Raw genomic sequence first — 56,242 nt, 5'->3', positions numbered from 1 at the left:
GGTCGGCTGCGGCTTGATCCTGTACAGCCAGGGCGATGCGGGCAAGAACGTCAAGCAGAACATCATCCACATCGAAGGTGACGCCGACCATCCGGTGAACCGCGGCACCCTTTGCCCCAAAGGCGCGGGTCTGCTCGACTTCATCCATAGCCCCAGCCGCCTCAAGTACCCAGAAGTACGCAAGCCGGGTAGCAACGAGTGGGTACGCGTCAGCTGGGACGAAGCGCTCGATCGCGTGGCCACCTTGATGAAGGAAGACCGCGACGCGAACTTCATTGAGAAAAACGCCCAGGGGCAGACGGTCAACCGCTGGCTCACCACCGGTTTTCTTGCCGCTTCCGCCGCCTCCAGCGAGGCCGGCTACCTGACTCACAAGGTCGTTCGCGCAACAGGCATGCTGGGGTTCGATAACCAAGCACGTGTCTGACATGGCCCGACGGTGGCAAGTCTTGCCCCGACGTACGGCCGTGGCGCCATGACCAACCACTGGTCCGATATCGCTAATGCGAATCTGGTCCTGGTGATGGGTGGCAACGCAGCAGAAGCGCACCCGTGCGGCTTCAAATGGGTGACCGAGGCCAAAGCGCACAACAAGGCGCGGCTGATCGTGGTCGACCCAAGGTTTACCCGTACCGCTTCGGTGGCCGATTACTACGCGCCTATCCGTACCGGCACCGACATCGCGTTCATGGGTGGGTTGATCAATTACCTGCTGAGCAATGACAAGATCCAGCACGAGTATGTGCGCAACTACACTGACGTATCCTTCATCGTCAAGGACACCTATGGCTTCGAGGATGGCCTGTTCAGCGGCTATGACGAGAGCAAGCGCATCTATGCCGACAAGTCTGGCTGGGGTTACGAGCTGGGCGAGGACGGTTTTGCCAAGGTAGACCCGACACTGCAGCACCCACGCTGTGTATTCCAGCTGATGAAGCAGCACTACAGCCGCTACACCCCGGAATTGGCGAGCATGACCTGTGGCATGCCGCAGGACGCCATGATGAAGGTGTGGGAAGAAATCGCGACATGCTCGGCGCCGGGCAAGACCATGACGATCCTGTATGCGCTGGGGTGGACGCAGCATTCGATCGGCGCGCAGATCATCCGTAGCGCGGCGATGGTGCAGCTGTTGCTGGGCAACGTCGGCATGCCAGGCGGGGGCGTGAATGCCTTGCGTGGTCACTCCAACATTCAGGGCTTGACTGACCTGGGGTTGCTATCCAACTCGCTGCCGGGTTACTTGACGCTTGCCGGCGACGCCGAGCAGGACTACGCCGCGTTCATCGACAAGCGTGCATCCAAGCCGCTGCGCCCGGGGCAGCTGTCCTACTGGCAGAACTACGGCAAGTTCCACGTCAGCCTCATGAAAGCCTGGTACGGCCCCAACGCCACCGCCGAGAACAACTGGGGCTACGATTGGCTGCCCAAGCTCGACGTGCCTGCCTACGACGTGCTGCGCATGTTCGAAATGATGAGCCAAGGCAAGGTCAACGGCTACATGTGCCAGGGTTTCAACCCGATTGCCGCCCTCCCTGACAAGAACCGCGTGACCGCGGCACTGGCCAAGCTCAAGTGGCTGGTGGTCATGGACCCGTTGGCCACCGAGACATCCGAGTTCTGGCGCAACGTGGGGCCGTTCAACGATGTGGACACGGCCGGTATTCAGACCGAGGTGATCCGCCTGCCCACCACCTGCTTCGCTGAAGAGGATGGCTCGCTGGTCAACAGCAGCCGCTGGCTGCAATGGCACTGGAAAGGCGCCGACGGCCCGGGTGAAACCCGCACTGACGTGCAGATCATGAGCGAGCTGTTCCTGCGCTTGCGGCAGCGGTACCAGAAGGAAGGGGGGGCCTACCCCGAGCCACTGCTGAACATCCACTGGCCGTACAAGATCGCCGAAGAGCCGTCGCCTGAGGAACTGGCGAAGGAGATGAACGGCTGGGCCGTGACGGACTTCACCGACCCGACCGGTGCGACCGTCAAGTCCGGTCAGCAACTGTCGGGCTTCGGCCAGCTCAAGGACGACGGCAGCACGGCTTCTGGTTGCTGGATCTTCGCCGGCTGCTGGACCGAGCAGGGCAACCAGATGGCGCGCCGCGACAACAGCGACCCCTATGGCATGCATCAGGTGCAGAACTGGGCATGGGCGTGGCCGGCCAACCGACGCATTCTCTATAACCGTGCTTCCAGCGACCCGCAAGGCAAGCCCTGGGATCCGGAGAAGAAGCGTCTGGTCTGGTGGAACGGCAAGGCATGGGGCGGGACCGACGTGCCTGATTTCAAGGTCGATTCGCCGCCGGAAGCGGGCATGAACCCGTTCATCATGAACCCCGAGGGTGTGGCGCGTTTCTTCGCCATCGACAAGATGGCCGAAGGGCCGTTCCCCGAGCACTATGAGCCTTTCGAAACACCGATTGGCATCAACCCCCTGCACCCGAACAACAAGAAGGTGGTCAGCAACCCGGCAGGGCGCATCTTCGATTCAGTGTGGGACACCTTGGGTACACATGATGAATTCCCATACGCGGCCACCACCTACCGCCTGACCGAGCATTTCCACTTCTGGAGCAAGCATTGCCGGCTCAACGCCATTGCCCAGCCTGAGCAGTTCGTCGAGATTGGTGAAGTACTGGCCAATGAAAAAGGCATCAAGGCGGGCGACAGGGTGCGTGTGTCGAGCAAGCGCGGGCATATCGATGCCGTTGCGGTGGTGACCAAGCGGATACGTCCGCTGCAGGTCAACAACCAGACGGTGCATCAGATCGGCATCCCGCTGCACTGGGGCTTTACCGGGTCCACGCGGCACGGGTACCTGACCAACACCCTGGTACCGTTCCTGGGCGATGGCAATACCCAGACACCGGAGTCCAAGTCGTTCCTCGTCAAAGTGGAGAAACTCTGATGGCCAGCCAAGACATCATCGCCCGGTCGGCCACCACCACCGTGCCGCCTTCGGTACGCGAGCAGGAGCAGGTTGCCAAGCTGATCGACACCACCAAGTGCATCGGCTGCAAGGCCTGCCAGGTGGCGTGTTCGGAATGGAACGAGTTGCGCGACGAGGTAGGCCACAACCACGGGACCTACGACAACCCTCAGGACCTGAGCGCCGAAACCTGGACATTGATGCGCTTTACCGAGCACGAGCGCGACGACGGCAACCTGGAGTGGCTCATCCGCAAGGATGGCTGCATGCACTGCGCAGACCCCGGTTGCCTGAAGGCGTGCCCAAGCCCCGGTGCAATCATCAAGCACGCCAACGGCATCGTCGACTTCAACCAGGACCATTGCATAGGCTGCGGCTACTGCATCACCGGGTGCCCGTTCAATATCCCGCGCATTTCGCAAAAGGACCACAAGGCCTACAAGTGCACCCTGTGTTCCGACCGCGTCAGCGTAGGACTGGAGCCAGCCTGCGTGAAAACCTGCCCGACCGGCGCCATCGTCTTCGGCAGCAAGGACGAGATGAAGGTGCATGCCGATGAACGCATCGTCGACCTCAAGTCCCGAGGCTACGAGAACGCTGGGCTGTACGACCCTGATGGCGTAGGGGGGACCCATGTGATGTACGTACTGCACCATGCCGATACACCCAAGCTGTATGCCGGGCTGCCGGACCAGCCGGTGATCAGCCCGCTGGTGGGGTTGTGGAAGGGCTTCACCAAACCTCTAGCCTTGCTGGCCATGGGGGCTGCGGTACTGGCCGGCTTCTTCCACTACGTACGGGTCGGGCCGCAGCGTGTCGAGGAGGACGAGCAACCTGCAGCGTCCGACACCAGCGTGCACCAGGTAGACCCGGCAGTGCATGTGTTCGACCCGAACAAGTCCGATGGGCAAGGGGAGCAGCGGCCATGAACGACAACAAGCCTATCCTGCGTTACAACGCCAACGAGCGCAGCAACCACTGGATAGTGGCGATCCTGTTCTTTCTGGCGGGCCTGTCGGGGCTGGCGCTGTTTCACCCCGCCTTGTTCTGGCTGAGCAATCTGTTCGGCGGCGGGCCATGGACGCGCATCCTGCACCCTTTCCTGGGTGTGGCGATGTTCGTGTTCTTCCTGGGCCTGGTGGTGCGTTTCTGGCGTGCCAACTTCATTACCGCCAACGACCGCCTGTGGTTGCGAAGAATCGATCGAGTCATGCGCAACCAGGAGGAAGGGGTGCCTGCCATCGGCAAGTACAATGCCGGGCAGAAGCTGCTGTTCTGGACGCTGCTGGTGTGCATGCTGGTCCTGATGGTCAGTGGGGTGGTGATCTGGCGCGCTTACTTCAGTCACTTCTTCGACATCGGCGCCATACGCCTGGCCACCTTGCTGCATGCCTTCGCAGCGTTCGTGCTGGTGCTCAGCATCATCGTGCACATCTATGCCGGTATCTGGATCAAGGGGTCGGTAGGCGCCATGCTGCATGGCTGGGTCAGCCGGGCTTGGGCGCGCAAGCATCATGAACTGTGGTATCGCGACGTGACCGGTGACAAAACGCCAACCGAGCACCGACGAAAAGAAGGATGAACGATTGAGTACCGTACTTGAACCTGGGCAGATCGAAGCATCGGCCGTCATGCCGCCGTTTCTGCACCTGCCGCCAGGCAACCTCTTCGACGTGCGGGCGGCTCGCCTGGAGCGCCTGGCCCAGGGCCATGCCATGGGCGACTATTTGCTGTTGATCGCGCGGCTATGCCGAATCCAGCAGCAGCTTGTGGATAAACCGCCTAGCGCGCTGCCTGTTGCCCAGGAGCGCCAACGCCTGTGCATAAGTCACGGGCTACCGCCCCTGGCGGCTGACAGCCTTGTGCGCGAAGGCGCATGGCTGGGTTGGTTGCAGGCGCTGCTCGATCATTTCGATGAGCCGGGCCAAGGCCCGCTGCAAGAAGCTCTGCACACGCTGCGCATCAGTGACGATACCCAGCGCAAGGGTTGGGCAATTGCCCTGCTCAGCGGCCAGTACGATGCCGTGCCCCCTGCACTGGTGCCGTTCGTGGGTGCAGCCCTGCAGGCTGCCTGGTCAAGCTGGTTGCTGGCACTGCCAAGCACCGAACTCAAGCCCGCTGCCAGCCTTGCCCAATGCCCGGCATGCGGTTCGCCGGCCATGGCGGGCGTGGTACGCAACCGTGGCAAGCACAACGGCTTGCGTTACCTTGCCTGTTCGTTGTGCGCCTGCGAGTGGCACGTGGTGCGGGTCAAGTGCGTGTATTGCGACTCCAGCAAAGACCTGCGCTACAGCGCGCTCGACGATGACCGTCACGGGCCCGGCAAGGCGCCGCTGCGCGCCGAGTGTTGCCCAGGGTGCAACAGCTACCTCAAGCAACACTACCTGGAAAATGACGCAGCAGCCGAAGCCTTGGCCGACGACCTGGCCAGCCTGGCCCTGGACATGCGCCTGGACGAGGAGGGGTACCATCGTCTGGCACCCAACCTGATGGTCTCGCCCGGCTAGCGGTTGATTGTCTACACTGTGAGACCGAGTTGCCTTGCGCTGGCAAGCGCCCTTGACACGGATTTCGAAGGTTCTCGAACCTGCGGATGTCTGCGTTACCGTCGCTTGCCTTCCACAAGGCCAGCAGACAATGGACCCGTCCAAGGTAGTACCGCATGTCCTCCAGCTTAGCCAGCGTCACGCCTCGCCTGCCTTCCATCGATACACTCCTGCGCCACCCGGCTTGTCTAGCGCTGATCGAGCGTTACGGCCGTGAAGCTGTTCTGTCGACCTTGCGGCACTTGCTGGACGATTTGCGCGACCTCGTCCGCAATGGCCAGCTCGGTGCTGCCGAGGTGGCGCCCGAGGTACTGCTGGGCCGCGCCGGCGAACGCCTCGATGTCAACCAGCGCAGCCAGGTTCGCCGCGTGTTCAACCTCACTGGCACGGTGTTACACACCAACCTGGGCCGCGCCTTGCTGCCTGAAGAAGCCATCGAGGCCATGGAGTGCGCAGCGCGCTACCCGCTGAACCTCGAGTTTGACTTGAGCACGGGCAAGCGCGGTGATCGCGATGACCTGATCGAGGGGTTGATCCGCGAACTGACCGGCGCCGAGGCCGTCACCGTGGTGAACAACAATGCAGCCGCTGTGTTGCTGGCGCTCAACAGCCTGGGCGCCCGCAAGGAAGGCATCATCTCCCGTGGCGAACTGATCGAGATCGGTGGCGCCTTCCGGATACCCGACATCATGGCCCGGGCTGGCGTCAGGTTGCATGAGATCGGCACCACCAACCGCACCCACGCCCGCGACTACGAGGCCGCCATCAGCCCGCGCACCGGGTTGCTGATGCGCGTGCACTGCAGCAACTACAGCATCCAGGGCTTCACCACCCAGGTACCCACCACGGAGCTGGCCCGTATTGCCCGCCAGCACGGCCTGCCGCTACTCGAGGACCTGGGCAGTGGCAGCCTGCTGGACCTCACGCGCTGGGGACTACCGGCCGAACCGACGGTGCGCCAGGCATTGAGCGATGGCGCCGACATTGTCACCTTCAGTGGCGACAAGCTGCTGGGCGGCCCGCAAGCGGGGATCATCGTCGGGCGCAAGGACTTGATCGCCAGGATCAAGAAGAACCCGCTCAAGCGCGCCTTGCGCGTGGATAAGATCACCCTAGCCGCCCTGGAGGCAGTACTGGCGCTGTACCGCAACCCTGATCGCCTGGCCGAGCGCCTGCCCAGCCTGCGCCTGCTCACGCGTGCCCAGGCAGAGATTCATACCCAGGCCCTGCGCGTGGCGCCAGCGTTGCAAACCTGCCTGGGCGAGCAGTGGTGCGTCAGCGTACAGCCGACGCTGGGCATGATCGGCAGCGGCAGCCAGCCTGTCGCACGCTTGCCCAGCGCCGCCTTGTGCGTGCGTGCGCAGGTGTCCAAGCGTCTGCGCGGGCGCAGCCTGCATGCCTTGGAGCGCGCGCTGCGCGAGTTGCCGGTGCCGGTGCTTGGGCGCATCGACGACGATGCACTGTGGCTGGACCTGCGCCAGCTGGACGATGAACCCCAATGGCTGGCGCAGCTGCCAGGCCTGCAATTGGGGGCCTTGCAGTGATTGTCGGGACCGCCGGGCACATCGATCACGGCAAGACGGCGCTGCTGCAAGCGCTTACGGGCCAGGCCGGGGACCACCGCCAGGAGGAACAAGCCCGTGGCATGACCATCGACCTGGGTTATCGCTACGCGTCGCTGGCCGAGCAGGCGCCACTGACTGGCTTCATCGACGTGCCGGGCCATGAGCGATTTATCCACAACATGCTGGCCGGTGCCCACGGTATAGACCTGGTGCTGCTGGTGGTGGCGGCAGACGATGGGGTCATGCCGCAGACCCGCGAGCACCTGGCGATCATCGAACTGTTGGGCATTCCCCAGGCGCTGGTGGCCATCAGCAAGTGCGACCGGGTCGAGCCCGCACGCGTGGAAGCGGTGAAGCAGCAAGTCAGCCAACTGCTGGCGCCTGGCCCGTATGCCGACGCGCCGCAATTTCCCGTATCCAGTACCGCGGGCACCGGTATCGACGCCTTGCGCCAAGCCCTGCTGGCGGCAGCGCCCCATGCCCGCCGTCGCAGTGTGGCCGGAGGCTTTCGCCTTGCCGTGGACCGGGCGTTCGCCGTCACGGGCGCGGGGGTAGTGGTGACTGGCACGGCGCTGGCAGGGCGGATCACCGCTGGCGATACGTTGCTGCTGGGCAAGGCCGGCAGGCCGGTGAGGGTGCGCGGTTTGCATGCCCAGAATCAGCCCGCGCTGGTGGCGGAGGCAGGGCAGCGTGTGGCGCTCAACATAGCCGCCGAGCGCCTGGCGGTGGACCAGATACGCCGAGGAGATTGGCTGGTGCCGCAGTGGTTGCACGCGCCCAGCACACGCATCGATATTGACTTGAGCCTGCTGCCCGGCCAAGCCCGTGCCTTCGAGCATTTCAGTGCGGTGCACGTGCACTTGGGCACCCAGGACGTAACTGCCAGGGTGGCTTTACTCGAAGGGCAGAGCTTGGCGGCCGGGCAGCGCATGTTCGCACAGTTGCTGCTCAACGCCCCCTTGCAAGCGGTGCATGGCGACCGCCTGGTGCTGCGCGATCAGCGCGCTCAGTACACGCTTGGCGGCGGCACGGTCCTGGACCCGTTCGCCCCCAGTCGACAACGCCGCAGCGCCGAAAGGCTGCAACAGTTGCAGGTGCTGCGCGACTGTGCGGGCCTTGAGCAGGCCTTGCCGGGTTTGCTTGCCAGCGCACCGGGTGGGCTGGACCCACAGCGCCTGGAGCGACAGTTCAATCGCCTGCGTGACAGCTGGCAATTACCCGACGACGTACTCGTGATCGCCACCCGCCAAGGCCAGTTGCTGTTCGCCGCAAGGCAATGGCAGGCGCTCAAGCAACGTGTGCTGGCCCAACTGGCGGCCTTTCATGAGCAGGAGCCCGATCAATTAGGCCCGGACCGTGACAGGCTGCGCCGTTTCGCTTCGTTGCCATTGGACAGACCGGGGTTCGTCAGTTTACTTGAGCAGTTGCTGGCCGAGGGCGCAGTGGCCAGCAGCGGCCCCTGGCTGCACTTGCCTGATCATCAGGTCCAGCTCAGTGCCGCAGATGAGGCGCTCTGGGCCCGCCTGCAGCCCAGACTGCTGGCCGCAGCCTACGATCCGCCTTGGGTCAGGACGTTGGCGAGCGAGGAAAAGTGCGCTGAGGCCGATGTACGCCTGCTACTGCGCAAGCTCGCACGCCTGGGGCTGCTGCACCAGGTGGTGCGGGACCTGTTCTACCCAGAACCGACTCTACAGCGTATGGCAGAGCTGCTGCAGCGTCACATGGGTGACACGCCGGTAGTGCAGGTTGCTGCATTTCGCGATATGTTGGGCATCGGTCGCAAGCGCAGTGTACAGATCCTGGAGTATTTCGACCGGATCGGCCTGACCCGCAGGGTCGGCGATCAGCGGTACATCCGCAGTGACAGTGCCCTGGCCCGCTAGCAGGCCAGGCACCCACTTCAAGGAAGGCAATCGCGCCCGGTGGCGCGGCCGGGCTTCAAACCCGGTTGGGGACGGCATCCGTTCCCGGGCAGGTTCGACTCCCGCTGCCTTCCGCCACTTCTAGCGTTCGCCGCACAGGTCCAGGGCAAACCACTGCTCGGCCTCATCCACGTCCAGCCCGGCACCCAACAGCGCGAACATCTTGCCAAGGGCCGCCTCCCGCGTCATGCCGCCCCCGCTGACCAGGCCTGCTGCCCGCAGGCGGCTACCGGCGGCATAGGTATCAAAGACCACGTCGCCTTCCGGGCACTGGGAAATGGCCACCAACATGACCCCACGCTCGCGTGCTGCACGCAAAGTGTCGAGCAGCGCCTGATCATCGGACGGCCCAGTGCCGCTGCCATAGCATTCCAGCAACAAGCCCTGCACGCCGCTGCCGAGCAAAGCGTCCAGATGACCGGCCTGCAAACCAGGGAACACCGGCACCACCGCAAGGTTTACGCGCTGACGGGGCTGCTGGTAACCCAAGTGTGCCGGCAAGGGGGCTACGTGCTCGCTCTGGCGGTGGCGCGGCAGGGCTGCAAAGGCATCGAACGCTTCGCTGCGCAGCTTCGAGGCGCGGCAACCGTGCAGCAGCTTCCCCGCGAAGTACAGCTGCACGCCCGCTTCAAGGGGGTGATCGAACTGGCGCAGTGCACCGCACAGGTTGTCCCAGGCATCGCTGCCAGGTGCGCCTGCCGGCAGCATCGAGCCGGTCAGCAGGATGGGAACCGGCAGCCCCAGCAACAGGAACGACAGTGCCGCTGCACTGTAGGCCAGGGTGTCGGTGCCATGCAGTACCAGTACCGCATCATGGTCACGGACCCGCACGGCATCGACGATCGCATCACGCATCGCCAGCCAGTTGTGCTGCTGCATGTTGGCACTGTCGAGCAGTGGGTCCAGTTCCTGGAGCGTCCAGGTGATTTCGGGGGCGTCGGCCATCACGGCGAAATGATCGCGCATGCGGGACTCGAAGCCGCCCGATGGGGCGAGGCCTTCCGGGGTTTCGAGCATGCCGATGGTGCCACCGGTGTAGAGCACGAGGAGGTTCTTTACTGCGCGCATGGAAAGCGTCCGTAGCGATGAACGGGAAAGAAGAGCCGCGCTTTGGAGGGAAGGCTAGTGGGGCCGCAATGCGGCCCCTGGTGACTCAAACAACTGGCACAACCCTCGCTGGGGCGGCTGGCGATGTCAGCCTATCAGCGCAGCGGCTGAGCCTGGCCTACAGCTTTGTCAGCGGCTGTTTCCACCTGCGGATTGGCAGGCCATGCATTACGGTCCAGGTCCAGGTCGGCGAACTTGGCCGAATCGAACACGGGCTGCTTGATGCCAGCCTTGCGCTGGTCATCGTAGTCGCGCATCACACGCAGGCCGACCTTGAACAGCAAGGCCAGGGCCATCAGGTTGACGAAGGCCAGGCACGTCATGGTGATGTCGGCGAAGGCGAACACGGTGGTCAGGTCCTGCATGGAGCCCCATACCACCAGCGCCAGTACCAGGGCACGGAAGCCCATCAATACAGCCCGGTTACGGCTGAGGAACTGCAGGCTGTTCTCGCCCAGGTAGTAGTTGTAGAGGATGCAGGTGAACACGAACAGCGACAGCGCCACGCTCACGAAGATACGGCCCCAGTCGCCTACCACGGCAGCCAGCGAGTTCTGGGTCAGGACAATGCCGTCACCCTCGAAACCAGGGGTGTAGAAGCCCGACAGCAGGATCAGCAGCGCGGTGCAGGTGCAGATCACGAACGTATCGAGGAACACGCTGAACGCCTGTACCACGCCCTGGGCACCTGGGTGCTTCACGGCTGCGACGGCGGCCACGTTCGGTGCACTGCCAAGGCCCGCTTCGTTGGCGAATACGCCACGCTTCACGCCCATGACGATGGCGCTGCCCAGCAGGCCGCCGAACGCGGGGTCAAGACCGAAAGCGCTCTTGAAGATGGTCTCGAGCATGGCCGGCACGTGTTCGATCTGGGTGCCGATCACGTACAGGGTCACGCCGATGTAGGCCAAGGTCTTGATCGGTACGAGCAGGTCGGACACCGCCGCGATGCGCTTGATGCCACCAATGAAGGTGATGGCCAGCAGCACTGCCAGCACGATGCCGGTGTGGCGCGGATCGAAGTGGAAGGCGTTTTGCAGCGAGTGGGTCACGGTGTACGACTGCAGGCCGATGAAGGCGAAGCCATAGGTGACCAGCAGCAGGATCGAGAAGACGATCGCCATGCCTTTGTACTTCAGGCCATGCTGAATGTAGTAGGCCGGGCCGCCACGGTACAGGCCATCGCCGTCGGCGCGCTTGTACACCTGGGCCAGGGTACATTCGAAGAAGCTGCTCGACATGCCCACCAGCGCGGTGACCCACATCCAGAACACGGCACCTGGGCCGCCCAGGGTCACGGCGATGCCGACACCGGCAATGTTACCGGCGCCCACGCGGCCGGCCAGGCTCAGCATCAGGGCCTGGAATGAACTCAGTTGGCCTGCCTGGCCACGCAGCGATTCCTTGAACACACCAAACATGTGTGCGAAGTGGCGGAACTGGACGAACCGGGAACGGAGGGTGAAGTAGCTACCCAGCCCCACGATCAGCACGATGAGCAGTTTCCCCGAAAGGAAATCGTTGAGTACTTCGAGCATTGGAAAATGACCTCGATTCTTATTCTTCGTGTGGAAAGACCAGCGGCCGGCAGGCGTGCCGCTATTCGTTGGGGCGCATGGTTGGCCATGACAAGAGTCGTTACAATTTCGCGGCTTGGTCTTAATTGATGCGACTTGATGCTAAACTGGCGCCATTCGCGTCACGTAGGCTATTGTCATGAGCGAGCATTTCGCTACCAATCTCAAGCTGGCTTGCAGCCACTACCGCTCTATCTCCGAAGTTTGCCGCCAACTGTCGATCAATCGCGCCCAGTTCAACAAATACCTGAGCGGGCAAAGCCGTCCGACGGCTTACAACCTCAAACGCATTGGCGATTTCTTCGGGGTGGAGGAATACGAGCTTGACCTGCCCGCCGATCAGTTTTCACGCTTGATCGGCGCGCGAGTACCGTCCTCGGTCGAGCAAACCGGCGATCCGATCAGCGAGCTGTTTCGACCTCTGCATGATCACGCGGGCAACTTGTCGCGTTACTGCGGGTATTACTTCGAGTACTCCAATTGCATGTCGGTGCCGGGTACGGTCCTGGTATCACTGGTGCATCTGTGGGAGGAGGGCGGGCGCTTTCTGTTCGAGCGCCAGGAGCGGCAGGAGCGGTCGAGCGCAACGGACCAGCATGCCGAAGTGCGTTGTCGGTACCTGGGGGCTGCTTTTCAGTTGCAGGACCGGGTGTTCCTGATCGACTACGAATCGCTTACCTACAACGAGATGAGCCAGACCATTCTCATCCCCAGCTTCAAAAGCCGTATCACCCGCCTCAACGGCCTCAAGGCCGGCGTGTCCAGCGGCGACCGGCGCAATCCCGCCTGTACCCGAGTGGTGTGGGAGTACCTGGGGCAGGAGATCAATCGCATCAACGCCTACCGCCAGGTAAAACTGTACCGGCCTGATGACCCTCGCATAGATGAAGACATCCGCGAGCGGTTGGATGTGGGCCCGCTCAGGAATGGGTTGTTTGAAGTCGAGTAGGGAGCAATTCGTTAAACAGCATCAAGAATGAAGTCCGTCACAATGCTTGTGACCTGATCGGCGATATCCGGGTTAGCCCGCAAATAGGAGGGGATGCCGTGATCGCAGTTTTCAAGAATGAGGCACTGAAAACGCTCTGGCGCAGTCGAGTGTGTTAGGGCGCTGATTAGTTCTGCAGGTATGGGGCTGTACCGTTCTGCGCCTGCGTGCCACACGTGGCCCGCGCCTGTGCCAGGGGGTCTTGAGAGATGACGCGAGTCAAGCCCATCGTGCTCGCCGATCAGCAACAGAACTCGGCCCGGAAATCGTTCAAGAAAGAGGTAGCTGTCGCAATCGAAAAATGCGAAGGGCTTTCTGATGGCCGCCGAAAATGCCGGGCCAAATGGCAGTGAGTAGGCGCTGTCTGGATAGATCGCAGGGCAGACAAGGATAAGCGTGTCCACATGCGGCAACTGTGCTGCCATTTTCAATGCCAAGGCTGCGCCGAGGCTGTGACCAATCAGGGTTCGGCACTCAAGCGCGATATGCGAATGAAAGCGCCATGCTTCTTCAAGGTTTATAACCAGCGAAGGCGCTGCTGCACCTGGTGCGCTGGCTAGACTATGCCCTGACAAGTTCGCCGTGAGCGAGCCGATACCTGCAGCCTGTAGGCGGTAGAGCAGTGGATTGAGCCGAGTAAAATCGGACCGAGCGCCCGCCAGTACAAAAACAGGTGCTGCGCGTTGCATATCGGGTACTAGCAGACGGGCCTGTTGTTCGTAGCTTCCGAATCCTTCGTCGATAAACCATTCCATGCCTGGAGCGGGTTCTTCATATTGCCATTTCAGGCGCCCGCAGGAGTAGGCTTGCATGTGCGAACAGTCTCTACGAAAGGCGTGTTAGCCAGTTACTGATAGGGTTGTGCGGCTCGGTAAGCAGTTCGAGCAGCATGAGGATGCAGCCGCTTACCAACCGCGGTTTTACGAACATGACCAAGAGCGTAGCGCGCTGCCTGTGCTTGGCTAGCTATGCATCTAACAAGGCAGCAAGGGCCCTCTTCAGCACTACTGAGGCCAGCCGAATCTGCAATTCAAAGCCCTTTCGCTGAGGTGTGGAAGTCAGTCATTGCCTAATGCATCGTAGGGCTTTTCTCCGAATGATTTTTCCATCGTTTTTGGGGCGTCGGCACTGCCACCACTTGCAGCATCCGCATGCCCCACGTTGGACTTCCCCGCCCGGAAACCGCAAAATGGCCGCTTTCCCTTACAACCTCCGGATCTGCTGACTCTATGCGTATGCGCCTAATGCTGTTGGGTGGTGGCAATGCCCTCGGGCAAGCGCTGATTCGTCTTGGGGCCGAGGAGGACATCGCTTTCATGGCGCCGCGCCCTCCAGAGGAGGGCTGGGCGCCTGCCAGCCTTACCCAGTTGCTCGACGATCATCGTCCCGACGCCGTGGTCAACCTGGCGTATTACTTCGACTGGTTCCAGGCCGAGTCGGTCAGCGAGCAGCGTCTGGCGCTTCAGGAACGCGCCGTGGAGCGGCTGGCAGAGTTGTGCCAGCACCACCAGATCACGCTGGTCCAGCCCTCGAGCTACCGCGTGTTCGATGGCTCGCGTGCCACCGCCTACAGCGAAAAGGACGAGCCTTTGCCGCTTGGCCTGCGCGGGCAGGCGCTCTGGCGTATCGAACAAAGCGTGCGTGCGGCCTGCCCGCAACATGTGCTGTTGCGGTTCGGCTGGGTGCTGGACGAAAGTATCGATGGCCTGCTTGGCCGTTTCCTGACGCGCGCCGAGCTACCCCAGGAATTGCTGCTGGCCGATGATCGGCGTGGCAACCCGACACCCGTCGACGATGCGGCCAGGGTCATTCTCTCGGTGCTCAAGCAACTGGACTGCAATTCGCCGTTGTGGGGTACCTACCACTACGCCGGGAACGAAGCGACCACGCCTGTGGCGCTAGGCCAGGCGATCCTCGCCGAGGCCGGCCAGCATCGACAGCTCGCGGTGCAGACGCCAACGCCGCAGGCCCATGCCGCGCGCCCGGATGCCAGCGAAGAGCCGCAGAACGCAGTGCTGGCGTGCAAGAAAATCCTTCACACCTTCGGTATCAAGCCCCGTGCCTGGCGTGCAGGCTTGCCGCCTCTTCTGGACCGGTTCTATCGCCATGGCTGATGCCCCCATCCTGATCACCGGCGGTGCCGGCTTCATCGGCTCTCACCTGAGCGACGCCTTGCTGGCGCGTGGCTACGCCGTGCGCATTGTCGACGACCTCTCCACGGGCAAGCGCGACAACCTGCAACTGGGCCACCCCCTGCTTGAGCTTGTCGAGGGGGACGTTGCCGACGCCGAATTGGTCCAACGCGCAGCGGCAGGCTGCCAGGCCGTGGTGCACTTGGCTGCGGTGGCCTCGGTGCAGGCTTCGGTCGACGATCCGGTGCGCACGCACCAGAGCAATTTCATCGGCACGCTCAACGTGTGCGAAGCCATGCGTGTTCACGGGGTGCGTCGCGTGTTGTTCGCGTCCAGTGCAGCGGTCTATGGCAACAACGGTGAAGGCCAGTCCATTGCCGAAGATACGCCCAAGGCGCCGCTGACACCGTATGCCGTGGACAAGCTGGCCAGCGAGCAGTACCTGGACTTCTACCGGCGCCAGCATGGGCTTGAGCCTGTGATATTCCGGTTCTTCAACATCTTCGGGCCGCGGCAGGACCCTTCCTCGCCTTATTCGGGCGTCATCAGCATCTTCAGCGAGCGTGCACTGCAAGGTCAGCCAATCACCGTGTTCGGTGACGGCGAGCAGACGCGGGACTTCCTGTATGTGGGTGACCTGGTACAGGTCATGGTGCAAGCGCTCGAGCAAGCGCAGGTCGAGGAGGGGGCCGTGAACATCGGTCTCAACCAGGCCACGTCACTGAACCAGATGCTCGCTGCGCTCCAGCAGGTGGTGGGCAGCTTGCCCGCAGTCAGCTATACCACGCCGCGCTCGGGCGACATCCGCCATTCGCGTGCGGACAACAGGCGGTTGCTGGCTCGCTTCGACTTCAAGCGGGCCACCTCGATGGTGGAGGGCCTGTCCCGGTTGTTGGGCAAGCTCCGTTAGCAACCGATGGGCGCCCAGTCCGGCGCTCAGTACGACAGTAACGAAACGGGGCGGCCTTGGCCGCCCCGTGTGTTTTGCAGCGCTCGATCAGAACTTGTAGCCCAGGCCGACCATGTAGACCCAAGGGTCCACGTCCACGTCGACCTTGGTCTTGCTATAGCCCAAGGCGCTCGGGCCGTTCACGCTGGCCTTGGTGTCGATGTCCACATACCAGACAGCGGCGTTGACCAGCAGGTTGTCGGTGATCATGTAGTCCATGCCCAGCTGGCCGGCGAACCCGACCGAATCCTGCAGTTTCAGGTTGCTGAACCCTTGTTGCTTGCGGTTGCTGCTCAGGTCTTCATCGAAGAACAAGGTGTAGTTGATGCCCACGCCCGCATAGGGTTGGAACTTCGACGACGCCTCCATCGGGTAGTACTGCAACGAAAGGGTCGGCGGCAGTTGCTTGATGTCGGCCAGCTTGCCATCCAGCCCACCGCCCAGCCCTTTCACCCCTACCGTGTGCTTGAACGGCGTGGCTGCCAGCAATTCCAGGCCAATGTGGTCGGTGAGCATGTAGGCGAATGCCAGACCCAGCTGGGTATCGCTGTCCAGGGTCGCCTTGGTGCCTGCCACCTTGTTGCCGTCGAACTTCAGGTCGCTGCTGCTCTCGTTGGGCGCGGTGGTGATGGCGCCAGCACGTACGATGAAATCACCGGGTTGATAAGCGTGCGCAGCCGGGGCGGTGAGTGCCAGGGCCACGAGTGAGGCACCGAGCAAGGACTTGTTCATGGAAGCTCCCAAAGGACGTTGATAATCGTGTAGTCCAATGGTACGGATGCAACTAAACAGAAAGTTTGACCCAGCTCAAAGAAGCGTCTGCACCGGCCTTCGGAAGGCTCATCTGAGTTCGTAGGCGTAGATCTTCTCGGCTTCCATCTGGTAACCCGCCTCAGCCAGTTCGCTGCTCGAGGGTTTGACATGCATCGTGCCCTCTATCCAGTAGGGCTGATACAGATCTTCGACCCTTACGCCCATTTCACTGACGATGTGCACAATCTGGTTCGACGGGGGCGGGGGCACGTGGATGCACGCACCGTAGTACGGCACCAGCAGAAATTCGGTGGTGCGGCCTTGCTCATTGACCTCCAGCGGCACGATGTAGCCCGGCAGCTTGATCTGCTGGCCATCGAGGCTGTTCACCACGGGTGCAGCAGGCGCCTGCTGGCGCGCGGCCGGGGCGGACTCGGCAGACAGTGCATCGCTGAGCTGCGACATGTCATGCAGGGGCGCCAGTTGCGGCGCGACGACCGGTGCGCCTTCGGGGATCAGGGCGGGCCAGTCGAGCTCTCTGGGCTGCGATGCCCATGCAGGTACCGCAAGCATCACGAGCAGCGAAAAAAGCAGGCGCCGGGCGGGGCTACCGGTTGGCAGGCGGGCCCCCATACGGCATGTCCATGCGCTTGCAAGCGCATGGAGAGCCCCGAGGCAGGCAGTGAGAAATCGGATCATCACAGGCTCTCAAAGGTGGATCGACAAACCATCTGCCAACGACTGCCGATAGGCTCGCCATGCCGGAACGCTGCCCATCAACAGCGCTGCGCCAAGGATGATAGCCAGCAACGACCATTCATGCGTGCTGGGCCAGGCCAATGGCAGGTACAAGCCATAGTTGGCCTGCACGTAACCCTGGGCCAGGGCGATGCCGGCGTACAGCAGGCCAAGCCCGGCAACGATCCCGGCCGTTGCCAGAGCCAGAGCCTCAAGTACCAGCAGCCCGGCGATGTGCCATGGTCGTGCACCTACCGAGCGCAGGATCGCCATTTCCCGGCGGCGCTCGTTCAGACTGGTAAGAATCGCCGTGAGCATGCCGATCAGCCCGGTCAGCACAACGAACAGCGAGACCACGAACAGGGCTTGTTCGGCAGTGCCCATCAGGCTCCACAACTCCTGCAACGCCACCCCCGGCAAAATCGCCAACAGCGGCTCGCTGCGGTATTCATTGATTTCGCGCTGCAGGCTGAAGGTGGCGATCTTGTTGTTCAAGCCCAGCATGAACGCCGTGATCGCAGCGGGTTGCAGGTCCATGCCACGCGCCTGTTCTGCACTGATGCGTCCCGCACCTCGGGCCGGCACCCCGTTGTGCCAGTCGATATGGATCGCCTCCATGCCGGCCAGGCTGATGTACAAGGTGCGGTCAACCGGCGTGCCGGTGCGCTTGAGTACACCGACCACGGTAAATGGTTTGTCGTCGTGCTTGACCAGGCTGATCGCCGCCACGCCATGGGCCAGCACCAGTTTGTCGCCCAGCTTGTAGTGCAAGGCGTCGGCAACCTCCGCGCCCAGTACCACTTCGAAAGGATCGTCGGCAAATTCCCGGCCCTCGCGCAACGCCAGGTGCTGCTTGCGCCCGTACTGATAGTGGTCGAAATAGGCGCCGGTGGTGCCCATCACCCGGTAGCCGCGGTGCGAGTCGCCCAGCGAGATGGGGATCGCCCACTTCACCCGTGGGTCCTGGGCGTAGTGCTGGTAGCTGTCCCAGCGTATGTTGTTGGTGGCATTGCCGATGCGAAACACCGAGTACAGCAGCAGGTTCACCGAACCTGAACGCGCACCGACAATCAGGTCAGTACCACTGATGGTGCTGGCAAAGCTGGCGCGGGCTTCGGTGCGCACCCGTTCGACAGCCAGCAGCAGGCAAACCGACAAGGCGATGGCAAACGCGGTCAGAAAGGCGGTGAAGCGGCGGTTGGCCAGGCTGGCCAGGGCAAGGCGAAGCAGGTACATCATGCCTCCCGGGGCTTGGCGGCGCGATTGAGCTCGGCCAGGGACAGGTGTCGGTCGAACAGCGGGGCCAGGCTCTGGTCATGACTGACGAACAGCAGGCTTGATCCTGCCGCGCGGCATTCGTTGAACAGCAGGGCGATGAACGCTTCGCGGGTATCGGCATCCAGCGCTGATGTGGGTTCATCGGCGATCACCAGCTCGGGTTGGCCGATCAAGGCGCGGGCGGCGGCGACGCGTTGCTGCTGGCCGATCGACAGGCTGTCGGCTCGCCGCGTGAGCAACTGCGGATCGCCCAGGCCCAAGTGGGCAAGCAATTCGCGGGCGGCCTGGTCGACGCTACCGTGGCGCTCGACGGCACGCTGGGCGCGGCTGCGCGAGAAACGACAGGGCAGCTCGACATTTTCCCGCACCGAGAGAAACGGCAGCAGGTTGAATTGCTGGAAGATGTAGCCGGTGTGGTCCACACGGAAACGGTCGCGGGCACCTTGGCCGAGTAGGGCCAAGTCCTGTCCAAGCAGTTGGATTCGCCCACGGCCTGGCCGGTTGACCCCGCCGAGCAGGCCCAGCAGTGTGGTCTTGCCACTGCCGCTTGGGCCCTTGAGAAACACGGCTTCACCGGCTTGCAGTTCAAAGGCCGGGATATCCAGCAACGGCGGTTGTCCCGGCCAGGCGAACGCCAGGTCTTGCAGGTGGATCAGCGGCTGGTTCATTCAGAGTGTGACCACAGCCTTGGTTGGCGAGGTTTCCACCCCCTTCTGGCCGTTCGGGCCGATCAATTGCACATTGATTTTCTGCGTGGCGGGGAAGGCCTTGAACAGCGGCGACAGGTCGATCTGAGTGAGTTTTTCGGGCGCTGTGCAGGTGAGTTGGTAATGGGCGTTGATGTCGCTGTGAACGTGGCCTTTTTCGTGCTCGTCGGCATCATCGTCCGCCTTGGCGGCATCCCCAAACAGCGGGCTTTGCAGTTCTTGCTGGTCTGGTGTGCAACCCGCGGCCGCCGTCAAGGCGAACAACTTCAGGGGCTGTTCCAACTGCTGACGCACCGCGGCCACCTTGGCCTTGTCGGCATCGCTGCTGGCCATGTGCTCGAAGCCGACCAGGTTCATCGCCGGGCTGTCCAGCTCAAGCTCCAGGGTATTGCCGTCAAGCACGGCATTGAGCTTGGCCACGCCATGCTCATGGGCGGCAAGCGTGCCATGGCCGTGATCATGCTCATGTTCTCCGTGGGCATGGGCCGTCATGGCCAATGGCAAGCAGGCGAAGGGCAAGGCGAGCAGCAGACGACGCATGGGCGACTCCAGGAGCGGATTGTAGGATTAGTTATGTTATAACGATTGTTTGGCAGGCCGCCAGCCTCGTGGCTCAGGTTTCATGTTGCGGTAGCATGGCGACAATGACTTGAGCGAGGACCTACAGTGAGAATTCGTGGAACGATCGGTAAGTGGCCGGTGGACTTGACCATCGAGCTTGATCCCCAGGAATGGGCGCAGTTGGCACGGCCAGCCGAACAGCTCCCCGCTTCGACACCCCAGCCAGCTGCCGCGGTGCCTCCCGCAGCAGCAAAGGATGATGGGCCGTGGCGGGTAGCCTGCGAATTATTGCGCACGGCTGGCCGGATGGAGGGGCCTGAGCTGCTTGAGCATTTGCAGGGCCTCACGGGGGACTTTGGCGCAGCCAAGCGGTTGCTGGTGCGGTTGCGGCACCATGGGCAAGTGCGGGTGTTCAGTGAGGGCGAAACGCCGGTGTATGTGTGGCAGGCCGGCGAAAAGGCGTAGACGACCTCGAACGGCGTGACAAGCGTGTCAGTGGCCGGCTCACGGGGCAAGGCGGAGCAACCCAGGCAACAGGTGCTGGGCCTGATCAGTACCGAGCCGCTCGTATCCCAGAGCAGAGTTTGAGCACTAGGGCATGAGCAGGGTGGCGTACCTTGCTCATGCCTCCACGCCTGATAAGCGTCAGTACATCGCTGCAAACAGCTTACGGCGATACGTACCCACCAGCGGATGGGCACTGCCGAGCAACTCGAACACCTGTAGCAATGCTTTGTGTGGCAGCCCGTTCTCGTAACCGCGATTGCGCTGGAACAGCTTGAGCAGGCTTTCGAGCGCGGGCTCGTACTGCTGGCGTGCCAACTGCTGAATGCACAGTTGATACGTGGCTTCGTCATCCTGTGGATTCTGCGCCAGGCGACTTTTCAGGTCGGCAACCTCCGGCAGGCTGGCGGCCTGGCGCAGGAACGTCAGTTGCGCCTTGGCGCCGGCCAGAGCGGCCTTGTGGTCCTCTGTCTTGACCGCATCCAGCACCACCTGGGCCTCGCCCAGTTCACCGCGCTCGGCCAGACAGCGGGCGTACAGAATCAGGCCTTCGGCGTTGCTGTTGTCCTCTGCAAGCAATTGCTGCAGCACGGCTTCGGCTTCGCCAAAGCGGCTTTCGGCGAACAGCGCCTGAGCCTGTTCCAGCGGCGAAGCGGTGGGTGGCGCCGGCAGCTGCACATGCGGCTCGAGCATGGCGCGGATCGCCGATTCCGGCTGGGCACCGGCAAAGCCGTCGACCGGCTGGCCATCCTTGAACAGCACCACGGTCGGCAGGCTGCGGATGCCGAATTGCGCCACTACCTGCTGCTCGACGTCACAGTTGATCTTGGCCAGCAGCAGTTCGCCCTGGTACTCCTCGGCAATTTTTGCCAGAAGGGGCATCAAAGCCTTGCACGGCGCGCACCATTCGGCCCAGAAATCGACCAGCACCGGCTTGTGGAATGAGTTCTCGATCACCAATTGCTGGAACGTGGCATCGGTGGCATCGAAGATGTATGGGGTGTCCTGGCTCATCGCGACTCTCGCAAATCCGTGAATGGCACCACTATAAAGGCTCGCGGCTGGCGTGGTACAGGCTGACCCGGCGGAATTCGTGCGGCTCGGCCAGGTCCGGAAGGGTCAAGGCGTCGAGCACCCCGAGCGATCGGTACAAAGGGTGGCTGAAGTCCCGCACGCGCGAGTCGGCTACCAGTACCTGTCGGCCCCGGTCGAGGAAGGCATCGAGCAGCGGCAGGTTGGCGCGGTCGTAGAGCACATCGGCCACCAGGATCAGGTCAAAACGGTCACCTTCGGCAAAAAAGTCGCTGCTGTAGCCCAGTTCCACCTCGTTCAAGGCGGCGTTGGCACGGCAGGCGTCCAAGGCGAGCGGATCAAGGTCGCAGGCCACGACCTCCAGCGCACCTGCACGGGCGGCGGCAATGCCAGCGATGCCGGAACCGGCGCCAAAATCGAGCACCCGCTTGCCGGCTACCCACTCCCGATGCTCGGCCAGGTAGCGCGCCATGGCCAGGCCACTGGCCCAGCAGAAGCTCCAGTACGGCGGGTCTTCGAGAATGCGCCGGGTTTCTTCACTGCTGAAGGCGCGGTCCATGTTCTGGTCATCGATCAGCCATAGTTTCAACGCGCAGCCGGGCAGGTCGCTGATCACCAGCCGTGCTTCGCCAATCAGGCCGCTCAGGGCCTGTTGCAATGCCACTGGCGCCACTTACGGTGCCTTTTCGAACTGCAGCGGGCCGGTGGCCTGGGTCTGTGCCTGGGTGATGCGCAGCGGCGGCAAGTGCATGATCAACTGGCCAGAGCGGCTGGCTCGTCCGCGCAGCTCCACCCTGGCGCCGGCCGGAAATGCCTCGGGATTGAAGCGCAGCTGGTAGGGCAAGGCCTGTCCGGTACCCGGCAGGGTGCTACTGGCCAGCAGCTGTTGCGGCCGATCGCGCTCATCGATCACCAGCAGGGCAAGTTCCACCTCTGCGCCTGCGGGGATTCCAAGCAACGTGCCGCTCAGCTCGCGCTGATAAGCCGGCAAGGGGCCAAGCGGCTGGGCCTTTTTGGCCACCTTGGCGGGCGCCGGGGCAGGCGGTTGTTCGGTCTTGGGCCGGTCACTGCCGCAGGCGGTGAGCAGGGCGGCGCAGCACAGCACGGCAAGCGCGCGAAGAGGCATGGGGTAGTCCTTCAGGGGCAGAATTGCATGGATGTTAACCCCTTTGGCTTGTCTTGCCAGTGGGATGCGCTACCATGGCCCTCCCTTTTTTTGTTGCCTGCCACCATGCACTGTCCGTTTTGCGGTGCCAACGACACCAAGGTCATCGACTCGCGCCTGGTCGCCGAGGGCGAGCAAGTGCGGCGCCGTCGCGAATGCGTCGCCTGCGGCGAGCGCTTCACCACCTTCGAAACCGCCGAGCTGGTACTACCCCGGCTGATCAAGCAGGACGGTACTCGCCAGCCCTTCGACGAAGACAAGTTGCGGGCCGGCATGCAGCGTGCGCTGGAAAAACGCCCTGTCAGTGTCGAGCGCCTCGAAGCCGCCCTGGCCCACATCAAGAGTCGGCTGCGCGCCACCGGTGAGCGCGAGGTCAAGTCGCTGGTGGTGGGCGAGCTGGTGATGGGCGAGTTGCGCAAGCTCGATGAAGTGGCCTACATCCGCTTCGCCTCGGTTTATCGGCGCTTCCAGGACCTTGACGAATTCCGCGAAGAAATCGACCGCCTGGCCCGTGAGCCAGCCAAAGAGTGAGCATGCAAACCCCCGCAGCTGTGCTTGACGCCCATTACATGGCCCGCGCGCTTGAGTTGGCGCGCAAGGGGCTCTACACCACCCACCCCAACCCGCGTGTGGGCTGCGTCATCGTCCGCGATGGCGAGGTGGTGGGCGAGGGCTGGCATGTACGCGCCGGGGAGCCCCATGCCGAGGTGCATGCGCTTGCCCAGGCAGGCGAGCGTGCACGGGGCGGCTGTGCCTATGTCACCCTCGAACCCTGCAGCCACCATGGCCGTACGCCGCCGTGTGCCGAAGCCTTGGTCAAGGCCGGTGTGGCGCGGGTGGTGGCCGCCATGCAGGACCCGAATCCCCAGGTAGCCGGGCAAGGCCTGCAGCGGCTTGCCCAGGCCGGTATCGACGTGGTCAGCGGGGTGCTCGAAGCGCAGGCACGGGCACTCAACCCTGGGTTTCTCAAGCGCATGGAGCAGGGGTTGCCGTTCGTGCGTGCCAAGCTGGCCATGAGCCTGGATGGTCGTACCGCCATGGCCAGCGGCGAAAGCCAGTGGATCACCGGCCCTGCGGCGCGTTCTGCCGTGCAGCGCCTGCGGGCGCGCTCAAGCGTGGTGCTGACCAGTGCAAGCAGCGTGCTGGCTGACGGTGCACGCATGACGGTGCGTGGCGCCGAGTTGGGCCTGGACGCCGAAACCACCGCGCTTGCCCTGAGCCGGGCACCGCTGCGGGTGCTGGTCGATGGCCGTTTGCGCTTGCCCTTGCAGGCACCATTCTTCCAGGCCGGCCCGGCGCTGGTGGTGACCGCCGTCGCAGATGACCCACGTTATGCCGCTGCCGGCCATGAACTGCTTAGCCTTCCGGGTGACAATGGCCATGTCGACCTGCGTGCCCTGCTTCAAGCCCTGGCCGCCCGTGGCGTCAACGAAATCCTGCTGGAAGCCGGCGCAGGTCTGGTGGGTGCCTTCGCCCAGCAAGGCCTTGTCGACGAGTACCAGCTGTTCATGGCCGGCACCTTCCTGGGCTCAAGCGCACGTCCCCTGCTGGACTGGCCACTGAACCGCATGAGCGAGGCACCGCGGCTGAAGATCACCGACATGCGCGCAGTAGGCGATGACTGGCGGGTCACAGCCGTACCGCTGCCTGCTCCCGGCGTATAATGCGCGGCTTGCCCCGCGCACACCGTTTTGAGGAAGACCCATGTTCACCGGCATCATCGAATCCATCGGCACCATCCGCAGCCTGACGCCCAAAGGCGGCGACGTGCGCGTGCACGTCGACACCGGCAAGCTCGACCTGGGTGACGTCAAGCTTGGCGACAGCATCGCCGTCAATGGCGTGTGCCTGACGGCGGTGGAGTTGCCGGGCAACGGCTTCTGGGCCGATGTCAGCGTGGAAACCCTCAAGCGCACGGCCTTCGTCGACCTGAAAAGTGGCAGCAAGGTCAACCTTGAAAAAGCGCTGACGCCCACCACCCGCCTGGGGGGGCACCTGGTCAGCGGCCATGTCGACGGCGTGGGCGAAATCATCTCGCGCAGCGATAACGCCCGCGCCATCCAGTTTCGCGTGCGTGCGCCGCGAGAACTGGCCAAGTACATCGCCCACAAGGGTTCGATCACCGTCGATGGCACCAGCTTGACGGTCAATGAGGTCAATGGCGCCGAATTCGAGCTGACCATCGTCCCGCACACCCTGTCCGAAACCATCATGGCCGACTACCGCGCAGGGCGTCGGGTTAACCTTGAGGTCGACCTGCTGGCCCGTTACCTGGAGCGCTTGCTGCTGGGCGACAAGGCGGCCGAGCCGAGCAAGGGCAGTGGCATCACCGAAAGTTTCCTGGCCGCCAACGGCTTCTTGAAATCCTGATTGAGAAGGGGGTGCCGCGTGGCGCTCAACAGCATCGAAGAACTGGTCGAAGACATCCGCCAGGGCAAAATGGTCATCCTGATGGATGACGAAGACCGCGAGAACGAAGGCGATATCATCATGGCAGCCGAATGCTGCCAGCCCGAGCACATCAACTTCATGGCCAAGCACGCCCGTGGCCTGATCTGCATGCCAATGACCCGCGAACGTTGCGAAACCCTCAAGCTGCCGCTGATGGCGCCGCGCAATGGTTCGGGTTTCGGCACCAAGTTCACCGTTTCGATCGAGGCGGCCGAAGGGGTCACCACCGGCATCTCCGCCGCCGACCGTGCCCGCACCGTGCAAGCGGCTGCCGCCCAGGACGCCAAGGCTGAAGACATCGTCAGCCCCGGGCATATCTTCCCGCTCATGGCTCAGCCAGGCGGTACGCTGGCACGCGCCGGGCACACCGAGGCAGCCTGCGACCTGGCACGCATGGCCGGGTTCGAACCCAGCGGCGTGATCTGCGAGGTGATGAACGACGACGGCACCATGTCGCGCCGCGCCGAACTGGAAGTGTTCGCGGCCGAGCACGGCCTGAAGATCGGCACCATCGCCGATCTCATTCACTACCGCATGATCCACGAGCGCACCGTGCAGCGGGTCTCCGAGCAGTCGGTGGAAAGCGAGCTGGGCGAGTTCAACCTGGTCACCTACCGCGATGCGGTGGAAGGTGACGTGCACATGGCCTTGACCCTGGGCACCATCTGCGCCGAAGAGCCCACCCTGGTGCGGGTGCACAACATGGACCCGCTGCGTGACCTGCTGCTGGTCAAGCAGCCGGGCCGCTGGAGCCTGCGCGCCGCCATGGCCGCCGTGGCCGAAGCCGGAAGCGGTGTGGTGCTGCTGCTGGGGCACCCGCTTGATGGCGACGTGCTGCTGGCTCATATCCGCGAAAGCGCAGGCGATGCACCGGCCAAGACCCCGACCACCTACAGCACTGTGGGTGCCGGTTCGCAGATCCTGCGTGACCTGGGCGTGCGCAAGATGCGCCTGATGAGTTCGCCGATGAAGTTCAATGCGATATCCGGATTCGACCTGGAAGTTGTAGAATACGTGCCCTCCGAGTGACTTGAGGCGGCAATCACGCCCTGCAGCTCGAGTCCATACCCCTGTCGAGGCCGCCAGCAAGCGGCCTTGCGTTTGAAGATGAGAATATCGCAATGACCCTGAAGACCATCGAAGGTACCTTCATTGCCCCCAAAGGTCGCTATGCTTTGGTGGTTGGCCGCTTCAACAGCTTCGTTGTCGAAAGCCTGGTAAGTGGTGCCGTTGATGCCCTGGTACGCCATGGCGTCAGCGAAAACGACATCACCATCATCCGTGCACCTGGCGCGTTCGAAATTCCGCTGGTTGCCCAGAAGGTCGCCCAACAGGGTGCTTACGACGCGATCATCGCACTGGGCGCTGTGATCCGTGGCGGCACCCCGCATTTTGAATACGTGGCGGGCGAGTGCACCAAAGGCCTGGCCCAGGTGTCCATGGAGTTCGGTGTCCCTGTGGCGTTCGGCGTACTGACCGTCGACTCCATCGAGCAGGCCATCGAGCGTTCCGGCACCAAGGCCGGCAACAAAGGTGCAGAAGCCGCCCTGTCTGCCCTGGAAATGGTAAGCCTGCTGGCGCAGTTGGAGGCCAAGTGATTAGCGACGAAAGCGATCGTTTCAACCCGCGCGATCCCAAACCTGCGGATGCCGGCAAGCCATCGAAGAGCGCCAAGCGCCGTGAAGCCCGCAAGCTCGCGACCCAGGCACTGTATCAATGGCACATGGCGCAGCATTCGTTGAACGAGATCGAAGCGCAGTTTCGGGTCGATAACGATTTTGCGGATGTCGACGGCGCCTACTTCCGTGAAATCCTGCATGGCGTTCCGGCCATCAAGGACGAAATCGACGGTGCGCTCAAGCCCTGCCTGGACCTGAGCCTCGACGAGCTCGACCCGGTCGAACTGGCCGTGTTGCGTCTGTCCACTTGGGAATTCATCAAGCGCATCGACGTGCCTTATCGCGTTGTGATCAACGAAGGCGTCGAGCTGGCCAAGGTCTTCGGCGCCACCGACGGCCACAAGTTCGTCAACGGCGTGCTCGACAAACTGGCACCGACGCTGCGCGAAGTCGAAGTCAAGGCGAACAAGCGCTGATTGCGGCGCAGCCTGGCCATGGGTGAGTTCGAGCTGATCAACCGTTACTTCGCCTCCGCGCACTGTGCAGTGCACGGCGAGGGCGAAGGGGTGGCGCTGGGCATCGGTGACGACTGTGCCCTGTTGGATCTCCCTCCCGGTGAGCAGTTGGCCGTCTCGACCGACACCTTGGTAGCCGGCGTGCATTTCCCTGCCGTCTGCGACCCGAAGCTGCTGGGGCAGCGCTGCCTGGCCGTCGCTGTCAGTGACCTGGCCGCCATGGGCGCTACTGCGATCGGCTTCACGCTGGCCCTTACCCTGCCTGACGTCAGCCACGAGTGGTTGGAGGAGTTTTCGGCAGGGCTCAGCCGCATGGCACACCGTTGCCGCATGAGCCTGATTGGCGGTGACACGACCCGAGGTCCGTTGAGCATCACCGTGACGGTGTTCGGCCGTGTGCCCACCGGGCAGGCATTACGACGCACTGGCGCCCAGCCAGGCGACCTGCTGTATGTCGGTGGCTCGCTGGGCAAGGCCGCTGGCGCCTTGCCCCTGGTGCTCGGGCAGCGCCAGGCACCGCCGGCCGTGGCAGCGCCGCTGCTGGCCCACTATTGGGCGCCCATGCCGCAGCTCACCCTCGGTGCCTTGCTCAGAGGGCACGCTACGGCGGCACTCGATATTTCCGATGGCTTGCTAGCCGATTGCGGTCATATCGCCAAGGCCTCTGGCGTGGCGCTCGAGGTGAACGTGGCACAAGTGCCGGTGTCCCCCGAAGTGGAGGCGTTCCTGGGGCGCGAGGCGGCCGTGCAGGCAGCGCTCGCCGGTGGTGACGACTACATCCTAGCGTTCACGGCACCCCCGGACGCCTTGACGCACCTTGCGCACTTTGGCTTCATCCAGGTCTACCCCATTGGCCGCGTACTGCAAGGGCAGGGCGTGTCCCTGCGCGACGCGCACGGTCAGGACATCACGCCTCGGCAGCGGGGCTACCAACACTTTAGGGAGATACCGTGACCGACCACCCCAATCAGGTGCCTGCGGAGTTCGTTCCGCCATCGGTCTGGCGCAACCCTTGGCACTTCATCGCGTTCGGGTTCGGCTCCGGCACCTTGCCCAAGGCGCCTGGCACCTGGGGCTCGCTGGTGGCGATACCCTTCATTCCGCTCTGGCAGATGCTGCCCGATTGGGGCTACTGGCTGGTACTGGGTATCACCATGCTGTTCGGCTTCTGGCTGTGCGGCAAGGTGGCCAATGACTTGCGCGTGCATGATCATGAAGGCATCGTCTGGGACGAAATGGTCGGCATGTGGATTACGCTGTGGCTGGTGCCCGATGGCTGGCAGTGGCTGTTGGCGGGCTTTCTGATGTTCCGCTTCTTCGACATCCTCAAGCCTTGGCCCATCCGTTGGATTGATCGTCACGTCCATGGCGGCGTCGGCATCATGCTCGATGACGTGCTGGCCGGCGTCTTCGCCTGGTTGGGCATGCAGGTTCTGGTATGGGCTGTCGCATAGAACGGGGGCTGCCATGGTGCTGAAGGGTATGCTGCTGGCATTACTGATGGTCGCGGCCCCGTGGGCGACTGCCGGCGATAGCCAACCTGACCAGGTTCACCTGGTCAGCGAGGAGTGGGCCGACTACACCAACGCAGATGGCACCGGTGTGGCCTGGGACGTGATGCGTAAGGTGTTCCAGCCCGCAGGGATCGAGGTCGTGCCGCAGAGTGCGCCCTACAGCCGTGCCATTGGCCTGGTCAAACGTGGCGAGGCTGATGCCTGGGTCGGCTCCTACAAGAACGAAAGTGAAGACAACCTCTACCCTCGCTGGCATTTCGACGTCGACCATGTCTACGCCCTCGGGCTTGCCAGCAAGCCGGCCCCCACACTGGCAACCATAGGCGACTATCGCCTGGCCTGGGTGCGTGGCTATGCCTATGGCAAATACCTGCCCCGCGTGCGGGAGTACCGTGAAATCCAGCGACGCGAAGGCATTCTGCCCATGCTTGAGCATGACCGGGTGGACTTCTATGTCGACGCCATGACCGAAGTGGACTACGTCATTGGGCAAAGCTCGCAACCTGGTCGATTCCGGCGTACCCACGTGGTCGAGCTGCCCATGTACCTGGCGTTCGCCCGCAGTGAGCGGGGTGAGGCATTGCGTGATGTGTTCGACAAACGCATGGCCGAACTGGTGCGCAGCGGCGAACTCAGGCCGATATTCGAGCGTTGGAAACAGCCTTATCCTTTCGATACCAGCGCCAAGCCGTAGCGCGTTGCGCATAGCCGCACCTGCCACGCATCGAGGTTTTCGATAATAACCGGCGGTATACTGCCAGAGCACTGCTCGTAAGCTGCTGATACAATCGGTCCATTGAAATTCCCACTTATCCCAGGAGCACAACGTGCCCGTCGTCTTTGTTGCAGCCTCTAAACTCCCGACGCCTTTCGCGACTTTCACCATGCACGGCTTTCTGGATGAAGCCACCGGCCGCGAGCACGTGGTGCTCAGCCTGGGTGATATCGCCGATGGGCAGCCGGTATTGGGGCGCCTGCATTCCGAGTGCCTGACCGGCGACGCCTTGTTCAGTCAACGCTGTGATTGCGGGTCGCAACTCGAAGCTGCCCTCCAGGCGATCGCCCGAGAAGGCCGTGGCGTGCTGCTTTACCTGCGCCAGGAAGGCCGTGGCATTGGCCTGCTGAACAAAATCCGCGCCTATGAACTGCAGGACGGCGGGGCGGACACGGTCGAAGCCAATGAGCGCCTCGGGTTTGCCGCCGACCAACGCGACTACGCCATCTGCCTGCCAATGCTAGAGCACCTGGGAGTCAAGGCGTTGCGCTTGATGACCAACAACCCGCGCAAGGTCAAGGCCCTGACCGACATGGATATCGTGGTGGCCGAGCGTGTGCCGCTGCATACCGGGCACAACCCGCACAACAGCCATTACCTGGCGACCAAGGCCGGCAAGCTGGGCCATATGCTGGGCAACGAACACCAGGGCGAGGTGCCCCAGGCGTGACCCGCGCCGAGGTCAAGCGGCGTCTTGCCCTGGCCTGGTGGCAATACCTGGCGGTGGGCCTCGTGCCGCTGCCGGTCATGGCCTGGGCCTTTGGCGGTGGCGAGGCGATGATTCCCATGTTGGCCATGCCGCTGTTCATCGCTGGCGCAGCCACATTGTTTCTCACCTTGCCGCGCTTCGGGGCCTACAAGCGCGCGCTGATTGCCACCTCCAAGGCCCTCGGTACCGAAGCCGAGCCTGCTGCGTGGATCGAACTGGCTCGCGTGCGGCGCCTGGCCATGACCTATGCCTGCTTCCCCGCCTGGGTAGCCGCGGTGTCGGTGCTGGTAGGGCTGGAGACCGTCCCGCAGGTGCTGCTGGCCTTGTCCACCGTGGTGTTGCTGTACCTGTACCGCCTGCCGCCTCAGCTCGGCTGATGCGCCGGCTCATTGCGGGGCTGGCGCTTCTGGCCTGTAGCCTGGCGAGCGCTGGGCCAGTGCGCGTCGTCAGCCTGGCGCCGTCGATGACGGACATCATGCTCGAACTTCAGGCAGGCGATCTGCTGGTGGGGGTGCTCGATGGGGGGGAACGGCCCCCTGCGCTGCGAGCGCTCCCCTCGGTGGGGCGCTATGGCCAGCTGGATATGGAGCGCTTGCTCAGTCTGCGCCCTGATCTGCTCTTGCTGTGGCCGGGCAGCGTACCCCCTGCGCAGCGCGACCAGCTCAAGCGTCTAGGCATCCCTACTTTCAGCGCAGAGCCCCGCGGCATCGAACAGTTGATTGGCCAGATCGAAGAAATTGCCGAGCACGTGGGCCGCGCTGATCAAGGGCGCCGCTACGCTCACGCCTTGCGGGCACGATTGAAGGCACTGCGCCAGCAATACCACCGTGACAGGCCTCTGCAGGTCTTCTACCAAGTCTGGGATCACCCTTTGTACACCCTGGGTGGGCAACAAGTGATCAGCGATGCGCTCGCCGTCTGTGGTGCGCGGAATGTCTTTGCGGATTTGAACCCGGCAGCGCCACAGGTGAGCGTGGAGTCGGTCATCGCCCGCGACCCCGACATCATCCTGGCCGCAGATGTGCAACAGTTGGCCAGCTGGAAGGCCTGGCCGATGCTGCGCGCGGTGGCGCAGGACGGCTTGCTGGTGGTACCGGACAACGGCATCGAGCGCCCCAGTGGGCAGATGATCGAAGCGACGGCTCGCCTGTGCGAACTGCTAGCTGCTAGAGCGCCGGTGTCCAGGTCACGCTGAACAACAACGTGCGCCCTTCTTCCCGATAGGCGTGGGGGTTGCCCTCGTAGCTGTACAGGGCGCGGCTGTAGCCACGGTCGAACAGGTTGTCCAGCTTCGCTTCCACCGTCAGCGCCTCGGTGGCTGCCCAACTGCCGCGCAGCCCCAGCAGCCCGTACCCACCCAAACGGCTGCGGTTGCCTTCATCGTCGTAGCTGCTGCTGACGGCTTGCACACTGGCACCGACGCCGAAGGGACCCACACGGCGGTCCAGATCCAGGCTCAGGGTGCGGCGTGCCCGTCGGGCCAATGTATGGCCACTGTCGCGGTCTCGGGGGTCGATCATCGCCAGGCCCAGCTGGCTGCTCCAGTCGCCCCACTGCTGGGCCAGGGCCAGCTCTACACCGTCGACGCGCGCCGAGGCCACGTTGCGGGGAATAGCATCCTGGCCGAACACGATCGCATCGCGCAGGTCGGTGCGGTACAAGGAAGCCTCCAGGCGGGTGTCGGAAGACAGCTGGCTGCGCCACTGCACTTCATGGGTTCTAGAATGCTCGGGGTCCAGGTCAGGGTTGCTGAACTGCGGGTAGTACAGGTCGTTGAACGTAGGTGCCCGGAAACCTTCGCTATAGGACAGCACTACATCATTGCGATCATCCAGCGCAACGGTCACGCTGCCACTCCAGGTGGTATGGGTGCCGAATTGCTCGTTGCGGTCCTGGCGTACGCCCACTTCAGTGGAAAACAGCGTGCCTTGGTAGCGGTGCTGAAGAAACACCGCCCGGTTCCAACGGCTGTCCTTTTCGAAGTCGGTACTGGCGTGCACCCGGTCCTGATACCAGTCGGCACCGGCGAGCAGGCTGTGCCGGTCGTCCAGCGCCAAGTCGTTCTGCCACGTCATCTGGTCGCGGTAGGTGTTGAACACAAAGCGTTCACTGCTCAACATGTCGCGCTTGTCGTCACGGTTTTCGCTGTGCGCTACCTCCAGCCGCGTGTGCCAGTTGTCGTTGGGCTGGGCGTCGAGGTAACTGCCCAGGCTGGCGATACTGAAGTCGGTGTAAGGCTGCTGGCCGACGCTTTCGTAGGTGACAGGGTCGAAGCCGCCGAATGGGTTGTCGTATTGACTGCGGCCCTGATTGTGCAGCAGGTTCATGCCGACTTCCACGCGCTCGCCGAGCGTCTGGCTCAGGCTGAAGTTGAGCGATTTGTTACGGTAAGCGTCATGGTCGGCGTCGCTGCCGAACGACGGTCCTGTTGAATCGATGCCTGCCGTTTCGTCCAGGCTTGCGCCCAGGTTGAAGCGCGTTGAGCCGTCGGCGCCCGACACACCCAGGCTGCGCTGGAAGGTTTTTCGGCTACCGGCGGCCAGACGCACACGCGGGTGCAGGCCATCTCCGACGCTGCGCCGGGTGAACACCTGGATGACCCCGCCAATGGCATCGCTGCCATACACCGCCGACCGGGAGCCGCGAAGCACTTCGACACGCTCGATCTGGTCGACGTTGAGAAACTGCAGGCCGCTGTCGCCTGAGGTCGCGTTGGCGATGCGTACACCATCGACCAACACCAGCGTTTGCGCAGTCTTCGTGCCGCGAATGAAAAGGCCTGGCAAGCTGCCGCGTCCGCCGGTCGGTGCCACCTGCACGCCCGGCACGCGGCTGAGCAGGTCCATGACGCTGCTCGGCTGCAGGCGGTCGATATCGGTCCGGGTGAACACGGTGTTCGCAGCACTGGTGGCGGTGCGCGACTCTACCTGGCGGCTGGCGCTGATGAGCACATCGGGCAGTTTAAGGGCTTCGTCGCGTTCGGACGCCAGCAGGGGCAGAGGAAGGCAAAGCAGGGTGGCGAGGGTCGGGTTTTTCACGGGCGGTACACGTCTGCGAAGTCTGCGCACTCCAACACGACGGGGCCCAGCGGAGAAAGGCCCTTGCCCTCAGAGTCGCCATGAACGAAGAAAAAGCCGGCAATCACCGACCTCGTTGGGTAAATGAATGCCGGCTCGTTTGGCTGAGCAACAGGGCTGCAGCGCAGCCCTGCACATCAAAGCCCCAGCTTGACCATGCGGGCTTTGACGCTCGCTTCGATGCCCGCTGCATCCAGCCCGCACTCTGCCAGCATCTGCGCAGGCTTGGCGTGTTCGACATAGAGGTCCGGCAAGCCCAGGTGCAGCAACGGCTTGACCACCGCCTCCCTGGCCAGGCACTCGCCTACGGCAGCACCGGCACCGCCCATGATGGCGTTCTCCTCGATGGTCACCAGCAGTTCGTGGCTACCTGCCATTTCCAGCACCAGGGATTCATCCAGAGGCTTGACGAAGCGCATGTCGACGACCGTGGCATTGATCTGTTCGGCCACTTGCAGGGCTTCGGCCAACTGTACGCCAAAGACCAACAGTGCGACCTTTTCACCCCGGCGACGCACCACGCCCTTGCCAATCTCCAGCGGTTCCAACCCCTCGTCGACAGCCGCGCCAGGGCCAGTACCGCGCGGATAGCGCACGGCAGCCGGGCCGTTGTACAGGTGGCCGGTGCTGAGCATTCTGCGCAGCTCGCTTTCGTCGCTGGGCGTCATCACCAGCATGCCAGGGATGCAGCGCAGGTAGGACAGGTCATAGCTGCCGGCATGGGTCGGGCCGTCTTCACCCACCAGGCCGGCGCGGTCGATGGCGAACAGCACGTCCAGGTTCTGCACGGCCACGTCATGAATCAACTGGTCGTAGGCCCTCTGCAGGAAGGTCGAGTAGATAGCCACCACCGGCTTGCTACCTTCGCAAGCCATGCCCGCCGCGAGGGTGACGGCATGCTGTTCGGCAATCGCCACGTCGAAGTAGCGTTCAGGGTAGCGCTCGCTGAACGCCACCAGGTCGGAGCCTTCCTTCATGGCCGGCGTGATGCCGACAAGGCGATCGTCGGCAGCGGCCATGTCGCAGAGCCACTGGCCGAACACGGCGGAATACTTCGGTCCGCTGGCCTGTTTCGGCGCAACCGGCTTGTCCACGGGCTCGAGCTTGGTGATGGCGTGGTAGCCGATCGGGTCGATCTCGGCCGGGGCGAACCCCTTGCCCTTTTTGGTCACCACGTGCAGGAACTGCGGACCCTTGAGGTCGCGCATGTTGCGCAGGGTGGCGATCATCGTGGGCAGGTCGTGACCATCGATGGGGCCGATGTAGTTCCAGCCCAGCTCTTCGAACAGCGTGCCGGGGACCAGCATGCCCTTGGCATACTCTTCGGTACGCCGCGCTATTTCCCACGCACCTGGCAGGCGCGACAGCACTTTCTTGCTGCCTTCGCGCATGCTGGTGTAGGTGCGGCTGGAGAGGATCTTGGCCAGGTAGTTGGACAAGCCTCCCACATTGCGCGAAATCGACATGTCGTTGTCGTTGAGGATCACCAGCATATCGGCGTTGACTTCCTGGGCGTGGTTCAACGCCTCGAAGGCCATGCCCGCCGTGAGTGCGCCGTCGCCGATGACCGCAATGGACTTGCGAGCGCTGTTTTGCAGGCGCGCCGCAATGGCCATGCCCAGTGCCGCGCTGATCGATGTGCTGGAGTGACCGACGCCGAAGGTGTCGTACACGCTTTCGCTGCGGCGCGGGAAGGCGGCTACGCCGTCTTTCTGGCGCAGGCTGAGCATGCGGTTGCGGCGCCCGGTCAGAATCTTGTGCGGGTAGGCCTGGTGACCCACGTCCCATACCAGCCGGTCATCGGGGGTATCGAAGACGTAGTGCAGGGCGATGGTCAGCTCGATGACGCCCAGGCCGGCACCGAAGTGCCCACCGGTCTGGCCCACGGTATACAGAAGCTCCTGGCGCAACTCGTCGGCCAGGGTCTCCAGGTCGGCTTCGGCCAGGCGGCGCAAGCCATCTGGCGTGTCAGCTCGGTCTAGCAGCGGCGTGACCGGGCGTTCGCGGGGGATCTCTTGAAACGTCGTGGGCATCAGGCGAGTCGTTATAGGTGTATTAAGACGCGGCAGTTTACCCCATTGTAGGAAAAGCTGCCCATTCAGACGGGTGACGCGCGGGCGGCTTCGCAGCCATCGCGCGGTACTCACCAGGTCAGTTGCGGCGTTCGACGATATAGCGCGCCAGGGCTCGCAGTGGTTCGGCCTTTTCGTCGAACCTTTCCAATGCGACCAGTGCCTGGTCGCGCAGTTCGATCGCGTAGGCCTTGGCCGCCTCCATGCCCAGCAGGGCAGGGTAAGTCGGCTTGTCGCGGGCGATGTCGGCGCCCTGGCGTTTACCCAGTGTAGCCGTATCGCTTTCCACATCCAGGATGTCGTCCTGAACCTGGAAGGCCAGGCCAATGGCCTGCGCATACACCTGCAAGGCATCGAGCTGCGTCTGGTCGGCACGGGCACTGGCCAGCCCACCCAGGCGGACGCTGGCTTCGATCAGGGCACCGGTCTTGTGCCGGTGCATGAACGCCAAGGCCTGCTGGTCCAGCTTCATGCCCACCGAACCCAGGTCGATGGCTTGCCCGCCCACCATGCCAGCGGGACCGGCGGCCGTGGCCAGGGCCTGCACCATGGCCAGGCGAAGTGCGTCGGTCTGAGGGCTCAGGTGGGGGTCGAGCAATGCGTTGAAGGCCAGGCTTTGCAGGCCGTCACCGGCCAGAATGGCGCAGGCCTCGTCGAACGCCTTGTGTGTGGTCGGCTGGCCGCGACGCAGGTCGTCGTCGTCCATGGCCGGCAAGTCGTCATGGACCAGCGAGTAAGCGTGGATGAGCTCGACTGCGCAAGCGGCGCCGTTGGCGTGCTCCGCCGGAGCGCCCAAGGCCTCGCAGGCCGCATAGACGAGCAGCGGGCGTACGCGCTTGCCGCCGTTCATCACGCTGTAGCGCATGGCGGCATACAGGCGCTCGAGTTCGGGAGTGGGGGCGATGAACAACGGCTCGAGTGCGCCATCGACACGGGCCTGGCAGGCGGACTGATAGGCACCGATCATGCCTCGGGTTCCACGTCGAAGGGTTGGGCGGTCAGTTCGCCATCGCGCTCCAGCAGCACCTGCACCTTCTGTTCGGCCTGAGCCAGGGCGCCTTGGCAATCACGCGTCAGGGCAATGCCTTGTTCGAAAGCGGCAAGTGAGTCCTCCAGGGACAACTCGCCGTTCTCCAGGCGCTCGACCAGTGCCTGCAACTCGGCAAGGGATTGCTCGAAATCAAGGGAAGCTTTTTTGCGGGCCATGGCGGCAGTCTCGGCGGTAGTCTGAACGCCGCGACACTAGCAGAGCAGGGCGGGGTGAGCAAACCGCCATTGGCACGGCAGCGCCGGGTTGGCGCCGCCGTCCAGGCCTTGGATGGCCAGGTCGATCAGATCGCCGGAGCCGTTTGCGCCTGCAGCGCCAGGCGATACTGCGCCAACTCATCGATGGTCAGCGTGGGCAGGTTGTACTGGCGCGCATAGACGGCCACTTCCTCGCCGCGAGCCATCGTGCCGTCAGGGTTCATCAATTCGCACAAGACCGCTGCTGGCCGCAGCCCGGCCAGGCGCGCCAGGTCAACCGACCCTTCGGTGTGGCCGCGACGCGTGAGCACACCGCCATTGCGCGCGCGCAGCGGAAAAACATGCCCAGGGCTGACAATATGCCGTTGCTCGGCCGAAGACCGCAGTGCAGCGGCGATCGTGGTGACCCGGTCCTGGGCGCTTACGCCAGTGCTGATGCCCTCGGCAGCTTCGATGGTGACCGTGAACCCGGTGCCGTGGCGGGCCTGGTTGTTCTGGACCATGGGTGCCAGTTGCAGCTCATCGACCGTTGTCTCGTCCAGGCACAGGCAGACGATGCCGCTGCAATCGCGGATCATCATGGCCATGGTCTGCAACGAAATGTTCTCGGCAGCGGCAATGATGTCCGCTTCATCTTCACGGTCGTCATCGTCAAGCAGCAGCACGGGGCGGCCGGCCTTGAACGCGGCGATGGCGGCGGTGACATTGGGAAAGTGCACAGGGTGCAAAGTAGACATGAAACGCTCCTCGTAAGTGATCGATGAACGTCTCGGGGCGAGCAAAATGCGTGCGCAGGGGTGCCCATGGGGCCCCTGCCTGACGCCTTCTTTCATCCGGACTATGACCGTCGGCCCTGGAATCTCACCAGGTCTGCTGACCTCCGGCACAGCCGGAGCGCTCGCGGGCTCATCTTTCGATTTACCGCCGGTGGGGACTTTCACCCCGCCCTGAAGACCGGGCAAGCATACCGCACCCGGTGCCTGGGTTGGCAACCCGCCGTCATGATCGGGGCCGCTGTCAGCGGCTGGACGAGGTGCCCTGCGGTGCTGCTTTGCTCAGGCTATCGATCAGCCAGTGCAGCGATGCCGGAAGCATCGGCCCATGCCCAAGGCCGTCGAACTGCTTGAAGGACACCTGCACGCCGTTGACCTGGGCCAGGCTGGCGGCGAGGCTCCGTGCCGTCTGATCGGCGTGGGGCTGGGCCGGTTCGCGGGGGCTGGCCGGCTCCAGTGCGCCGCGCATCAACAGCACGCGTGGCTGGGCATCCCCCAACTGCGACGGCAGGCCTGCCGCTTCGTGCAGGATCGCGCCGTCGTGCCACCACAACGAGGGGCTGGCCGCCGCATAGACGGCGAATGACTTGGGCCGGGTGAAGAGGGCATGAAGCACGGCCAGGCCGCCATAGGAGTGTCCCCACAGGGTCTGCTGCCGGGGATCGATGCTCACCAGCGCTGCCAGCCTCGGGCGCATGCGCGTCTCCAGCAGGTCGAGAAACGTATCCACCCCGCCGCTGGGCTGCCCGGTGAGAGGGTCGCGCTGCTCGGTCTTTCCGGCAAGCGCCGGCGTGTAGTCGTAGGTTCGGCTGGCTCTGTCGATGCGCTGGTGGGTCTGGTAACCCACGGCGACCAGTACGGGGGCCTGGCCGGCGGCCAAGGCGTCGAGGCGTTGCCGGTCCAGGGCGCCCAGGGCTGCGTTGCCGTCCAGCATCCATAACACCGGGTAGCCGGTTGCGGGGGCGGCGCGCTTGGGCAGCCCTACCCATAGTCGGTAGTGACGCGCGCCGTCTGCCGAGTCAAGGTCCAGTTGGGTGAATCGGTAGGCCAGGTCCTTGCGTGCCAGCAGCGTCGTATCCATCGGCTGGTCATGCTCAGGCTGGGCCGTGGCGGCACCGGTCACAAGGGCCAGCGCAAACGCCAGGCCCCGGATCATTCTGTTCATCAGGCATCTCTTCACGGCATTGCAGGCACTGCAACTCAAGCAGCCAGATGATAGTCAGCCTCCAACACGCGTAAAGCGCCTTAACTTTCTAAACCGTTGGCGCTGGCCGGCAGGGTCAGGTGCAGGTGCAAGCCTGGGTGAGCATTGCAGGCCCAGAGTCGGCCACCCTGCAATTGCACGGCGCGCCGGGCGATGGCCAGGCCCAGTCCAAAGCCTGCGCCGCTGGCGCTCAGCCGCTGGTAGGGTTGAAAGATGCGCTCAAGCGCTGCCTCGGGCACGCCGGGGCCTTGATCGCGCACGCACAAGTGCCAATGCGCGCCTTCGCGCCAGCCCTCCAGGCAGACGGTTCCATCGGGCGGAGAGTGTCGGATGGCGTTTCGCAGCAGGTTCTCTAGCGCCTGGGCCACGCTGTCCAGGTGCACCTGGACCACGCAGTCCTGCCCGAGCGTGCATGGCAGGCGCGCGAGGCTCCAGCCACTTTCGAAGCAGATGTCCTGGCACAGCGCCTCCCACAGCGATGTCATCAGGACCGGCTCGGTGGCCAGGACGGGCTGTTCGGTGTCCATCCAGGCCAGGTCGAGGGTGTCTTCCAGCAGTTTCTGCATATGGCTGGTTTCATAATCCATGCGCGCGCGTAGCTGGGCGGCAGGCAAGTTGCTGTCATGGGCAATACGCAGGCGTGCCAGCGGCGTGCGCAATTCGTGGGACAGTGTGCGCAATAGCAGCCGCTGCTGTTCCAGGCTCTGGCGCAAGCGATTGGCCATGTGATCGAAAGCCTGCGCCAGCTCGCCCAGCTCATCGCGCCGGTCTTGCAGGGGCAGGCCTGGGCTGTCCAGGTCATTGGCCCGCAGCGCGTCGGCGCGGTCACGCAGGCGGTTCAACGGGGCGACAAGGTGACGGTACAGTGCCAGCCCCATCAGCAGGGCCAGCAACGCCGGCGCCACGCCGTGGGTGACCAGGTGAGTCCAGGGTGTCAGCCCGGTGGGCAGTAGCCGCTCGGGCAGTTGCATGACCAGGCGCCCGTGTTCGGGGTGGCGCGGGAAGGCAATGCTGACGTAAGGCAGTTCGCCTTGCAGGCGGCGGCTCATGGGCCAGTTCAGCTTGCGCATGAAGGTCAGGTGACCTGCCTCCTCGGCTGTGAGCGGTGTGGTGCCCAGGCTTTGCAGGTAAGGGCCGACGACCGCTGCCCAGGTGTCCTCGGTCATTTGCACCTGCTTGCGCCAGGTCTCGACGCCCATGGCTCCCCCTTGCTCCCAGGCGAGCTCGGCCTGCCGGGCATAGCGCGCCAGGTAGTCCTGGTCGGCCTGGGCCAGGAAATAGGTGCTGCGCTCCACCGTCAGGCCCCAGGTCCAGATCAACCAGGTGAGCAGCAGGCAGAAGCTGACCTGCAGCAGGGCCAGCTTCCACAGCAGCGGATGTCGCCGCATCAGGCCGGGCTCTGCACGACCAGGACATAGCCCTGGCCACGCACAGCCTGGATGAGCAGATGCTGTATGCCGATGTCCGCCAGCTTGCGGCGCACGTTGCACACATGCACATCCAGGCCTCGATCCAGGCGCGTGTAGCCACGGTGCAGGACGGTCTGGTACAGGAAAGGCTTGCTCAGCGGCTCCCCGGCATGGGCGTGCAGGGTGATCAACAAGCGGAACTCCGAGCCAGTCAACCCAGCCGGCAGGCCGTTATGCATGACATCCTGTGCAGTGTGATCAAATACGGGCTCATCAGTACGCGTCGCCACGGGCGGCGTGCTGTGGAAGGCGACCCGACGCAACAGTGCATCGACCCGTGCATCCAGTTCCGCCAGACTGAAGGGCTTGGGCAGGTAATCGTCGGCACCCCGGGTAAATCCGGTGATGCGGTCCTGCTCGGCACCCAATGCCGACATGAGAATCACCGGTACTGCCTGCTTGCGCCGCAGTGCATCGAGCAGGCTCAGCCCGTCGAGACCTGGCAGCATGATATCCAGCAGCGCCAGGTCGAATACGCATCGGTGGGCATCGGCCAGCGCCGCGTCGCCCGTCGCGCATGCGTGTACCTCGAAGCCACGGTCGATGAAATGGCGGTAAAGGTCGTGGCGTAAGCGTGGGTCGTCTTCGACCAGCAGCAGGGAGGTGGGCACGGCGAGCCTTGAATGAGAATTTATATCAGTTGCAAATCATCCCACCGGCCTCGACCCTAGGCAATGGCCCAATGTGTTAAGAAGGTTAATGCTGCTGCATGCCCTGTACCTGCTCCGGTATCGTTCGCAAAAAGCAATATGTTTCGTTTGCGAATTACTATCATATGGGCAAAGGGTGCGGCATGAACGTTTTCAGTGGGGCAGGGCGCGCGCGACGCGTGCGGGGATGGCTGGTGGCGGGGCTGGTGGCGCCGTTTTCACTTACGGCATTGGCGCAAGACGTAGCCATGGTGGTGAACGCTGACGATCCCCTCGACCTGCCGGCATTGACCATCGAGGGCAATCGGCTGTACGACATGCTGCCCTCCGAGGCCACTGGTGGGTACAGCGTGGACGCCGCTACCGTGGGCACCAAGACGCCAGCGGCCTTGAAGGACATCCCACAGTCGATCACCGTCTATACCCAGGATTACGTCAAGGATCGGCAGTTCGTCCACCTCGATGACCTGGCCAAATACACGGCCGGCCTGCGTACCCTGACCAACGACAGTGGTCGGTCATCGATCTACGCCCGTGGCTATGAGTACAGCGAATTCAACATCGACGGCCTGCCAGCACCGATGGCGAGCATCTTCGGGACCGTGCCATCGCTTGTGGCATTCGACCGTGTCGAGATCATGCGTGGCCCGGCTGGGCTGTTCAGCAGCACCAGCGAACTGGGCGGTATCGTCAACATGGTGCGCAAGCGGCCCACGGCCGACTTTCAGGGGCATGTCGAGGGCTACTACGGTACTTGGGATACCAATCACCAGGAACTGGACCTGAGCGGGCCGCTGGACGAAAACGGGCGGGTGCGTGGGCGCTTCATCGCCTCGCGCGACGACACCAATGGCGAAGTCGATTACAACGCCAACACCAGCAACAGCTACTACGGCGCGCTGGATGTCGACCTGGACGAGGCCACTACCCTGTCGTTCGGCCTGATCCACGAGGTCAAGAACATTACGCCGCACAATGGTTACCCGGCAACGTTGGACGGCAAGGTGCCTGACTTCAGCCATTCCCGTTTTCTGGGCGCAGACTGGAACGCGTTCGACGGCAAGACCACCGACCTGGTCGCTGAGCTGACCCATCGTTTCGACAACGGTGGCTATGGCCGCATCGCTGCACGCGGATCGCACCGCGATACCAATTATCTCTACGCGTTCACGGCCACAAACCCCACCACGGGCAAAAACTCCGAACGCGCCAGTGCGCGCGATTTCACCCAGGACACCTACGCGGTCGATGCCAGCTACAGCCAGCCCTTCGAGACCTTTGGCCAGGTCAGTGAGTTCGTCGTCGGCAGCGATTACAAGAACTACGACACCGAGTACCTGAACGGGGCCACGACGCTGGGCAACATCAACGTCAACACTTACTCACCCAAGCAGTTCGCCAAACCCGCTGCGAACTACACGACCGAGACGGGCATGCAGGAAGAGGAATACGGCTTGTATTCCAAGGTCACCTTCCGCCCGGTCGAGCGCCTGGCGTTGATCGCCGGCGGGCGGTTCAGTTGGTACCGTGGCGATTTCTACACCACGACCCTCAAGACCGGTGTCACTGCGGACGATAGCAAGCAGGTCGATGGTCATTTCACACCCTATACCGGTGCGGTCTACGACCTGTCCGAAAACCATGCGCTGTATGCCAGCTATTCGCAGGTGTTCAAGCCGCAGTCGGCGACCGATGGCGACGGCCGAGTACTCAAGCCACGTGAAGGCGAGCAGTACGAAGTGGGTATCAAGAGCAGCTATTTTGGCGGCGCGCTCAATACGCGCCTGTCGGCATTTCGCCTGACCGACGAAAACCGCGCCACCACCCGTTACGACAGCGAAGGCGTCGCGACCAAGGACTCGGTAGCTGCCGGCAAGACACGGGTCAAGGGGGCAGAAGTGGAAGTCAGCGGCAAGCTGACCGATAACTGGGAGCTGCTGGGCGGTTACACCTGGATGGACACCGAAACCGTGAAGGGCGATGCCGAAACCACGTTCTTCATCATGCCGCGCCACCAGGCGTCGCTGTGGAGCAAATACACCATCAGCCAAGGCGCGCTCACCGGGCTGGCCATCGGTGGCGGCGTCTCGGCGATGAGCAATTTCCACTCGGAAAACGGCGGGGTACGCATCGATGCGCCAGGTTATGCCACAGTGGACGCCATGCTTTCCTACCCGGTGACCTCCAAACTGACTGCCACCGTCAACGTCAACAACCTGTTCGATCGCGATTACCTGTCGCGGGTGGGTTCGACGTCCACGTTCAACTTCTACGGCCCGTCGCGCAGCGTGCTGGTGGGTGCGCGTTACGATTTCTAAAGGCGTGTGCTAAAGGACAATTCGGCGGCGCCTATAGGGTCTCGCCGCTTTGTTCTGGCTGAAAGACAGGCATTAAAAAGCCGGCTTGTGGCCGGCTTCTCGGGGACGCTTCCGACTAATTTATGGTAAGCCGCAATCGCCTTAACGGTGTGGCCAAAAGAGGCCTGGAAAGAGATGGCTGATGCCCGTATGGGGTATCGCCGAGCCCTCTGGACTGCGGCTTGCGCCGGTCGGGGCTGATGTGCGCGTAGCATACAAGGGCACGCACCTGATGCCCAGCAAAAAATGGCACAGGGTGTTTCAACCGGGTCGTTGCCGGCGAAAATGCGACCAGTGATAGACCCACCCCAAGATCTCCAGCCCTTGCGCCTGGCGCTGGCTGGGGGTCAAGCGCTCGACGGCGTAGTTGTGCCGGTCATGACTATGCAGGTAAAGCGTGCCGTGCTCGCCCATGGTCAGGTTATGCACGCGCAACGCGCCATTGATCAGCAGGGCATAGGTTTCGCCCTCGACGATCTGGGTCATGCTCATGTCGATGGCCAGGGTCGCTTCGACGGGGATCAAAGGGGCCATGTTGCCGCCTGGCATGGCCATGCAGATGGACGTGTCGTGTTTGACGCCCAGCATTCGCAGGGCGTTGGCAGGCAGGCGCAGGGCACGCCCTGACACCTTGCACAGCAGGCCATTGCGCACCTCGTGGAACGGCACGTGTACCACGCGCCCGCGATGAACTGCACGCGGAATGGGGGCGTCTATCGGCACCGGGCGTGGCGGACAGGTGCGCAGGATGGCATTGGGATGTTTGGCGCCTTCGCCGGTGCGCAGCCAGCGACGGTGCACGCAGAACAGGTCGGCGAGCTCGTCCAGGCGAGCCAGCGGGACCCCGCGATTGAACCAGTTGTTGACGTGCTGAGGCGTCACGCCGCGCTGGGCTGCGAAGTTTGCAGGGGTCAGGCCGCATTCTTGAAGAAGGGCTCTTAAACGTTCACCAGATGTGTTCATGGAGAAAGTGTAGCGGCACGGTGCCACCAAGGGTATGAACAGGATGTTGATGCGCGGAAGGGGAGATGTAGGAGTAGTCAGACGCGGGTGTAGGACGTTGTAGAACGCTTAAGCCGAGATTGGCTGTGAAGCCTATCGCGCGCCAAAAAAAACCCGCCGAAGCGGGTTTTTCATGCAATCAGGATCAGCCTTTGTAGGCTTCGACCGATTTGGTGATCGCAGCGCGGGCGGCGTCGGCGCCGTCCCAGCCTTCGATCTTGACCCACTTGCCCTTTTCGAGATCTTTGTAGTTGGCAAAGAAATGCTCGATCTGCTGGATCAGCAGGGCAGGCAGGTCGGTGTATTCCTTCACGTCCACGTACAGCTGCGACAGCTTGTCGTGGGGCACTGCGATGACCTTGGCGTCGCCGCCGCCATCGTCGGTCATGTTCAAGACACCTACCGGGCGGGCGCGGATGACCGAACCGGGGGCCACTGGGTAAGGGGTAACCACCAGCACGTCCAGCGGATCACCGTCGTCAGCCAGGGTGTTGGGGATAAAGCCGTAGTTGGCCGGGTAGAACATAGGGGTGGCCATGAAACGGTCGACGAACAGCGTGTCGCTGTCCTTGTCGATCTCGTATTTGATCGGCGCGTGGTTGGCCGGGATCTCGATGGCGACGTAGATGTCGTTCGGCAGGTCTTTGCCCGCCGGAATCTTGCTGTAGCTCATTGGGCAGTGCCCCCGTGTTTGACCAAAAAAGTGGCGGCGATTATAGGCATATTCCGACGGGGCATGCCACGTCTGGCCCAATGAACCGGGCGCTACACGGGGGGATGGCGATAGTCGGGATGCTCGCGTTGCAACCGGGCCAGGCGTGCAAGCGGGTTCTGCCGGTAGAACAGCGACAGTTGCTGGTAGACCTCGGGGTAGGCCTGGTGCAGCAGGTCGGGGGCGCTGAAGAAGTACTCGCTGGTCACGGCGAAGAACTCGGCGGGGTTTTCGGCGGCATAGGGGTCAATCGGCGTTTCGGCTTCCGGATCCAGGTCGAGTTGTCGGTTGAGGTCGTCGAAGGCCTGTTGCATGGCGTTCGCCCAGCGTTGCACAGCCATGTCGCTGTGCAGGGGAGGCAGGCCATTGGCATCGCCGTTGAGCATGTCCAGCTTGTGCGCCAGCTCATGGATGACCAGGTTGTAGGCTTCCCAGCCGCCACTGCCGAACACGCCATTGCAGGCCAGGATGATCGGGCCCTGCTGCCAGGCCTCGCCACTGTGTTCGCCGTCCCAGGCGTGCTCCACGCCGCTGGCGTCCCGGTGGCGCTGCGGGCTTTTGAAATCGTCGGGGTAGAGGATGATTTCGTGAAAGCCCTGATACCAGTTCAGGTCACCCAGGTGCAGTAACGGCAGCTGAGCTTGTGCCGCCAGCACCAGGCGTTGCTCATCGTCGAGCTCGACGCCTGGCAGGCACGTCAGGTGCTTTTCGTTCAGGAACAGGATGCTGGCCTCGCGCAACCATTGGTCCTCGGCGTCGTCGATACCGTCCAGTATGGGCAAGCGCTCGCGTACGGCTTGCCATTGCTGGACGCTGATCGGGAAGCGCGCCAACGTGCGCTTACGCCGCCAGGCGCTGAACGACCACATGCCCGATCAGGCGCCTCAGTGCGCCTTGGCCGTGCGACCCAGGCGGGTGCGCAGCAGGCCGAGAATCATCGGGACCAGCGACAGCAGGATGATACCCACCACCATCAGCGACAGGTGCTGCTTGATGAACGGCACATTGCCGAAGAAGTACCCCAGCGTGACCAGGCCGCCTACCCAGAGCAACGTGCCGGCAATACTGAAACCGAGAAAGCGCGGGTAGTGCATGCGGGCAATACCAGCCACAAACGGCGCGAACGTGCGCAGGATGGGCAGAAAACGCGCCATGGTGACCGTCTTGCCGCCGTGACGCTCATAGAAGTCGTGGGTGCGCTGCAGGTAGTCGCGGCGGAAAATCTTGGAGTTCGGGTTATTGAACAGGCGCTCGCCGGCCGTTCGCCCGATCACGTAGTTGGTGCTGTCGCCCAGGATGGCGGCAATCATCAGCAACCCGGCCAGCAGGACAGGGTCCATGCCGCCGCCCGCAGCGACTGCACCGGCGATGAACAGCAGGGAATCACCTGGCAGGAAAGGCATCACCACCAGCCCGGTTTCACAAAAAATCACAGCAAACAAAATGGCATAGATCCAGGGCCCGTAATTGGTGACCAACAGATCAAGGTATGCATCGAGATGGAGGATGAGGTCCAGCGGGTTGAAATCCATGTACAGCACCTGTGGTCTGGGTCGAAGGCTCGGTGACCTGGAGGAGTGAAATTTCACACATGACAAGTGGGCCATTATACGGCGAAGTCAGGATCACGCCCGCAGACTTTGTAGCGGGGGGTTACGGCAGTAGGAAGGCGTGAGCTGCGTTGTAGTACGGCCGACAGACACTGAGGTCGTGGACATCGTTCATCGTCCATGCTCGCCGCACGGAGGATACGGCGAGCGTGTTCAGTGGCCCGCCTGTAGCGCGCAGCAGGGCAGCCGGTGCAGCACCACCCTCCTACGCAGGTGCTCAGCCCTTGCCCAGAAGAAAGTTATCTTTCTGGCTGGCCAGTTCGTCACTTTCCAGGCTGTGAACTTCAGCCTCATCCTTAAGGTTCACGCCTGACAGCTGGCGCAGACAGGCTTCCCGCATCAGGTACAGCAGCCGATGCGCGGCCATGCCATAGCTCAACCCCTCCAGGCGCACATTGGAAATGCAGTTGCGGTAGGCGTCGGTCAGCCCGACCCTCGGGGCGTAGGTGAAATAAAGCCCCAGGCTGTCCGGCGAACTGAGCCCTGGCCGCTCACCGATCAGCATCACGGTCATGCGAGCGCCGAGCAGCTCGCCCACCTCATCTGCCACCGCCACGCGTCCTTGCTGGACCAACGTTATGGGCGCGCAAGTCCAGCCTTCGGCGTTGACCTGCTCCTCAAGGCGGGTCAGAAACGGGAGCGTATGACGGTGTACCGCCAAGGCGGAGAGTCCGTCGGCCACCACGATTGCCAGGTCGACCCCGCCTGGGTTGGCCTGGGCATGCTGGCGCAAGGTGGCGACCGAATCCTCGTTCAGACGCCGGCCCAGATCGGGCCGCTGCAGGTATTGATGACGGTCGCTTGCGGCGCTGTGCAACACCAGGCTATCGCGCCCCCGTTGATCGAGCTGTGCCGTCAGTTCAGTCACGTCGAAGGGCAGGTGCACGGCGTCCCGAGCCTGGGCATGGGCGAACTGGAAGTCCAGTTGCGCACTGGTCGGAAGGCTGGTGCCCACGCGCCCCAGGGCGATACGGGCGGGGGTCAGGTTGCGCAGGGCCAGCCAGGGGTTTTCGGGGGTGGGGGTGCGGTTGTCCATGATCGGCGATTCCTATGCAAGCTGTGCCAGGGCCTGCCGGAAGGCTGGCGGCAGGTTGTCACCAAAGCGTATCCGGCCGTCGGCCTGGGTGAAGATGCCGGTGCGCGCCAGCCATGCTTCGAACTCAGGCCCAGGCTTGAGGCCCAGGGTTTGGCGGGCATACAGGGCGTCATGGAACGAGGTGGTCTGGTAGTTGAGCATGATGTCGTCCGAGCCGGGGATACCCATGATGAAGTTGATCCCGGCGACCCCCAGCAGCGTCAGCAGCGTGTCCATGTCGTCCTGGTCGGCTTCGGCATGGTTGGTGTAGCAGATGTCGCAGCCCATTGGCACGCCCAGCAGCTTGCCGCAGAAGTGGTCTTCAAGGCCCGCACGGATGATCTGCTTGCCGTTGTACAGGTACTCCGGACCAATGAAACCGACCACGGTATTGACCAGGAACGGCTTGAAGTGGCGTGCGACGGCATAGGCGCGGGTCTCGCACGTCTGTTGGTCGACACCATGATGAGCGTTGGCCGACAGCGCACTGCCTTGGCCGGTTTCGAAATACATCAGGTTCTGCCCCAGGGTGCCGCGCTTGAGCGATAGCCCTGCTTCGTACCCCTCCTGCAACACGTTCAGGTTGATGCCGAACCCCGCATTGGCCGCCTCGGTGCCGGCGATGGACTGGAAGACCAGGTCCAGGGGCACGCCCCGGTTGATCGCCTCGATCGAGGTGGTGACATGGGTGAGCACGCAGGACTGGGTCGGAATGTCGTAGCGCTGGATGATGGCATCGAGCATTTCCAGCAGCGCACAGATGGAAGCGGTGCTGTCCGTGGCTGGGTTGATGCCGATCATGGCATCGCCGTTGCCATACAGCAGGCCGTCGAGAATGCTCGCCGCGATACCGGCCGGTTCGTCGGTGGGGTGGTTGGGCTGCAGTCGGGTCGACAGGCGCCCGCGCAGGCCCATGGTGCCGCGAAACTGGGTAACGACGCGGATCTTCTGGGCCACCAGCACCAGGTCCTGGATGCGCATGATCTTCGACACGGCGGCGGCCATTTCCGGCGTCAGCCCCGGCGCCAATGCGCGCAGGCTGTCTTCATCGGCCTGCTCGCTCAACAGCCAGTCACGCAAGCCACCCACGGTCAGGTGACTGACCGGTGCGAACGCCTGTGCATCGTGGGTATCGATGATCAAGCGGGTGACTTCGTCGCTTTCGTAGGGGATCAGTGCTTCGCCCAGAAAATGCGACAGCGGAATATTGGCCAATGCCATTTGCGCAGCCACGCGCTCGCCATCGCTTGAAGCCGCGACCTCGGCGAGGTAGTCGCCGGAGCGTGCGGGGCTGGCCTTGGCCATCACCTCCCTGAGGCTGTCGAAGCGATAGACCAGGTTGCCCACGGTGTGTACGAAATTTGCCATGCAGATTCTCCAAGGCCGCGGGGTGGCCCGCGGCGAGTGTCGTCGATCAGTGCAAGGCCTCTTCGGCCTTCTGGATCGCGGCGAATTCCTCTTCTGGCGTGCCCGCTACCAGGTGGTGACGGCTGTAGAACGCAAAGTACGCGATCAGCACCGCATAGATCACGGCAGCGCCGATCACCACGCGTGGGTCGACCAGGAAGCCGGCGACCACGGCGATACAGGCCAGCACCAGGGCCAGGCCCGAGGTGAAGATGCCGCCTGGGGTGCGGTAAGGGCGCTCCATTTTCGGGCGACGGATGCGCAGGGTGATGTGCGCCGCCATCATCAGTACATAAGACAAGGTAGCCCCGAACACGGCAACCAGGATGAGCAAGTCGCCTTGACCTGTCAGCGACAGGGCAAAACCGATGATGCCCGGAATCACCAACGCCATGACCGGCGCCTTGCTCTTGTTGGTCTCGGACAGCTTGCGCGGCAGGTAGCCGGCCCGCGACAGCGCGAAGATCTGGCGCGAGTAGGCATAGATGATCGAGAAGAAGCTGGCGATCAGGCCTGCCAGGCCCACCAGGTTGACGAAGCTGCCCATCCAGGTGGAACCGCCGTAAGCCTTGGCCAGCGCCTCGACCAGGGGGTTACCGGAGGCCTTGAGTGCTTCGGAGCCTGCACCGCCGGGGCCGACGATCAGGATCAGCAGGGCGAACGCCACCAGCACCAGCATCGCGCCAATCAGGCCGCGTGGCAGGTCGCGCTTGGGGTTCTTGGTTTCTTCGGCGGCCAATGGCACGCCCTCAACCGCCAGGAAGAACCAGATCGCATAGGGGATGGCTGCCCACACGCCTACATAGCCGAACGGCAGGAAGCTGCTGGCCCCTGCGGCATCGGTGACGGCGATGTCGAACAGGTTGGCTGCATCAAAATGGGGCACCATGGCCACCAGGAACACGGCCAGTGCAACGGCGGCGATGGCGGTGATGATGAACATCAGCTTGAGCGCCTCGCCCACGCCAAAGATGTGGATGCCGATGAACACCACGTAGAACGCCAGGTAGATCATCCAACCGCCGATGCCGAACAACGATTGGCAATAGGCGCCGATGAAGGTGGCGATGGCCGCCGGCGCGATGGCGTACTCGATCAGGATGGCGGTGCCGGTCAGGAACCCGCCCCAGGGCCCGAAGGCGCTGCGGGCGAACCCGTAGCCACCGCCGGCAGTAGGGATCATCGACGACAGTTCGGCCAGGGAGAAGCACATGCACAGGTACATGGTGGCCATCAGCAGGGTGGCGAGGAACATGCCGCCCCAACCGCCTTGGGCCAGGCCGAAGTTCCAGCCGGCGTAGTCGCCGGAGATGACGTAGGCAACGCCCAGGCCGACCAGAAGCACCCAGCCGGCGGCGCCTTTCTTGAGTTCACGTTGTTGGAAATAGTCTGAACCGACTTTCTCGAAATCTACGGAATAGCCTGCCGGGCTACCGGCTGGGTGTTCGCTTGGCATGGTTTCACCTGTTCTTTTTCTTGATGGCCGCAAGGAGTTCGGGCCGCTGGTGATCTGTACTGCAGGAAGCGAGCCAGAGCGGTTGGTGCATGACAACCGCCCTGGACAAAGGGCCAGTCAACGCCGGCCTTTGCACCGTGACCGGCGAATAGACCGGCGCAGGGCTTAGAAGAAGCCCAGCGGGTTGATGTCGTAGCTCACCAGCAGGTTCTTGGTCTGCTGGTAGTGATCGAGCATCATCTTGTGGGTTTCACGGCCTACACCGGACTTTTTGTAACCACCGAAGGCCGCGTGCGCCGGGTAAAGGTGATAGCAGTTGGTCCAGACACGCCCGGCCTTGATGCCGCGGCCCATGCGGTAGGCACGGTTGATGTCGCGGGTCCAGACCCCGGCGCCCAGGCCGAACTCGGTATCGTTGGCAATGGCCAGGGCTTCGGCCTCGTCCTTGAAGGTGGTGACGCTCACCACAGGCCCGAAGATTTCCTCCTGGAACACCCGCATCTTGTTGTTGCCCTTGAGCAGGGTCGGCTGGATGTAGTAACCGGTGGCCAGCGCGCCTTCGAGTTTCTCGACCTTGCCCCCGGTCAGCAGCTCGGCGCCTTCCTGCTGGGCGATCTCGAGGTAGGACAGGATCTTTTCGAATTGCTGTTGCGAGGCCTGCGCACCGACCATGGTGTCGGTGTCCAGCGGGTCGCCGCGCTTGATCTGCAGCACCTTTTTCATCACCACTTCCATGAACTGCGGGTAGATCGACTCCTGTACCAGCGCACGGGATGGGCAGGTGCACACTTCGCCCTGGTTGAAGAAGGCCAGGACCATGCCTTCGGCGGCCTTGTCGATGAAGCTCGGTTCGGCCTGCATGATGTCTTCGAAGTACACGTTCGGCGATTTGCCGCCCAGTTCCACCGTCGACGGGATGATGTTCTCGGCCGCGCACTTCATGATGTGCGAACCCACGGGCGTGGAACCTGTGAAGGCAATTTTGGCGATGCGCTTGCTGGTGGCCAGCGCCTCGCCCGCTTCACGGCCGTAGCCCTGCACCACGTTCAGCACGCCCTTGGGCAGCAGGTCGCCGATCAGCTCCACCAGCACGGTAATGCCAAGGGGCGTCTGTTCGGCGGGCTTGAGCACCACGCAGTTGCCTGCTGCCAGCGCTGGCGCGAGCTTCCAGGCGGCCATCAGGATCGGGAAGTTCCACGGGATGATCTGGCCCACCACGCCTAGCGGCTCATGGATATGGTAGGCAACGGTGTTTTCGTTGATTTCCGCAGCGCCGCCTTCCTGGGCGCGGATGCATCCGGCGAAGTAGCGGAAGTGATCGACCGCCAGCGGGATGTCGGCATTGAGGGTTTCTCGCACGGGCTTGCCGTTGTCCCAGGTTTCGGTGATGGCCAGGACCTCGAGGTTCTGCTCGATACGGTCGGCAATGCGCAGCAACACGTTGGAGCGGTCCTGGACGGACGTGCGGCCCCAGGCATCGGCAGCGGCATGGGCAGCGTCCAGGGCTTTGTCGATGTCTTCGGCGGTGGAACGGGGGAATTCGGCAATCGGTTGCCCGTCCACGGGCGATGTGTTGGTGAAGTACTCACCCTTTACCGGAGGAACGAACTCACCACCGATGTAGTTGCCGTAGCGGCTCTTGAAGGAAACCTTAGCGCCTTCGGTACCGGGATGTGCATAACGCATGGTGTGTCTCCTGGCTATTGTGTTTGTGTGGAGTGCAAAGCGTAGAGCAAAGGTTGGGCCATCGTTTTGCACTTCAATGAAATCAAGCAGTTGACGGGTACTGACGCTCTCTGGCGACCCGCGATGTACCGTGCTCGATACAGGCTTGGGTGACAGTGTGTACCGCCGGTGGCACGCCTCGTGGCGGGTGCATTGCAAACCGGCCTGCTGTAGAGGATGCTGGCTTTAGCCTCTATCTGCGGAGAATCACAATAATGCAGAGCAACCCATTCACCCAGCATGCCCGGCAAGTGCACACGGTCGCCCATGGCGGGCGTGTCGAAGGCGGCAGCGACCCGTCCATTGCCCGCTCCTGGCTGCGCTGCCTGGAGGACTACCACCTGGATCCGGCGCTGGCCGAAGCACCGGTGGTCCTGGAGCATGGCCGCCTGTTGGAAAGCCGCGAACGCATGCGCCAGGTGCTGCAAATCGCCGATCAGGAAATGAACAGCCTGCACCAGCAGCTTTCCGGTGCTGGCCATGCGGTGCTGCTGACCGATGCCCGCGGGGTGATCCTCAACTGCGTCACCGCCCCCACCGAACGGCGCAGCTTCGAACAGGCCGGGCTGTGGCTGGGCGCTGACTGGAGCGAGGCGCGAGAGGGCACCAACGGCATCGGCACGTGCCTGGTCGAACGTCAGGCGCTGACCATCCACCAGCACGAACACTTTCGTGGGCGGCATACGGGGCTGACCTGCTCGGCCAGCCCGGTGTTCGACCCTCAGGGGCATTTGCTGGCCGTGCTGGACGTGTCTTCAGCGCGGCCCGACGTTTCGCGCCAAAGCGAATTCCACACCATGGCCATGGTGACCCTGTCGGCCAAGATGATCGAAAGCTGCTATTTCATGCGCCAGTTCGAGCATCACTGGCTGCTGCGTTTTCACCTGCAGGCCGAATCGGTCGGGCTGTTCAGCGAGGGGCTGCTGGCGGTCGACGGCGATGGCCGTATCTGCGCGGCCAACCAGAGTGCGCTGAACCTGCTGGGCCGCGTGCGCGCCGATGTGCAAGGGCAGACCCTGGAGCAGTTTTTCGCCTGCACCCACGACGAGCTGTTCAGCCGTGCCATGCCCGATGGCAGCGCAGCCTGGCCGCTGCTGACCCTGGACGGGCGGCAGGTGTTCGCCAGCCTGCGTGGCCAGGCACGTACGCCGGTCTGGACCGTGCCCGCCGGGCATTCGCGCCGCGTCGTCCGGCAGCCACCGCAGGTCTGCCTGCTGGACCCTGCGCTGCAACAGGATTTTCGCCGCAGTGTGCGGGTGTTCGAGCGCAATGTGCCGCTGTTGCTCAGCGGCGAGACAGGTTGCGGCAAGGAAGCCTTCGCCCAGGCCGTGCATCAGGCCAGCGAGCGTCGGGACAAGCCATTCGTGGCCATCAACTGCGCGTCCATCCCCGAGAGCCTGATCGAAAGCGAGTTGTTCGGCTATCGGGCCGGCAGCTTTACCGGGGCACGCAAGGAAGGCATGCGCGGCAAGTTGCTGCAGGCCGACGGCGGCACCTTGTTGCTGGACGAGATCGGCGACATGCCGCTGGATCTGCAAACACGGCTGCTGCGCGTGCTCGAAGAGCGGCAGGTGGTGCCAATCGGCGGCGAGCCGCAGGCCGTGGATGTTCGCATCATCAGTGCCACCCACCGGGACCTGCTGCAACGGGTTGCCCAGGGTACGTTCCGTGAAGATCTTTATTACCGCCTCAACGGGCTTGAAGTGGCTTTGCCTGCCGTGCGCGAGCGCAGCGACAAAGCGCAGTTGCTGGACTTGCTGCTGCGCCAGGAAACCCAAGGCCAGTTGATTGAACTCGAGCCCCAGGCGCGTGAGGTACTGCTGGACTACCCCTGGCCTGGTAACGTGCGGCAGATGCGCAACGTGCTGCGCACCCTGGCAGCCCTGTGCGACGAGGGCCGCGTCACGCTGGCAGACCTGCCTGCCGTGGTGCGCACGGCGCGTCGCCAAGACGCAGCGCCAGTGGCCACGGCGGTCTTGCCGGATGAGGGTTCACCGGTACCTGAGAGCAACACCGCATTGGAGACGGCCGAACGCCAGGCACTGCTGGCCGTTCTCGAGGCCCGGCATTGGCAGCTCACCCGGGTCGCCGAGCACCTGGGCATCAGCCGTAACACGCTGTATCGCAAACTGCGCAAGCATGGCATCACCCGGCCCGACTGACGAAACAGCGGGTGCGATTTGTCGCGCCCTGGGCTACCCTGCCTCGATGTTTTGCGAGGTCGACCATGCATATTCACATTCTCGGTATTTGCGGCACTTTCATGGGTTCGCTGGCGGTGCTGGCCAAGGAACTTGGCCACCGCGTCACCGGATCGGACGCCAACGTCTATCCGCCGATGAGCACCCAGCTCCAGGCCCAGGGCATCGAGCTGACCCAGGGTTATGACCCTGCTCAGCTGGAGCCGGCTCCCGATCTGGTGGTCATTGGCAACGCCATGTCCCGTGGCAACCCGGCGGTGGAGCATGTGCTCAACAAGGGCCTGCCCTATGTGTCGGGCCCGCAATGGCTGGCCGACCATGTGCTGCAGGGCCGCTGGGTGTTGGCAGTCGCCGGCACCCATGGCAAGACCACCACCAGCAGCATGCTGGCCTGGGTGCTTGAGCATGCCGGCATGAGCCCTGGCTTCCTGATCGGTGGGGTGCCGCAGAATTTCTCCGTATCGGCGCGGTTGGGTGATACGCCGTTCTTCGTGGTCGAAGCGGACGAGTACGACAGTGCCTTCTTCGACAAGCGCTCGAAGTTCGTGCATTACCACCCGCGCACGGCGATCCTGAACAACCTGGAATTCGACCACGCGGACATTTTCCCTGACCTTGCTGCCATCGAGCGACAATTTCATCACCTGGTACGCACCATCCCCAGCGAAGGCCTGGTGATCCATCCCACGTCCGAACACGCGCTGGCGCGGGTCATCGACATGGGCTGCTGGACGCCCGTGCAGACAACAGGCGACGGCGGGCAGTGGCAGGCACGCCTGCTCAGCCCGGATGGGTCGCGCTTCGAGGTGCTGTTCGACGGGCACGTGCAGGGCGTGGTGGATTGGGCGCTGACCGGTCAGCACAACGTGGCCAATGCCTTGGCGACCCTGGCGGCCGCCCGTCACGTTGGCGTGGCACCGGCGATGGGTATCGAAGGCCTCAGTGCGTTCAAAAGCGTCAAGCGGCGCATGGAAAAGGTCGCCGAAGTGCAAGGCGTGACCATCTTCGATGATTTCGCCCATCACCCCACGGCCATTGCCACCACCCTGGACGGCCTGCGCAAGCGCGTGGGTGATGCACCGGTGATTGCCGTCATCGAGCCGCGCTCCAATTCGATGAAACTGGGCGCACATCGCGATGGCCTGCCTGAGAGCGTCAACGATGCTGACCAGGTGATCTGGTACGCCCCGGCCAACCTGGGGTGGGACCTGGCAGCCACGGCCGCGCAATGCAAGGTGCCCAGCGTAGTGGCCGACAGCCTCGAGGCGATCATCGAGCAGGTCAAGCGCCAGGCGCGGCCAGGTACCCAGGTGGTGATCATGAGCAACGGTGGCTTTGGCGGCCTGCACGGCAAGCTGGCCGAGGCGCTCAAGTGAGCGGGCCGGAACGCATTACCCTGGCGATGACCGGGGCATCGGGTGCGCAGTATGGCCTGCGCTTGCTCGATTGCCTGGTGCGCGAAGATCGGGAGGTGCACTTTCTGATTTCCAAGGCCGCACAGCTGGTCATGGCGACCGAAACCGACGTACTCCTGCCTGCCAAACCGCAGGCGATGCAGGCGTTCCTGACCGAATACACTGGCGCTGCCGATGGGCAGATTCGGGTGTATGGCAAGGAAGACTGGATGTCGCCCGTGGCGTCGGGTTCCGGCGCACCAGCGGCCATGGTGGTGGTGCCGTGTTCTACCGGCACGCTGTCGGCGATTGCCACGGGTGCGTGCAACAACCTGATCGAACGGGCTGCCGATGTCACCCTCAAGGAGCGTCGGCAGTTGATCCTGGTGCCTCGTGAGGCGCCGTTTTCCACCATTCACCTTGAAAACATGCTCAAGCTGTCGCAGATGGGTGCGGTGATGCTACCGGCCTCGCCTGGTTTTTATCATCAGCCACAGACCATCGACGATCTGGTCGACTTCGTGGTGGCGCGCATCCTCAACCTGCTGAACATCCCACAGGACATGCTGCCGCGTTGGGGTGAGCATCATTATGGGGTGGATGATTGAAAAGAGGGCTGGCCGGTACGCTGGCTGTGTTGATGCTCGGTGGCTGCGCCACGGTACGCACCCTGGATGGCACCAAGCCAGGGGCGCCGGTGGTGTATGCAGGCACCCGTCTGGATTGGTATGCGATCAGCGGTGGCTGTTGCCCCCAGGCGCGCTTCGGCGTCGAGGCTCC

At 63.3% G+C, this 56,242-nt stretch carries 54 protein-coding genes, 1 tRNA gene and 1 riboswitch (2 of these 56 running past the window's edge); of the genes, 28 read left to right on the top strand and 27 right to left on the bottom strand.

What is annotated here, in order from left to right; translation table 11 throughout:
- The 7 genes from fdnG to ACF8GB_RS22080 all read left to right on the top strand — a co-directional run.
- Positions 1 to 2,905 carry the 3' portion of a formate dehydrogenase-N subunit alpha gene (gene fdnG, locus ACF8GB_RS22110; RefSeq protein WP_153302521.1) on the top strand. It extends 164 nt beyond the left edge of the window, so only the last 2,905 of its 3,069 coding nucleotides appear in the window; its start codon lies beyond the left edge, outside the window; its stop codon occupies positions 2,903 to 2,905.
- Positions 2,905 to 3,855 carry a formate dehydrogenase subunit beta gene (gene fdxH / locus ACF8GB_RS22105; protein ID WP_326383770.1) on the top strand — a complete coding sequence of 317 codons (951 nt, stop codon included), beginning with the start codon at positions 2,905 to 2,907 and terminating at the stop codon, positions 3,853 to 3,855. The genes fdnG and fdxH overlap by 1 nt, the downstream gene beginning before the upstream one ends.
- Positions 3,852 to 4,508 (top strand): formate dehydrogenase subunit gamma, encoded by a 657-nt coding sequence (locus ACF8GB_RS22100; protein ID WP_058638684.1) that lies wholly within the window; start codon positions 3,852 to 3,854, stop codon positions 4,506 to 4,508. Before fdxH ends, ACF8GB_RS22100 begins: the two co-directional genes overlap by 4 nt.
- A gap of 4 nt (positions 4,509 to 4,512) precedes the next feature.
- On the top strand, positions 4,513 to 5,433 hold the full coding sequence (fdhE, locus tag ACF8GB_RS22095; RefSeq protein ID WP_392527642.1) for a formate dehydrogenase accessory protein FdhE: 921 nt from the start codon (positions 4,513 to 4,515) through the stop codon (positions 5,431 to 5,433).
- 155 nt (positions 5,434 to 5,588) lie between these two features.
- On the top strand, positions 5,589 to 7,016 hold the full coding sequence (selA, locus tag ACF8GB_RS22090; RefSeq protein WP_058638682.1) for an L-seryl-tRNA(Sec) selenium transferase: 1,428 nt from the start codon (positions 5,589 to 5,591) through the stop codon (positions 7,014 to 7,016).
- A complete protein-coding gene (selB, locus tag ACF8GB_RS22085; RefSeq protein ID WP_326383773.1) occupies positions 7,013 to 8,920 on the top strand; it encodes a selenocysteine-specific translation elongation factor in 1,908 nt (635 codons plus the stop codon). Before selA ends, selB begins: the two co-directional genes overlap by 4 nt.
- A gap of 21 nt (positions 8,921 to 8,941) precedes the next feature.
- A tRNA-Sec gene (locus ACF8GB_RS22080) sits at positions 8,942 to 9,037 on the top strand.
- Between the two features lie 3 nt (positions 9,038 to 9,040).
- Here the strand turns inward: ACF8GB_RS22080 and ACF8GB_RS22075 are convergent.
- The gene (locus ACF8GB_RS22075) at positions 9,041 to 10,027 is read right to left on the bottom strand and encodes an asparaginase (protein WP_392527641.1); all 987 of its coding nucleotides are present in this window, start codon (positions 10,025 to 10,027) and stop codon (positions 9,041 to 9,043) included.
- Positions 10,028 to 10,161: 134 nt separating this feature from the next.
- The gene (locus tag ACF8GB_RS22070) at positions 10,162 to 11,604 is read right to left on the bottom strand and encodes a sodium:alanine symporter family protein (RefSeq protein ID WP_058638680.1); all 1,443 of its coding nucleotides are present in this window, start codon (positions 11,602 to 11,604) and stop codon (positions 10,162 to 10,164) included.
- A 178-nt stretch (positions 11,605 to 11,782) separates the two neighbouring features.
- Between ACF8GB_RS22070 and ACF8GB_RS22065 the strand changes: the two genes are divergently transcribed.
- A complete protein-coding gene (locus tag ACF8GB_RS22065) occupies positions 11,783 to 12,592 on the top strand; it encodes a helix-turn-helix transcriptional regulator (protein WP_058603960.1) in 810 nt (269 codons plus the stop codon).
- An 11-nt stretch (positions 12,593 to 12,603) separates the two neighbouring features.
- Here ACF8GB_RS22065 and ACF8GB_RS22060 read toward each other — a convergent pair whose 3' ends face one another.
- Positions 12,604 to 13,443, bottom strand: coding sequence for an alpha/beta fold hydrolase (locus tag ACF8GB_RS22060; protein ID WP_230382775.1), 840 nt, complete (start codon positions 13,441 to 13,443; stop codon positions 12,604 to 12,606).
- 417 nt (positions 13,444 to 13,860) lie between these two features.
- On the opposite strand from ACF8GB_RS22060, the gene ACF8GB_RS22055 reads away from it, so the two are divergent.
- Together ACF8GB_RS22055 and ACF8GB_RS22050 are read left to right on the top strand one after the other, a co-directional pair.
- Positions 13,861 to 14,745: a sugar nucleotide-binding protein gene (locus tag ACF8GB_RS22055; RefSeq protein WP_033695074.1), complete on the top strand. Its 885-nt coding sequence runs from the start codon at positions 13,861 to 13,863 to the stop codon at positions 14,743 to 14,745.
- Positions 14,738 to 15,673, top strand: a complete 936-nt coding sequence (locus tag ACF8GB_RS22050; protein ID WP_058603962.1) for an NAD-dependent epimerase/dehydratase family protein — start codon at positions 14,738 to 14,740, stop codon at positions 15,671 to 15,673. Before ACF8GB_RS22055 ends, ACF8GB_RS22050 begins: the two co-directional genes overlap by 8 nt.
- An 87-nt stretch (positions 15,674 to 15,760) precedes the next feature.
- On the opposite strand, the gene ACF8GB_RS22045 is transcribed toward ACF8GB_RS22050, so the two are convergent.
- From ACF8GB_RS22045 to ACF8GB_RS22025, 5 genes are all read right to left on the bottom strand, one after another.
- Positions 15,761 to 16,444, bottom strand: a complete 684-nt coding sequence (locus tag ACF8GB_RS22045; protein ID WP_100852333.1) for an OmpW family protein — start codon at positions 16,442 to 16,444, stop codon at positions 15,761 to 15,763.
- A 108-nt stretch (positions 16,445 to 16,552) separates the two neighbouring features.
- Positions 16,553 to 17,038: a DUF3299 domain-containing protein gene (locus ACF8GB_RS22040; RefSeq protein ID WP_033737060.1), complete on the bottom strand. Its 486-nt coding sequence runs from the start codon at positions 17,036 to 17,038 to the stop codon at positions 16,553 to 16,555.
- 135 nt (positions 17,039 to 17,173) lie between these two features.
- The gene (locus ACF8GB_RS22035; protein ID WP_392475775.1) at positions 17,174 to 18,439 is read right to left on the bottom strand and encodes an ABC transporter permease; all 1,266 of its coding nucleotides are present in this window, start codon (positions 18,437 to 18,439) and stop codon (positions 17,174 to 17,176) included.
- Entirely contained in the window at positions 18,439 to 19,149 is a 711-nt protein-coding gene (locus ACF8GB_RS22030) for an ABC transporter ATP-binding protein (RefSeq protein ID WP_058603966.1), read from the bottom strand. Before ACF8GB_RS22030 ends, ACF8GB_RS22035 begins: the two co-directional genes overlap by 1 nt.
- The gene (locus ACF8GB_RS22025) at positions 19,150 to 19,728 is read right to left on the bottom strand and encodes a DUF2796 domain-containing protein (protein WP_058638673.1); all 579 of its coding nucleotides are present in this window, start codon (positions 19,726 to 19,728) and stop codon (positions 19,150 to 19,152) included.
- 126 nt (positions 19,729 to 19,854) lie between these two features.
- Between ACF8GB_RS22025 and ACF8GB_RS22020 the strand changes: the two genes are divergently transcribed.
- The gene (locus ACF8GB_RS22020; protein ID WP_058638672.1) at positions 19,855 to 20,214 is read left to right on the top strand and encodes a hypothetical protein; all 360 of its coding nucleotides are present in this window, start codon (positions 19,855 to 19,857) and stop codon (positions 20,212 to 20,214) included.
- A 180-nt stretch (positions 20,215 to 20,394) separates the two neighbouring features.
- On the opposite strand, the gene trxA is transcribed toward ACF8GB_RS22020, so the two are convergent.
- The 3 genes from trxA to ACF8GB_RS22005 are packed head-to-tail and all read right to left on the bottom strand — an operon-like array spanning position 20,395 to position 22,411.
- The gene (trxA, locus tag ACF8GB_RS22015; protein WP_058603969.1) at positions 20,395 to 21,267 is read right to left on the bottom strand and encodes a thioredoxin; all 873 of its coding nucleotides are present in this window, start codon (positions 21,265 to 21,267) and stop codon (positions 20,395 to 20,397) included.
- A 31-nt stretch (positions 21,268 to 21,298) separates the two neighbouring features.
- Positions 21,299 to 21,958: a 50S ribosomal protein L11 methyltransferase gene (locus ACF8GB_RS22010; protein ID WP_326383775.1), complete on the bottom strand. Its 660-nt coding sequence runs from the start codon at positions 21,956 to 21,958 to the stop codon at positions 21,299 to 21,301.
- Entirely contained in the window at positions 21,959 to 22,411 is a 453-nt protein-coding gene (locus ACF8GB_RS22005; RefSeq protein WP_058638671.1) for a YbaY family lipoprotein, read from the bottom strand.
- Between the two features lie 105 nt (positions 22,412 to 22,516).
- On the opposite strand from ACF8GB_RS22005, the gene nrdR reads away from it, so the two are divergent.
- The 12 genes from nrdR (at position 22,517) to ACF8GB_RS21945 (ending at position 31,228) form a co-directional block, all read left to right on the top strand.
- Complete coding sequence (gene nrdR / locus ACF8GB_RS22000; RefSeq protein WP_027915127.1) at positions 22,517 to 22,981, top strand: transcriptional regulator NrdR; 465 nt, start codon at positions 22,517 to 22,519, stop codon at positions 22,979 to 22,981.
- A 2-nt stretch (positions 22,982 to 22,983) separates the two neighbouring features.
- On the top strand, positions 22,984 to 24,114 hold the full coding sequence (gene ribD, locus ACF8GB_RS21995) for a bifunctional diaminohydroxyphosphoribosylaminopyrimidine deaminase/5-amino-6-(5-phosphoribosylamino)uracil reductase RibD (RefSeq protein WP_392527639.1): 1,131 nt from the start codon (positions 22,984 to 22,986) through the stop codon (positions 24,112 to 24,114).
- Between the two features lie 40 nt (positions 24,115 to 24,154).
- On the top strand, positions 24,155 to 24,820 hold the full coding sequence (locus ACF8GB_RS21990) for a riboflavin synthase (protein WP_023534964.1): 666 nt from the start codon (positions 24,155 to 24,157) through the stop codon (positions 24,818 to 24,820).
- A gap of 18 nt (positions 24,821 to 24,838) precedes the next feature.
- A complete protein-coding gene (ribBA, locus tag ACF8GB_RS21985) occupies positions 24,839 to 25,930 on the top strand; it encodes a bifunctional 3,4-dihydroxy-2-butanone-4-phosphate synthase/GTP cyclohydrolase II (RefSeq protein ID WP_392527637.1) in 1,092 nt (363 codons plus the stop codon).
- Between the two features lie 92 nt (positions 25,931 to 26,022).
- The gene (ribE, locus tag ACF8GB_RS21980) at positions 26,023 to 26,499 is read left to right on the top strand and encodes a 6,7-dimethyl-8-ribityllumazine synthase (RefSeq protein WP_023534949.1); all 477 of its coding nucleotides are present in this window, start codon (positions 26,023 to 26,025) and stop codon (positions 26,497 to 26,499) included.
- The gene (nusB, locus tag ACF8GB_RS21975; RefSeq protein ID WP_144965412.1) at positions 26,496 to 26,996 is read left to right on the top strand and encodes a transcription antitermination factor NusB; all 501 of its coding nucleotides are present in this window, start codon (positions 26,496 to 26,498) and stop codon (positions 26,994 to 26,996) included. Before ribE ends, nusB begins: the two co-directional genes overlap by 4 nt.
- An 18-nt stretch (positions 26,997 to 27,014) precedes the next feature.
- Complete coding sequence (gene thiL / locus ACF8GB_RS21970; RefSeq protein ID WP_392475790.1) at positions 27,015 to 27,989, top strand: thiamine-phosphate kinase; 975 nt, start codon at positions 27,015 to 27,017, stop codon at positions 27,987 to 27,989.
- Complete coding sequence (locus ACF8GB_RS21965) at positions 27,986 to 28,489, top strand: phosphatidylglycerophosphatase A (RefSeq protein ID WP_023535011.1); 504 nt, start codon at positions 27,986 to 27,988, stop codon at positions 28,487 to 28,489. The genes thiL and ACF8GB_RS21965 overlap by 4 nt, the downstream gene beginning before the upstream one ends.
- Before the next feature lie 13 nt (positions 28,490 to 28,502).
- Complete coding sequence (locus ACF8GB_RS21960) at positions 28,503 to 29,243, top strand: ABC transporter substrate-binding protein (protein ID WP_197844161.1); 741 nt, start codon at positions 28,503 to 28,505, stop codon at positions 29,241 to 29,243.
- A gap of 133 nt (positions 29,244 to 29,376) precedes the next feature.
- The gene (ribA, locus tag ACF8GB_RS21955) at positions 29,377 to 29,994 is read left to right on the top strand and encodes a GTP cyclohydrolase II (protein ID WP_023534989.1); all 618 of its coding nucleotides are present in this window, start codon (positions 29,377 to 29,379) and stop codon (positions 29,992 to 29,994) included.
- Entirely contained in the window at positions 29,991 to 30,410 is a 420-nt protein-coding gene (locus ACF8GB_RS21950) for a hypothetical protein (protein ID WP_058603975.1), read from the top strand. Before ribA ends, ACF8GB_RS21950 begins: the two co-directional genes overlap by 4 nt.
- The gene (locus ACF8GB_RS21945) at positions 30,410 to 31,228 is read left to right on the top strand and encodes a cobalamin-binding protein (RefSeq protein ID WP_078479189.1); all 819 of its coding nucleotides are present in this window, start codon (positions 30,410 to 30,412) and stop codon (positions 31,226 to 31,228) included. The genes ACF8GB_RS21950 and ACF8GB_RS21945 overlap by 1 nt, the downstream gene beginning before the upstream one ends.
- Here the strand turns inward: ACF8GB_RS21945 and ACF8GB_RS21940 are convergent.
- From ACF8GB_RS21940 to ACF8GB_RS21905, 8 genes are all read right to left on the bottom strand, one after another.
- A complete protein-coding gene (locus ACF8GB_RS21940) occupies positions 31,200 to 33,071 on the bottom strand; it encodes a TonB-dependent receptor domain-containing protein (protein ID WP_392527636.1) in 1,872 nt (623 codons plus the stop codon). The two genes, ACF8GB_RS21945 and ACF8GB_RS21940, sit on opposite strands and share 29 nt — an antisense overlap.
- 176 nt (positions 33,072 to 33,247) lie before the next feature.
- Positions 33,248 to 35,143 carry a 1-deoxy-D-xylulose-5-phosphate synthase gene (gene dxs, locus ACF8GB_RS21935; protein ID WP_167339124.1) on the bottom strand — a complete coding sequence of 632 codons (1,896 nt, stop codon included), beginning with the start codon at positions 35,141 to 35,143 and terminating at the stop codon, positions 33,248 to 33,250.
- 118 nt (positions 35,144 to 35,261) lie between these two features.
- Positions 35,262 to 36,149, bottom strand: coding sequence for a (2E,6E)-farnesyl diphosphate synthase (gene ispA, locus ACF8GB_RS21930; RefSeq protein WP_058638665.1), 888 nt, complete (start codon positions 36,147 to 36,149; stop codon positions 35,262 to 35,264).
- Positions 36,146 to 36,388 (bottom strand): exodeoxyribonuclease VII small subunit, encoded by a 243-nt coding sequence (locus ACF8GB_RS21925; protein ID WP_023534977.1) that lies wholly within the window; start codon positions 36,386 to 36,388, stop codon positions 36,146 to 36,148. Before ACF8GB_RS21925 ends, ispA begins: the two co-directional genes overlap by 4 nt.
- A 125-nt stretch (positions 36,389 to 36,513) precedes the next feature.
- Positions 36,514 to 37,164: a 3,4-dihydroxy-2-butanone-4-phosphate synthase gene (gene ribB, locus ACF8GB_RS21920; RefSeq protein ID WP_197844163.1), complete on the bottom strand. Its 651-nt coding sequence runs from the start codon at positions 37,162 to 37,164 to the stop codon at positions 36,514 to 36,516.
- An 80-nt stretch (positions 37,165 to 37,244) separates the two neighbouring features.
- Positions 37,245 to 37,386, bottom strand: a riboswitch (FMN riboswitch).
- Positions 37,387 to 37,444: 58 nt separating this feature from the next.
- Positions 37,445 to 38,365, bottom strand: a complete 921-nt coding sequence (locus tag ACF8GB_RS21915) for an alpha/beta hydrolase (RefSeq protein WP_197844164.1) — start codon at positions 38,363 to 38,365, stop codon at positions 37,445 to 37,447.
- Between the two features lie 80 nt (positions 38,366 to 38,445).
- Positions 38,446 to 39,792 (bottom strand): sensor histidine kinase, encoded by a 1,347-nt coding sequence (locus ACF8GB_RS21910; RefSeq protein WP_058638662.1) that lies wholly within the window; start codon positions 39,790 to 39,792, stop codon positions 38,446 to 38,448.
- A complete protein-coding gene (locus ACF8GB_RS21905; RefSeq protein WP_058638661.1) occupies positions 39,792 to 40,484 on the bottom strand; it encodes a response regulator transcription factor in 693 nt (230 codons plus the stop codon). Before ACF8GB_RS21905 ends, ACF8GB_RS21910 begins: the two co-directional genes overlap by 1 nt.
- Before the next feature lie 182 nt (positions 40,485 to 40,666).
- On the opposite strand from ACF8GB_RS21905, the gene ACF8GB_RS21900 reads away from it, so the two are divergent.
- Positions 40,667 to 42,841: a TonB-dependent siderophore receptor gene (locus ACF8GB_RS21900; RefSeq protein WP_325943080.1), complete on the top strand. Its 2,175-nt coding sequence runs from the start codon at positions 40,667 to 40,669 to the stop codon at positions 42,839 to 42,841.
- Between the two features lie 300 nt (positions 42,842 to 43,141).
- On the opposite strand, the gene ACF8GB_RS21895 is transcribed toward ACF8GB_RS21900, so the two are convergent.
- The 8 genes from ACF8GB_RS21895 to ACF8GB_RS21860 form a co-directional block, all read right to left on the bottom strand.
- Entirely contained in the window at positions 43,142 to 43,843 is a 702-nt protein-coding gene (locus ACF8GB_RS21895) for a helix-turn-helix transcriptional regulator (protein WP_078479185.1), read from the bottom strand.
- A gap of 184 nt (positions 43,844 to 44,027) precedes the next feature.
- Positions 44,028 to 44,555, bottom strand: coding sequence for an inorganic diphosphatase (ppa, locus tag ACF8GB_RS21890; RefSeq protein WP_023534987.1), 528 nt, complete (start codon positions 44,553 to 44,555; stop codon positions 44,028 to 44,030).
- 92 nt (positions 44,556 to 44,647) lie between these two features.
- Positions 44,648 to 45,463, bottom strand: a complete 816-nt coding sequence (locus ACF8GB_RS21885) for a zinc-dependent peptidase (RefSeq protein ID WP_058603986.1) — start codon at positions 45,461 to 45,463, stop codon at positions 44,648 to 44,650.
- 15 nt (positions 45,464 to 45,478) lie between these two features.
- Positions 45,479 to 46,126: a DedA family protein gene (locus tag ACF8GB_RS21880; RefSeq protein WP_058638659.1), complete on the bottom strand. Its 648-nt coding sequence runs from the start codon at positions 46,124 to 46,126 to the stop codon at positions 45,479 to 45,481.
- A 295-nt stretch (positions 46,127 to 46,421) separates the two neighbouring features.
- A complete protein-coding gene (gene eutC / locus ACF8GB_RS21875) occupies positions 46,422 to 47,240 on the bottom strand; it encodes an ethanolamine ammonia-lyase subunit EutC (RefSeq protein ID WP_197844166.1) in 819 nt (272 codons plus the stop codon).
- 12 nt (positions 47,241 to 47,252) lie between these two features.
- Complete coding sequence (locus ACF8GB_RS21870; RefSeq protein WP_392475769.1) at positions 47,253 to 48,647, bottom strand: ethanolamine ammonia-lyase subunit EutB; 1,395 nt, start codon at positions 48,645 to 48,647, stop codon at positions 47,253 to 47,255.
- Between the two features lie 46 nt (positions 48,648 to 48,693).
- Complete coding sequence (gene eat, locus ACF8GB_RS21865; protein ID WP_392527634.1) at positions 48,694 to 50,142, bottom strand: ethanolamine permease; 1,449 nt, start codon at positions 50,140 to 50,142, stop codon at positions 48,694 to 48,696.
- 165 nt (positions 50,143 to 50,307) lie between these two features.
- Positions 50,308 to 51,828, bottom strand: a complete 1,521-nt coding sequence (locus ACF8GB_RS21860) for an aldehyde dehydrogenase family protein (RefSeq protein WP_028687655.1) — start codon at positions 51,826 to 51,828, stop codon at positions 50,308 to 50,310.
- A 254-nt stretch (positions 51,829 to 52,082) separates the two neighbouring features.
- On the opposite strand from ACF8GB_RS21860, the gene ACF8GB_RS21855 reads away from it, so the two are divergent.
- The 4 genes from ACF8GB_RS21855 to ACF8GB_RS21840 form a co-directional block, all read left to right on the top strand.
- Entirely contained in the window at positions 52,083 to 54,029 is a 1,947-nt protein-coding gene (locus tag ACF8GB_RS21855) for a sigma-54-dependent Fis family transcriptional regulator (RefSeq protein ID WP_058639682.1), read from the top strand.
- Between the two features lie 65 nt (positions 54,030 to 54,094).
- Positions 54,095 to 55,444 carry a UDP-N-acetylmuramate:L-alanyl-gamma-D-glutamyl-meso-diaminopimelate ligase gene (gene mpl, locus ACF8GB_RS21850; RefSeq protein ID WP_058639681.1) on the top strand — a complete coding sequence of 450 codons (1,350 nt, stop codon included), beginning with the start codon at positions 54,095 to 54,097 and terminating at the stop codon, positions 55,442 to 55,444.
- The gene (ubiX, locus tag ACF8GB_RS21845; protein ID WP_058605303.1) at positions 55,441 to 56,070 is read left to right on the top strand and encodes a flavin prenyltransferase UbiX; all 630 of its coding nucleotides are present in this window, start codon (positions 55,441 to 55,443) and stop codon (positions 56,068 to 56,070) included. Before mpl ends, ubiX begins: the two co-directional genes overlap by 4 nt.
- On the top strand, positions 56,067 to 56,242 hold the 5' portion of the coding sequence (locus ACF8GB_RS21840; RefSeq protein ID WP_392527632.1) for a YceK/YidQ family lipoprotein. The gene runs 112 nt beyond the window's last position; only the first 176 of its 288 coding nucleotides appear in the window; the start codon lies at positions 56,067 to 56,069; its stop codon lies beyond the right edge, outside the window. Before ubiX ends, ACF8GB_RS21840 begins: the two co-directional genes overlap by 4 nt.

It is taken from the genome of Pseudomonas sp. xss_4 (assembly GCF_043104125.1).
GTDB classification, from domain to species: Bacteria; Pseudomonadota; Gammaproteobacteria; order Pseudomonadales; family Pseudomonadaceae; genus Aquipseudomonas; species Aquipseudomonas parafulva_B.
The sequence above is the reverse complement of the archived record's forward strand: the minus strand, read 5'-3'. Positions and strand labels throughout refer to the sequence as shown.

Coding starts and splice junctions, on each gene's coding strand:
- ribB (WP_197844163.1), bottom strand. CDS start 37,164: ATGTCTACTTTGCACCCTGTGCACTTTCCCAATGTCACCGCCGCCATC.
- ACF8GB_RS22040 (WP_033737060.1), bottom strand. CDS start 17,038: ATGCTTGCGGTACCTGCATGGGCATCGCAGCCCAGAGAGCTCGACTGG.
- ACF8GB_RS22075 (WP_392527641.1), bottom strand. CDS start 10,027: ATGCGCGCAGTAAAGAACCTCCTCGTGCTCTACACCGGTGGCACCATC.
- ACF8GB_RS22005 (WP_058638671.1), bottom strand. CDS start 22,411: ATGCCTCTTCGCGCGCTTGCCGTGCTGTGCTGCGCCGCCCTGCTCACC.
- ACF8GB_RS21855 (WP_058639682.1), top strand. CDS start 52,083: ATGCAGAGCAACCCATTCACCCAGCATGCCCGGCAAGTGCACACGGTC.
- ACF8GB_RS21945 (WP_078479189.1), top strand. CDS start 30,410: ATGCGCCGGCTCATTGCGGGGCTGGCGCTTCTGGCCTGTAGCCTGGCG.
- ACF8GB_RS21960 (WP_197844161.1), top strand. CDS start 28,503: ATGGTGCTGAAGGGTATGCTGCTGGCATTACTGATGGTCGCGGCCCCG.
- ispA (WP_058638665.1), bottom strand. CDS start 36,149: ATGATCGGTGCCTATCAGTCCGCCTGCCAGGCCCGTGTCGATGGCGCA.
- ACF8GB_RS22100 (WP_058638684.1), top strand. CDS start 3,852: ATGAACGACAACAAGCCTATCCTGCGTTACAACGCCAACGAGCGCAGC.
- ACF8GB_RS21925 (WP_023534977.1), bottom strand. CDS start 36,388: ATGGCCCGCAAAAAAGCTTCCCTTGATTTCGAGCAATCCCTTGCCGAG.
- ACF8GB_RS21880 (WP_058638659.1), bottom strand. CDS start 46,126: ATGGATTTCAACCCGCTGGACCTCATCCTCCATCTCGATGCATACCTT.
- ribE (WP_023534949.1), top strand. CDS start 26,023: ATGACCCTGAAGACCATCGAAGGTACCTTCATTGCCCCCAAAGGTCGC.
- selA (WP_058638682.1), top strand. CDS start 5,589: ATGTCCTCCAGCTTAGCCAGCGTCACGCCTCGCCTGCCTTCCATCGAT.
- eutC (WP_197844166.1), bottom strand. CDS start 47,240: ATGGACAACCGCACCCCCACCCCCGAAAACCCCTGGCTGGCCCTGCGC.
- ACF8GB_RS21990 (WP_023534964.1), top strand. CDS start 24,155: ATGTTCACCGGCATCATCGAATCCATCGGCACCATCCGCAGCCTGACG.
- ACF8GB_RS22045 (WP_100852333.1), bottom strand. CDS start 16,444: ATGAACAAGTCCTTGCTCGGTGCCTCACTCGTGGCCCTGGCACTCACC.
- ACF8GB_RS21885 (WP_058603986.1), bottom strand. CDS start 45,463: ATGTGGTCGTTCAGCGCCTGGCGGCGTAAGCGCACGTTGGCGCGCTTC.
- eat (WP_392527634.1), bottom strand. CDS start 50,142: ATGCCAAGCGAACACCCAGCCGGTAGCCCGGCAGGCTATTCCGTAGAT.
- ACF8GB_RS22060 (WP_230382775.1), bottom strand. CDS start 13,443: ATGCAAGCCTACTCCTGCGGGCGCCTGAAATGGCAATATGAAGAACCC.
- ACF8GB_RS22055 (WP_033695074.1), top strand. CDS start 13,861: ATGCGTATGCGCCTAATGCTGTTGGGTGGTGGCAATGCCCTCGGGCAA.
- ACF8GB_RS22065 (WP_058603960.1), top strand. CDS start 11,783: ATGAGCGAGCATTTCGCTACCAATCTCAAGCTGGCTTGCAGCCACTAC.
- ACF8GB_RS21915 (WP_197844164.1), bottom strand. CDS start 38,365: ATGAACAGAATGATCCGGGGCCTGGCGTTTGCGCTGGCCCTTGTGACC.
- nrdR (WP_027915127.1), top strand. CDS start 22,517: ATGCACTGTCCGTTTTGCGGTGCCAACGACACCAAGGTCATCGACTCG.
- ACF8GB_RS21860 (WP_028687655.1), bottom strand. CDS start 51,828: ATGCGTTATGCACATCCCGGTACCGAAGGCGCTAAGGTTTCCTTCAAG.
- ribD (WP_392527639.1), top strand. CDS start 22,984: ATGCAAACCCCCGCAGCTGTGCTTGACGCCCATTACATGGCCCGCGCG.
- ACF8GB_RS21895 (WP_078479185.1), bottom strand. CDS start 43,843: ATGAACACATCTGGTGAACGTTTAAGAGCCCTTCTTCAAGAATGCGGC.
- thiL (WP_392475790.1), top strand. CDS start 27,015: ATGGGTGAGTTCGAGCTGATCAACCGTTACTTCGCCTCCGCGCACTGT.
- ACF8GB_RS21910 (WP_058638662.1), bottom strand. CDS start 39,792: ATGCGGCGACATCCGCTGCTGTGGAAGCTGGCCCTGCTGCAGGTCAGC.
- trxA (WP_058603969.1), bottom strand. CDS start 21,267: ATGAGCCAGGACACCCCATACATCTTCGATGCCACCGATGCCACGTTC.
- dxs (WP_167339124.1), bottom strand. CDS start 35,143: ATGCCCACGACGTTTCAAGAGATCCCCCGCGAACGCCCGGTCACGCCG.
- ACF8GB_RS22025 (WP_058638673.1), bottom strand. CDS start 19,728: ATGCGTCGTCTGCTGCTCGCCTTGCCCTTCGCCTGCTTGCCATTGGCC.
- fdxH (WP_326383770.1), top strand. CDS start 2,905: ATGGCCAGCCAAGACATCATCGCCCGGTCGGCCACCACCACCGTGCCG.
- ACF8GB_RS21900 (WP_325943080.1), top strand. CDS start 40,667: ATGAACGTTTTCAGTGGGGCAGGGCGCGCGCGACGCGTGCGGGGATGG.
- mpl (WP_058639681.1), top strand. CDS start 54,095: ATGCATATTCACATTCTCGGTATTTGCGGCACTTTCATGGGTTCGCTG.
- ACF8GB_RS22050 (WP_058603962.1), top strand. CDS start 14,738: ATGGCTGATGCCCCCATCCTGATCACCGGCGGTGCCGGCTTCATCGGC.
- ACF8GB_RS22070 (WP_058638680.1), bottom strand. CDS start 11,604: ATGCTCGAAGTACTCAACGATTTCCTTTCGGGGAAACTGCTCATCGTG.
- ACF8GB_RS22030 (WP_058603966.1), bottom strand. CDS start 19,149: ATGAACCAGCCGCTGATCCACCTGCAAGACCTGGCGTTCGCCTGGCCG.
- ACF8GB_RS22035 (WP_392475775.1), bottom strand. CDS start 18,439: ATGTACCTGCTTCGCCTTGCCCTGGCCAGCCTGGCCAACCGCCGCTTC.
- ACF8GB_RS21870 (WP_392475769.1), bottom strand. CDS start 48,647: ATGGCAAATTTCGTACACACCGTGGGCAACCTGGTCTATCGCTTCGAC.
- ppa (WP_023534987.1), bottom strand. CDS start 44,555: ATGAGCTACAGCAAGATTCCGGCGGGCAAAGACCTGCCGAACGACATC.